49 protein-coding genes, 1 rRNA gene and 2 pseudogenes (1 of these 52 running past the window's edge) are annotated in these 57,671 nt (G+C 34.2%); 5 read left to right on the plus strand and 47 right to left on the minus strand.

Annotation, left to right across the window (positions count from 1 at the left end):
* Positions 1 to 130: 130 nt before the first annotated feature.
* From F7O84_RS07375 to F7O84_RS07415, 9 genes are all read right to left on the minus strand, one after another.
* A 16S ribosomal RNA gene (locus F7O84_RS07375) occupies positions 131 to 1,654 on the minus strand.
* A 589-nt stretch (positions 1,655 to 2,243) separates the two neighbouring features.
* On the minus strand, positions 2,244 to 3,464 hold the full coding sequence (gene pepT, locus F7O84_RS07380) for a peptidase T (protein WP_151143775.1): 1,221 nt from the start codon (positions 3,462 to 3,464) through the stop codon (positions 2,244 to 2,246).
* Positions 3,461 to 4,183: a M48 family metallopeptidase gene (locus F7O84_RS07385; RefSeq protein ID WP_151143777.1), complete on the minus strand. Its 723-nt coding sequence runs from the start codon at positions 4,181 to 4,183 to the stop codon at positions 3,461 to 3,463. Before F7O84_RS07385 ends, pepT begins: the two co-directional genes overlap by 4 nt.
* Before the next feature lie 50 nt (positions 4,184 to 4,233).
* Entirely contained in the window at positions 4,234 to 4,692 is a 459-nt protein-coding gene (locus F7O84_RS07390; RefSeq protein WP_151143779.1) for a hypothetical protein, read from the minus strand.
* A 63-nt stretch (positions 4,693 to 4,755) separates the two neighbouring features.
* A complete protein-coding gene (locus tag F7O84_RS07395) occupies positions 4,756 to 5,928 on the minus strand; it encodes an FprA family A-type flavoprotein (RefSeq protein WP_151143781.1) in 1,173 nt (390 codons plus the stop codon).
* 287 nt (positions 5,929 to 6,215) lie between these two features.
* Positions 6,216 to 6,557, minus strand: coding sequence for a hydrogenase maturation nickel metallochaperone HypA/HybF (locus F7O84_RS07400; RefSeq protein WP_151143783.1), 342 nt, complete (start codon positions 6,555 to 6,557; stop codon positions 6,216 to 6,218).
* Positions 6,558 to 6,579: 22 nt separating this feature from the next.
* Positions 6,580 to 9,261, minus strand: coding sequence for an FAD-dependent oxidoreductase (locus F7O84_RS07405; protein WP_151143785.1), 2,682 nt, complete (start codon positions 9,259 to 9,261; stop codon positions 6,580 to 6,582).
* 1 nt (position 9,262) lies between these two features.
* Positions 9,263 to 9,934, minus strand: a complete 672-nt coding sequence (hypB, locus tag F7O84_RS07410) for a hydrogenase nickel incorporation protein HypB (RefSeq protein WP_151143787.1) — start codon at positions 9,932 to 9,934, stop codon at positions 9,263 to 9,265.
* Positions 9,935 to 9,944: 10 nt separating this feature from the next.
* Positions 9,945 to 10,928 carry a DUF5692 family protein gene (locus F7O84_RS07415; RefSeq protein ID WP_151143789.1) on the minus strand — a complete coding sequence of 328 codons (984 nt, stop codon included), beginning with the start codon at positions 10,926 to 10,928 and terminating at the stop codon, positions 9,945 to 9,947.
* A 218-nt stretch (positions 10,929 to 11,146) separates the two neighbouring features.
* Here F7O84_RS07415 and F7O84_RS07420 point away from each other — a divergent pair, with 218 nt between their 5' ends.
* Complete coding sequence (locus F7O84_RS07420) at positions 11,147 to 11,851, plus strand: FadR/GntR family transcriptional regulator (protein ID WP_151143791.1); 705 nt, start codon at positions 11,147 to 11,149, stop codon at positions 11,849 to 11,851.
* Between the two features lie 73 nt (positions 11,852 to 11,924).
* Here the strand turns inward: F7O84_RS07420 and F7O84_RS07425 are convergent.
* The 14 genes and pseudogenes from F7O84_RS07425 to bglB all read right to left on the minus strand — a co-directional run bounded on the left by F7O84_RS07425 (position 11,925) and on the right by bglB (position 29,098).
* A pseudogene (locus F7O84_RS07425) lies at positions 11,925 to 12,611 on the minus strand (ABC transporter ATP-binding protein).
* A 22-nt stretch (positions 12,612 to 12,633) separates the two neighbouring features.
* Positions 12,634 to 12,927 (minus strand): FtsX-like permease family protein, encoded by a 294-nt coding sequence (locus F7O84_RS19470; protein WP_330578788.1) that lies wholly within the window; start codon positions 12,925 to 12,927, stop codon positions 12,634 to 12,636.
* Between the two features lie 12 nt (positions 12,928 to 12,939).
* Positions 12,940 to 15,114 carry an ABC transporter permease gene (locus F7O84_RS07430; protein WP_330578744.1) on the minus strand — a complete coding sequence of 725 codons (2,175 nt, stop codon included), beginning with the start codon at positions 15,112 to 15,114 and terminating at the stop codon, positions 12,940 to 12,942.
* An 85-nt stretch (positions 15,115 to 15,199) separates the two neighbouring features.
* Positions 15,200 to 16,621 carry a sensor histidine kinase gene (locus F7O84_RS07435; protein WP_151143793.1) on the minus strand — a complete coding sequence of 474 codons (1,422 nt, stop codon included), beginning with the start codon at positions 16,619 to 16,621 and terminating at the stop codon, positions 15,200 to 15,202.
* Positions 16,622 to 16,876, minus strand: a pseudogene (locus tag F7O84_RS07440) (winged helix-turn-helix domain-containing protein); the annotation flags it as partial.
* Between the two features lie 193 nt (positions 16,877 to 17,069).
* Positions 17,070 to 18,698, minus strand: a complete 1,629-nt coding sequence (locus F7O84_RS07445; protein WP_151143795.1) for a hypothetical protein — start codon at positions 18,696 to 18,698, stop codon at positions 17,070 to 17,072.
* Positions 18,699 to 18,720: 22 nt separating this feature from the next.
* Positions 18,721 to 19,689 (minus strand): ROK family protein, encoded by a 969-nt coding sequence (locus F7O84_RS07450; protein ID WP_151143797.1) that lies wholly within the window; start codon positions 19,687 to 19,689, stop codon positions 18,721 to 18,723.
* A 12-nt stretch (positions 19,690 to 19,701) separates the two neighbouring features.
* Positions 19,702 to 20,433 (minus strand): glucosamine-6-phosphate deaminase, encoded by a 732-nt coding sequence (gene nagB / locus F7O84_RS07455; protein ID WP_151143798.1) that lies wholly within the window; start codon positions 20,431 to 20,433, stop codon positions 19,702 to 19,704.
* Positions 20,420 to 21,637: an MFS transporter gene (locus F7O84_RS07460; RefSeq protein WP_151143800.1), complete on the minus strand. Its 1,218-nt coding sequence runs from the start codon at positions 21,635 to 21,637 to the stop codon at positions 20,420 to 20,422. Before F7O84_RS07460 ends, nagB begins: the two co-directional genes overlap by 14 nt.
* Positions 21,638 to 21,668: 31 nt before the next feature.
* Entirely contained in the window at positions 21,669 to 24,800 is a 3,132-nt protein-coding gene (locus F7O84_RS07465; RefSeq protein WP_151143802.1) for an alpha-mannosidase, read from the minus strand.
* 13 nt (positions 24,801 to 24,813) lie between these two features.
* Positions 24,814 to 25,674 carry a carbohydrate ABC transporter permease gene (locus tag F7O84_RS07470; protein WP_151143804.1) on the minus strand — a complete coding sequence of 287 codons (861 nt, stop codon included), beginning with the start codon at positions 25,672 to 25,674 and terminating at the stop codon, positions 24,814 to 24,816.
* Positions 25,674 to 26,558, minus strand: coding sequence for a carbohydrate ABC transporter permease (locus tag F7O84_RS07475; protein ID WP_151143806.1), 885 nt, complete (start codon positions 26,556 to 26,558; stop codon positions 25,674 to 25,676). The genes F7O84_RS07470 and F7O84_RS07475 overlap by 1 nt, the downstream gene beginning before the upstream one ends.
* A gap of 79 nt (positions 26,559 to 26,637) precedes the next feature.
* A complete protein-coding gene (locus F7O84_RS07480; protein ID WP_151143808.1) occupies positions 26,638 to 27,981 on the minus strand; it encodes an ABC transporter substrate-binding protein in 1,344 nt (447 codons plus the stop codon).
* A 19-nt stretch (positions 27,982 to 28,000) separates the two neighbouring features.
* Positions 28,001 to 29,098 (minus strand): beta-galactosidase BglB, encoded by a 1,098-nt coding sequence (bglB, locus tag F7O84_RS07485; protein ID WP_151143810.1) that lies wholly within the window; start codon positions 29,096 to 29,098, stop codon positions 28,001 to 28,003.
* Between the two features lie 198 nt (positions 29,099 to 29,296).
* On the opposite strand from bglB, the gene F7O84_RS07490 reads away from it, so the two are divergent.
* Entirely contained in the window at positions 29,297 to 30,196 is a 900-nt protein-coding gene (locus F7O84_RS07490; RefSeq protein WP_151143813.1) for an AraC family transcriptional regulator, read from the plus strand.
* A 21-nt stretch (positions 30,197 to 30,217) separates the two neighbouring features.
* On the opposite strand, the gene F7O84_RS07495 is transcribed toward F7O84_RS07490, so the two are convergent.
* The 5 genes from F7O84_RS07495 to F7O84_RS07515 are packed head-to-tail and all read right to left on the minus strand — an operon-like array spanning position 30,218 to position 32,845.
* Entirely contained in the window at positions 30,218 to 30,892 is a 675-nt protein-coding gene (locus F7O84_RS07495) for a flavodoxin family protein (RefSeq protein ID WP_151143816.1), read from the minus strand.
* The gene (locus F7O84_RS07500; protein ID WP_151143818.1) at positions 30,889 to 31,446 is read right to left on the minus strand and encodes a flavodoxin family protein; all 558 of its coding nucleotides are present in this window, start codon (positions 31,444 to 31,446) and stop codon (positions 30,889 to 30,891) included. The genes F7O84_RS07495 and F7O84_RS07500 overlap by 4 nt, the downstream gene beginning before the upstream one ends.
* The gene (locus tag F7O84_RS07505) at positions 31,424 to 31,975 is read right to left on the minus strand and encodes a flavodoxin domain-containing protein (protein ID WP_151143820.1); all 552 of its coding nucleotides are present in this window, start codon (positions 31,973 to 31,975) and stop codon (positions 31,424 to 31,426) included. The genes F7O84_RS07500 and F7O84_RS07505 overlap by 23 nt, the downstream gene beginning before the upstream one ends.
* Complete coding sequence (locus F7O84_RS07510; protein ID WP_151143822.1) at positions 31,953 to 32,435, minus strand: MarR family winged helix-turn-helix transcriptional regulator; 483 nt, start codon at positions 32,433 to 32,435, stop codon at positions 31,953 to 31,955. Before F7O84_RS07510 ends, F7O84_RS07505 begins: the two co-directional genes overlap by 23 nt.
* 17 nt (positions 32,436 to 32,452) lie before the next feature.
* The gene (locus F7O84_RS07515) at positions 32,453 to 32,845 is read right to left on the minus strand and encodes an FMN-binding protein (protein ID WP_151143824.1); all 393 of its coding nucleotides are present in this window, start codon (positions 32,843 to 32,845) and stop codon (positions 32,453 to 32,455) included.
* A 354-nt stretch (positions 32,846 to 33,199) separates the two neighbouring features.
* On the opposite strand from F7O84_RS07515, the gene F7O84_RS07520 reads away from it, so the two are divergent.
* Positions 33,200 to 34,666 carry an amino acid permease gene (locus F7O84_RS07520; protein WP_151143826.1) on the plus strand — a complete coding sequence of 489 codons (1,467 nt, stop codon included), beginning with the start codon at positions 33,200 to 33,202 and terminating at the stop codon, positions 34,664 to 34,666.
* 131 nt (positions 34,667 to 34,797) lie between these two features.
* The gene (locus F7O84_RS07525; protein ID WP_151143828.1) at positions 34,798 to 36,147 is read left to right on the plus strand and encodes an APC family permease; all 1,350 of its coding nucleotides are present in this window, start codon (positions 34,798 to 34,800) and stop codon (positions 36,145 to 36,147) included.
* A 62-nt stretch (positions 36,148 to 36,209) separates the two neighbouring features.
* On the opposite strand, the gene F7O84_RS19090 is transcribed toward F7O84_RS07525, so the two are convergent.
* The 8 genes from F7O84_RS19090 to F7O84_RS07565 all read right to left on the minus strand — a co-directional run bounded on the left by F7O84_RS19090 (position 36,210) and on the right by F7O84_RS07565 (position 44,398).
* The gene (locus F7O84_RS19090; protein WP_151143830.1) at positions 36,210 to 36,965 is read right to left on the minus strand and encodes a class I SAM-dependent methyltransferase; all 756 of its coding nucleotides are present in this window, start codon (positions 36,963 to 36,965) and stop codon (positions 36,210 to 36,212) included.
* Positions 36,966 to 37,739, minus strand: coding sequence for a class I SAM-dependent methyltransferase (locus F7O84_RS19095; RefSeq protein WP_151143832.1), 774 nt, complete (start codon positions 37,737 to 37,739; stop codon positions 36,966 to 36,968).
* Between the two features lie 11 nt (positions 37,740 to 37,750).
* Complete coding sequence (locus F7O84_RS07540; RefSeq protein WP_151143834.1) at positions 37,751 to 38,500, minus strand: ABC transporter ATP-binding protein; 750 nt, start codon at positions 38,498 to 38,500, stop codon at positions 37,751 to 37,753.
* Positions 38,497 to 39,282, minus strand: a complete 786-nt coding sequence (locus tag F7O84_RS07545; protein WP_151143836.1) for an ABC transporter ATP-binding protein — start codon at positions 39,280 to 39,282, stop codon at positions 38,497 to 38,499. Before F7O84_RS07545 ends, F7O84_RS07540 begins: the two co-directional genes overlap by 4 nt.
* A gap of 11 nt (positions 39,283 to 39,293) precedes the next feature.
* Positions 39,294 to 40,838, minus strand: a complete 1,545-nt coding sequence (locus tag F7O84_RS07550) for an ABC transporter substrate-binding protein (RefSeq protein WP_151143838.1) — start codon at positions 40,836 to 40,838, stop codon at positions 39,294 to 39,296.
* On the minus strand, positions 40,835 to 41,662 hold the full coding sequence (nikC, locus tag F7O84_RS07555) for a nickel transporter permease (protein WP_320411221.1): 828 nt from the start codon (positions 41,660 to 41,662) through the stop codon (positions 40,835 to 40,837). The genes F7O84_RS07550 and nikC overlap by 4 nt, the downstream gene beginning before the upstream one ends.
* Entirely contained in the window at positions 41,659 to 42,600 is a 942-nt protein-coding gene (locus F7O84_RS07560; RefSeq protein ID WP_151143842.1) for an ABC transporter permease, read from the minus strand. The genes nikC and F7O84_RS07560 overlap by 4 nt, the downstream gene beginning before the upstream one ends.
* Positions 42,601 to 42,703: 103 nt before the next feature.
* Positions 42,704 to 44,398 (minus strand): S8 family peptidase, encoded by a 1,695-nt coding sequence (locus F7O84_RS07565; RefSeq protein WP_192451687.1) that lies wholly within the window; start codon positions 44,396 to 44,398, stop codon positions 42,704 to 42,706.
* 518 nt (positions 44,399 to 44,916) lie between these two features.
* On the opposite strand from F7O84_RS07565, the gene F7O84_RS07570 reads away from it, so the two are divergent.
* A complete protein-coding gene (locus F7O84_RS07570; RefSeq protein ID WP_151143846.1) occupies positions 44,917 to 45,369 on the plus strand; it encodes an Lrp/AsnC family transcriptional regulator in 453 nt (150 codons plus the stop codon).
* A gap of 41 nt (positions 45,370 to 45,410) precedes the next feature.
* Here F7O84_RS07570 and F7O84_RS07575 read toward each other — a convergent pair whose 3' ends face one another.
* The 11 genes from F7O84_RS07575 to F7O84_RS07625 form a co-directional block, all read right to left on the minus strand.
* The gene (locus F7O84_RS07575) at positions 45,411 to 46,631 is read right to left on the minus strand and encodes an NAD(P)-dependent oxidoreductase (protein WP_151143848.1); all 1,221 of its coding nucleotides are present in this window, start codon (positions 46,629 to 46,631) and stop codon (positions 45,411 to 45,413) included.
* A gap of 119 nt (positions 46,632 to 46,750) precedes the next feature.
* On the minus strand, positions 46,751 to 49,684 hold the full coding sequence (locus tag F7O84_RS07580; RefSeq protein WP_151143850.1) for a GGDEF and EAL domain-containing protein: 2,934 nt from the start codon (positions 49,682 to 49,684) through the stop codon (positions 46,751 to 46,753).
* A 109-nt stretch (positions 49,685 to 49,793) separates the two neighbouring features.
* Positions 49,794 to 50,663, minus strand: coding sequence for an anti-sigma-V factor RsiV (rsiV, locus tag F7O84_RS07585; protein WP_151143852.1), 870 nt, complete (start codon positions 50,661 to 50,663; stop codon positions 49,794 to 49,796).
* A 181-nt stretch (positions 50,664 to 50,844) separates the two neighbouring features.
* Entirely contained in the window at positions 50,845 to 50,991 is a 147-nt protein-coding gene (locus F7O84_RS07590; protein WP_320411227.1) for a flagellin, read from the minus strand.
* Positions 50,992 to 51,006: 15 nt separating this feature from the next.
* Complete coding sequence (locus tag F7O84_RS07595; protein ID WP_192451688.1) at positions 51,007 to 52,290, minus strand: hypothetical protein; 1,284 nt, start codon at positions 52,288 to 52,290, stop codon at positions 51,007 to 51,009.
* The gene (locus F7O84_RS07600; RefSeq protein ID WP_151143858.1) at positions 52,277 to 52,525 is read right to left on the minus strand and encodes a hypothetical protein; all 249 of its coding nucleotides are present in this window, start codon (positions 52,523 to 52,525) and stop codon (positions 52,277 to 52,279) included. Before F7O84_RS07600 ends, F7O84_RS07595 begins: the two co-directional genes overlap by 14 nt.
* A gap of 16 nt (positions 52,526 to 52,541) precedes the next feature.
* Positions 52,542 to 53,033: a TetR/AcrR family transcriptional regulator gene (locus F7O84_RS07605; RefSeq protein ID WP_192451689.1), complete on the minus strand. Its 492-nt coding sequence runs from the start codon at positions 53,031 to 53,033 to the stop codon at positions 52,542 to 52,544.
* 385 nt (positions 53,034 to 53,418) lie between these two features.
* Entirely contained in the window at positions 53,419 to 54,342 is a 924-nt protein-coding gene (locus F7O84_RS07610; protein WP_151143862.1) for a zf-HC2 domain-containing protein, read from the minus strand.
* Positions 54,335 to 54,829, minus strand: coding sequence for an RNA polymerase sigma factor (locus F7O84_RS07615; RefSeq protein ID WP_151143864.1), 495 nt, complete (start codon positions 54,827 to 54,829; stop codon positions 54,335 to 54,337). Before F7O84_RS07615 ends, F7O84_RS07610 begins: the two co-directional genes overlap by 8 nt.
* A gap of 940 nt (positions 54,830 to 55,769) precedes the next feature.
* Positions 55,770 to 57,185: a recombinase family protein gene (locus F7O84_RS07620; RefSeq protein WP_243140845.1), complete on the minus strand. Its 1,416-nt coding sequence runs from the start codon at positions 57,183 to 57,185 to the stop codon at positions 55,770 to 55,772.
* Positions 57,160 to 57,671 (minus strand): IS3 family transposase gene (locus tag F7O84_RS07625; RefSeq protein WP_151143866.1); it runs 639 nt beyond the window's last position. Within the gene, positions 57,160 to 57,671 belong to an annotated coding region that runs on past the window's edge; the region does not span the whole gene. Before F7O84_RS07625 ends, F7O84_RS07620 begins: the two co-directional genes overlap by 26 nt.

Below are 57,671 nucleotides of genomic sequence, written 5' to 3' on the forward strand. Positions count from 1 at the left end.
TAACTAAATAGTAATTACAACCTTCACCACTCTCACTAAATTCAGCTTCGCTTCATTAAGTGTTCGGGTGGGCTTTCACACTAAACTCGTTATCACTCGCTAAGTGTTTAATGCCTACTCATTTCCTTAGAAAGGAGGTGATCCAGCCGCACCTTCCGATACGGCTACCTTGTTACGACTTCACCCCAGTTATCGAACCTGCCTTCGGCAGCTCCCTCCTTACGGTTGGGTCACTGACTTCGGGCATTTCCAACTCCCATGGTGTGACGGGCGGTGTGTACAAGACCCGGGAACGTATTCACCGCGACATTCTGATTCGCGATTACTAGCGATTCCAGCTTCATGTAGTCGAGTTGCAGACTACAATCCGAACTGAGACGTTATTTTTGGGATTTGCTTCATGTCACCACTTCGCTTCCCTTTGTTTACGCCATTGTAGCACGTGTGTAGCCCAAATCATAAGGGGCATGATGATTTGACGTCATCCCCGCCTTCCTCCGGGTTATCCCCGGCAGTCTCTCTAGAGTGCCCACCTTAAATGCTGGCTACTAAAGATAGGGGTTGCGCTCGTTGCGGGACTTAACCCAACATCTCACGACACGAGCTGACGACAACCATGCACCACCTGTCTCCTCTGTCCCGAAGGAAAGGACACATTACTGTCCGGTCAGAGGGATGTCAAGATTTGGTAAGGTTCTTCGCGTTGCTTCGAATTAAACCACATGCTCCACCGCTTGTGCGGGTCCCCGTCAATTCCTTTGAGTTTCATTCTTGCGAACGTACTCCCCAGGTGGAATACTTATTGCGTTAGCTGCGGCACCGAAAAGCTTTAGCTTCCCGACACCTAGTATTCATCGTTTACGGCGTGGACTACCAGGGTATCTAATCCTGTTTGCTCCCCACGCTTTCGAGCCTCAGTGTCAGTTACAGTCCAGTAAGCCGCCTTCGCCACTGGTGTTCCTCCTAATATCTACGCATTTCACCGCTACACTAGGAATTCCACTTACCTCTCCTGCACTCTAGCAACACAGTTTCCAATGCAGTCCCGGGGTTGAGCCCCGGGTTTTCACATCAGACTTGCATCGCCACCTACGCTCCCTTTACACCCAGTAAATCCGGATAACGCTTGCCCCCTACGTATTACCGCGGCTGCTGGCACGTAGTTAGCCGGGGCTTCTTAGTCAGGTACCGTCATTTTCTTTCCTGCTGATAGAAGTTTACATACCGAAATACTTCTTCCTTCACGCGGCGTTGCTGCATCAGGGTTTCCCCCATTGTGCAATATTCCCCACTGCTGCCTCCCGTAGGAGTTTGGGCCGTGTCTCAGTCCCAATGTGGCCGTTCACTCTCTCAAGCCGGCTACTGATCGTCGCCTTGGTGGGCCGTTACCTCACCAACTAGCTAATCAGACGCGGGTCCATCTTATACCGATAAATCTTTTCCAACTAGGCCATGCGGCCTCGTTGGCTTATGCGGTATTAGCAGTCGTTTCCAACTGTTATCCCCCTGTATAAGGCAGGTTACCCACGCGTTACTCACCCGTCCGCCACTCAGTCACTTTCTCTTCCGAAGAAGAAAAAGTGCTTCGTTCGACTTGCATGTGTTAAGCACGCCGCCAGCGTTCATCCTGAGCCAGGATCAAACTCTCAATAAAAGTTTATATCCTAACGTCAAAAAGCTGCTAGCTTATTTTCCGTTAATTACTGTTTTTTAGGTCGCATCTCATCTGTTAAGATGGATACTTTGTTCTGAATTTTTCTCTTGGTTTTCTTTGAAAACCATTGAATTTTCAAGGTTGTAATTACTATTTAATTATCAAGGTTCTTTGTCATTTTTTGTCGTTCTCACAAGCGACTTCATTATCTTAACATGTGGAACAATTTTTGTCAACAGCTTTTTTTGCTTTTTTTAAAATTATTTGAATAAATTCTTCATTTCAGATAATTGTATTTATTTTCCAACAATTCAGCTTTTAGCGACAAGGAATATAATATCAAACTCTGAATCATATGTCAACATATAATTTAAAAAATTTATCATTTTCCGAATTTATTTGGTCGCGCACGACATAATACAAGTAAATCATGCAGCTTTCTAGATAAAATGCTTTTATTTTACTAACTTAAGCTTACATAGTAAAACCCAAGAGACCATGCAAGCTTATTTACTGCAAGTCACTTGGGTTTTAGTTATCTCTTTGCAAACACTTTGCTCTTATGCAAGTTACGAAACATTCCTATCCTCTACGAAAAATCAGAATATATCTTTACTAAATTGTGTAGAATCTTTACAACCGTTTCCATTCCTTCTACTGTTATGTGTTCATAGACACCATGAAACGCATTTCCACCAGTTCCTAGATTCGGGCAAGGAAGTCCTTTATAACTTAAGGTTGCTCCATCCGTACCGCCTCTAATAGGCTTAGTATTTACCACGAGCCCTACCTCTTCTATTGCTTTTCTTGCATTTTCTATTAGATGATAGTTTTGATCTATAATTTCAGCCATATTTCTATAACTTTCTTTATAAGATAAAATTACTGTGTTTTCCCCATACCTCTCATTTAGAACTTTTGCAATATGCTCTAACGTCATTTTCTGTGCCTTAAAGCAAGCTGCATCATGATTTCTTATAATATATGTTAATTTAGCTTTTCTGGTATTCCCTTCGATATCCATTAAATGGTAAAAGCCTTCATAACCCTCTGTCAATTCAGGAACCTCTGCCTGTGGCAGCATGGATTGTATTTTGCAAGCAACAGAAGCTGCATTTACCATAATTCCCTTTGCTGAACCTGGATGGATATCAACTCCATTTATCTCGAAGACAGCAGATGCAGCATTAAAATTTTCATATTCTAATCCGCCCTCCAAATCTCCATCTAAAGTATATGCATAAGCCGCTCCAAAGCTTTCAACGTCAAACCAAGTTGCTCCTTGTCCAATTTCTTCATCTGGTGTGAAACCAATACAGATCTTGCCATGAGGTTGTGAGGAATTAACTAATTGTTCACATAATGTCATTATCTCAGCTATACCTGCCTTATCATCAGCCCCTAGAATCGTTGTTCCATCTGTGGTTATCAGTGTCCTCCCAATATAGCCATTTAATTCAGGATAAACTAAGGGAGATAATATTTTACCACTTGTTCCTAATTCAATATCTTTTCCGTCGTAGTTTCTTATGATTTGTGGATTTACAATTGCTTCTTTATCTCCAACCGTATCCATGTGTGCAATAAAACCAAGTGGTTTTACATGTTCATAGCCCTCACTTGCTTTGATACTTGCCATAACATTACCGTTTTTATCAATTCGTGCATTCTCTATCCCCATGTCTTTTAATTGCTTTACAAGCTTTTCTGCCAAAACAAGTTGACGGCTTGTACTTGGATGAGTCTCACTATTTTCATCTGATACTGTATTAATTTTAACATATTCAATAAAGCGTTCTTCTACTCTCACAAAATTCCTCCTTTAAAATCTAATTGAAGCGTATTTTCTTTTATCCATTTTTCTCTGATTTTATAATCAGGTAAAATCTTTTCAACACTTTCCCAAAAAAGCTTAGAATGGTTTAAATGCTTTAAATGACATAATTCGTGCACAATTATATAATCAAACATTTCATCTGGCATCATAACAATTTTCCAATTAAAATTTAAGTTTCCTTTACTGCTACAACTCCCCCATCTCTTTTTCTGGCTCTTAATCCTAATGTCACCTATGGGTTTCTTGATTTGCGGCATATAAAACTCAATTCTTTCTTTTACTAATGATTTAGCCTCACCCTTATACCATTCCAACAATAATTCTTGTATCTTTTTCTTCTCTTTGGTTTTTTTAACTATTATAATTTCTTTTTCTTTTAATAATATCGTTGATTGACTTATTCCTACTGTATTTATCACTTTAATAGTATATTCTTTTCCTCTGTAGAGAATTTTATCCCCTTCGGTATAATCACGTTTTTTGGGTATTACAATTTCTGGCATTTCGTTTCGTTTTTTTATAATCCAATCCCCTTTTGACCGTACTATATTTTTGATTTTATCAGAAGATATTTGATTCGGAGCTCTAACAATTACTTCTTTGGTTGGGTATACTATGATTGCTACTGATTTTCGATTGCTTTTAATAACCCTATAATTTATTAATTGATTGTTATGCTCTAATACATACATGTCGTTATTATACTCCTAATATACTATTATTGATTCTCCTACTTTGTAATTCATTTGTTTGTAAAGACTGGGTATTTTAGCTGATAATTTCCCCATATGGTACAAGGATATTTACAAAAATAATACGTACTAAACAATATCTCTTTGGCATTTAACTCAGACGTTAAACAAAGTATCTCATCTTCAAGAAGAAGATAAGTGACATCATTTAAGTCTTCATACTTATTAAGTATTTTTAAGTACGGCTCCTCTAGATGTTGTTTTACTTTTTCCTTCTCTTTGTTGCTTAATCTTCCATAATAGAAATCAACAAACGAATACGCAATTCCATTTTTTTCCTGTAACCTTTTTATTTCTTTTTGTATCTCGTCTTTTGTACCTTCTAAATAAGAAAAATTGTATGAATCAAATCCCTCTTGAATGTTTTCAATATATATTCCACCCAAGCGTTTTATCTTCTCAAGTGTCACATTCTTATAACATACATTCTTATTTTCGTCGTTCATCATCTAGGCGCCTCCAGTCTAAGGAGTCCATATCGAACTCTGTCGATATGGACTCCTTAGACTGCATTAGAATTGTTTTGCTAATTCTTCCATTTGTTTTACATTTTCTTCGTTCATTGTAGATTTTATTAGGATACTAGGCTCAACAATCTCTACGTTTTTCATAGTTACTAATATATCCTTCATGGTTTTTCCAGCTGTCGGAGCCCATGAACCATTTTCAATAATTGCAACTTTGCGATTTTGATAATTCTTGTGCTGCAAGCGTAATAAAAATTCATGCATACAAGGAAAAACACTTGCATCATAGGAAGAAGCTGCAACAATCATTTTGCTATACTGAAATGCATATTGTAATGCTCTTGATTTATCAGTTCTTGCAAGATCAATCACAATCACTTTTTTGCCTTGTTCCTCTAATAACTTACCCATTTTTATAGCAGCATCAGCTGTATTTCCATAAATTGAAGCATACGCAATAAGAATACCTTCCTCTTCTGCTTCGTATTTACTCCAAGTATTGTACTTATCAACATAATATTTGAGATTTTCTTTCAAAACAGGTCCATGAAGAGAACAAATCATTGAAATCTCCAAGCCACAAACTTTCTTCAAAAGCGCCTGAACGGGCGCTCCATATTTCCCTACTATATTAAAATAATAGCGTCTAGCTTCTTCTACCCAATCATCTTCAATATCCAAAGTTCCAAATTTCCCAAAGGCATCTGCAGTAAATAACACTTTTTCACTTTGCTCATAAGTAACCATAACTTCTGGCCAATGTACCATAGGTGCCATTATAAACTGTAAGGTATGTCTTCCTAGATTTAAGGTATCGCCTTCTTTTACAATAATTTTCTTCCCCTCTAAATCCATATGAAAGAATTGGGATATCAAATTAAATGTTTTGACATTTCCAACCACCTGTAACTTTGGATACTTCTCTACAAGATTCTTAATATTTGCAGCATGGTCTGGTTCCATATGAGAAACAATAAGATAATCAATCGTTCTTCCCTGAAGGGTTTCTTCCAGATTATGAAGCCATTCATCTGTGACTCTCTTATCAACCGTATCCATTATCGCAACTTTTTCATCTATAATAACATATGAATTGTAAGATACACCATTTGGAATCAGATACTGTCCTTCAAATAAATCGAGATCCTTATCGTTGCAGCCTACATAATAAATTGATTCTGTAATTTTACTCACTTTACTTCCACTCCTATTACTCATTCATGTATTTCAGACATATCATCAACAAGCCTGATCTTTGGTTTACTAGTCTTAAATATATAAACGTATTAAATCCATATGAAATACGTACTTATTATTAACTATCATATCATCTTTTTCTTTATTCGTCTATTCCGTATTATCGTTGAAATTGAAAATAAGTATCAACTCGCTACATTCTTAAAATTCAAGCATAGCTTAACCATTGCTTTTATTATACACAAAAATGATTGAGATAAGCAATTATTTTTACCTTCTCAATCATTTTTTATTTTATCACTTTTTTCTTAACATGCAACAATTTCTTTAATATTGAATTCTTTTCCAGTTAGCATCTCCCAGTTTTTACTATTACAATATGGACAGACGCTTTTGCTTTCAAGGATATTAAAAACCTTGTTACAAGAATCACAGATTGCATTTCCAGGCAGTATTTCAATCTGTAATTGTGTGTTTTCTAATAATGTACCCTCTATTGCAGCAGGGTAACATGCTTTAATATAGCGCGGAACCACTGTAGATAATTCTCCTATTTGTAATACCAAGGTCTGAATTTGGGTTACGCCATTTTGCTTTGCAAACTTTTCGACTGTTTTGACAACTTCAATCATGACACCTATTTCATGCAATTTTCTTCACTCCCGTGCATTTTTATTTTCCTAATATGGATTGAACAGACTTTTTTGCACTCTTTACCACAATTCTTCCTTGTCTCTTGATTGCATGTTTAATAACAATTGGCTTCATTTCAGAAAAATCCACGCCTGCACTATCATATTTACGTGTTAATGAGATTGCATCGAATTTACATTTTGTTGTACAGACTCCACATCCAACACATTGATATTCATCTACCACAACTGCACCACAACCTAGACAGCGCTGCGTTTCTTTCTTTATTTGTTCTTCCGTAAAGGTTTTGCGAAGGTCTTCAAACGTTTCCTTTGAACGACTTCCCTCTACATGTTCCGATTTTTGTCTAGGAATATTATCGTACCCTTCCAGATTTAGATTCTCCTTATCAAGAGCGTGGTATTCCCTTTCTCTTCCTATTAAAAGATTATCATTATGTACATAACGATGAATCGATATTGCTCCCTGTTTTCCCAGTGCAATTGCATCAATAGCAAACTTAGGCCCAGTTACTGCATCGCCTCCAGCAAATATATCTTTTTCCTTTGTCTGATAGCTAAGTGAATCCACTTTTATTGTTTTATTAGGATTTAATTCAAGTGCTGTTTCTTCGAGCAAACCACCCCAATCCATTGCTTGACCAACTGAAATTAAAACATAATCTGCTTTTACAATCTTTGTATTGCTCTCATCAAATGAAGGATTGAATTTGCCTTGTGAATCAAAAACAGAAATACACTTCTTAAATTCAACTCCAACCACGCGGCCTTCTTCTGTGAGAATGCGACTTGGTCCCCAAGAAGGATTGATTTTAATACCTTCTGATAAAGCTTCTTCTATTTCTTCTTCAAGCGCAGGCATCTCTTCTCTGCTTTCCAAACAAAACATGTCAATTTTAGATGCTCCGATTCTTTCTGCCGTTCTTGCAACATCGATAGCTACATTACCACCACCAATTACAACTACCTGGCCTTCTGTCCTTAAGTCCTCGTCTAGATTCACTCTTCGAAGAAAATCAACCCCTGTCATAACCCCTGTCGCATCTTCATGTTCCAGACCAAGACTTCTTCCTTCTTGTGCACCAATTGCAAGGTAAAAAGCTTGATAGCCAAGTTTTCGTAATGCATCTATCGTAATGTCTTTTCCTACTTCAATTCCTGTTTTAAATTCTACGCCCAGTTCTTTTAATATATCAATTTCCGCATTTACCACATCTTTACTCAGTCGAAAAGACGGAATTCCAAGTGTTAGCATGCCTCCAAGCTTTGTCTGCTTTTCAAATACAGTAACCTGATATCCTCCAACAGCCAAGAAATACGCACAAGAAAGGCCTGCTGGTCCAGCTCCAATGACTGCGATTTTTTCTGGCCTTTCGATACTTCTTTCAGGTATAAAGCGATGTTCTTCTTTTAAGTCTTGATCTGCAAGAAATTTCTTTACTTCATCTACCGCTAAAGGTTCATCGATACCCGCTCTTGTACAGGCAGATTCACATTTTCTTGGACAAATACGTCCACAAACAGCAGGAAATGGATTCTCTTTTTTAATCAATTCCAAGGCTTCTTTGTATCTTCCTTGAGAAGCCATTTTAATATAGCCTTGGACTGCAATATGTGCAGGACATTCTGATTTACAAGGACTTGTTCCTGTTTCCGCTACTACCTTACGATTGCGATAATCCAAATCCCATTTGTCCTTACCCCATTTGGTATCAAACGGTGTATCTTTTTCTTCTTGTTCTGGCAGTGGCTCCTTGGTACATAGATTTTGCCCTAATTTCAGTGCATTCACCTGACAGTTTTCTACACATTCTCCACAGGCTACACATTTATCTTTGTTTACCTGCGCCACGTAGTTTGATCTGGAGAAATCAGGGTTCTTATAGAAGGTAGCATTTCTAAGACCAAAGCAAGAACATCCACAACAATTGCACACAGCTAGTGCATTACCTGGTCCAGACAGGTTTGGAATAGAATGAACCAATCCTTCTTTTTCTGCCCGTTGACAAATCTCTATCGCTTCTTCTTTTGTAATCTTTCTTCCTCTTCCTGTTCGAATATAATATTCTGCTGCTGGTCCAAGTTGAATACACATATCCTCAACCGTATGACCACATCCCTCGCCTATGACTCGCATTGAGGTCCGACAAGCGCAATCAGCAACCGAGAAGTGTTCATGCTTATTAATTAATTCAGCAATTTCTTCATAAGATGCTCTTCTTGTATCTCCTTCAATCGCACTATCAATTGGAATTACTCTCATAACCCCCATACCAACTGGAAGGTTTCCCGCTAATGTCGGGCCTAACTTTCTTGTATATTCTTCAAAACATTCTGCAATGACTGGATATTTTTTTACGTTTTCTTTATTTGCAACCATATATTCCATAACACCCGGCACATACAGTTCAAGGAAATAATGGTCTTTTCCATTTATTTCTTCCACTTTAATGGAACCATCGATTGCCATTTGGGAAAGAAGCTTTTCTACTTCTTCTACTGGTCTTTTACATTCCTTTGCAATCACATCAATGCTTTTTGGTTTTCGTATCTCTAAATGAAGTGCGACTTCTGCCATTTCATCTGTTGTTACTGGTTCAAGAATACGATATTCTGGATCGGTTGGTTTTACTTTAATTACTCCCCCTGTAAGTCCAGCAGATATCTTATTTGCTAATTCCAACACCTTTTTCTTTACCATCTTAATCCTCCCCCCATGTTTTCACCTGTTCTCTAATCCAATCAAACCATTCCTCCATACCTTCACCTTTTTTAGCTGAAATTGGAATTACTTTAATGTTCGGATTTAACTTTTTTACTCTTTCCTTCACCGCTTCTAAGTCAAAATCAAAAAATTCAACCGCATCCATTTTATTTATTAGTAACACATCTACAATGGAAAACATAAGCGGGTATTTCAATGGTTTATCATCACCCTCTGGTACACTAAGAATCATAGCATTTTTAGAAGAACCTGTATCAAATTCAGCTGGACATACAAGATTTCCTACATTCTCCAAAATGGCAAAGTCGATTTCCTCTGTTCCAAGACCTTGTAAGCCTTGTTTGGTCATATCAGCATCTAAATGACACATGCCTCCTGTATGTAACTGTATTACCTTTACACCAGTTTCAGATACCTTAGCAGCATCCACATCCGAATCAATATCAGCCTCCATCACACCTATGTTCATTTCATCTTTCAAAGCTTCAATGGTTCGTACAACAGTAGTTGTTTTACCTGAACCTGGCGAAGACATTAAATTCAATAAAAAGGTCTTGTTTTGCTTTAATTCTTCCCGAAGCAACCTAGCTTGTTTATCATTATCTTCAAAAACACTTTGTTTAATTTCTAATACTTTATATGTATCCATTCCCCTTCTCCTATTCTGCCAACGCTTTGATTTCCTTGTATTTTTTCAAATCAATATATAACTCACCTTTATACGGATTTCGTTTTGTCGATACAGCTTTATAAACCATAAATGCAAACACTACAATATTAACCAATAAAGCTAGGAGGCTCCAAAAGAAAAGCCAGTTTGTGCCATAAGAAGAAGATACTGCAAATTTTCCTTCATCTATAAATGCAGGTACGGTTTGAGCAAACATACACCATAGTGCCAGTGTCTGTGCGCGGTGCTGCAACCAAGCTCCTTTTCCTATGGTAAAGGCGCATACGGTAGGTGCCAATAATAGGGCAAATCCACAGTACCAAGAATGTCCTGGTAAACAATTATATGTATATGCAAAATTCCAAAGATCATATGCTACAATCCAAAACCACAACATATCTGGCCAAAGCATATCCTTACTCTTATCATGATTTGTAACCTTTCGTATACAGATTCCAAACCACCCAGTAATCGTGATAATATTTAAAATACCAGCTGCTGCATTCATGAAATTCCATGAGCCTCCAAGCACAAGCATCGAATCATTAGCAATTCCTCCGCCTTCAACTGAAAAGGTAAGTCCAACTTCAATGTCTCTGGCAACTGCTTCTAAGATATTAATGGCTAAAATAAGTGCCGGAAAACACAATGCGATGCGATTGTTAGATAGCCTCCACTCTTTACCAGTCTTTTTGTTGGTTCCATGCAAGTGACGAATACACCAAAATCCAATACAGCCAGCTGTTGCAGAGTATACCTTTGCAAGATGAAACCAGTCTGTATATGTTGTTTCTTTTAAAACCGTAAACCATAATACCGATAAAAAGATTGGTAATACGACAAACGAAAAAAATCCAACATACACATTTCTTCTTGTCAGCTCATTTAGTAGAAACAATAGGACAAATACCAAAATCCAAACCATCCATACGGATAGCGCGGTTGCACCGCTTTCATAGTCAAATATAAACATAATAATATCTCCCCTTCCTCTCTGGTCATACCAGTATGACACAGGTTTACTTTGTCAATATATTAACATATTATGTTAAAAAAAGTCAAGTTATCCCTTATTTTACATGTTAAATATTTTAATTTTTTCCGCTAATATTATTGATTTTTATTCAATATTACTATATAATTATAATTGGTATGTGGTCATACCAGAATCACATTAAGGAGTTTTAAGCCATGGAATTTACAAAATTAAACGCCCCTTCCTTGAAGGAATTATTTATCAGCCAACTAGAAACTATGATTTTATCCGGGAAAATTCCAATTGGAGAAAAGTTACCTCCCGAAAGAGAACTAGCAGAATTAATGCAAGTAAGCCGTGCAGTTGTAAATGCTGGCATTTCAGAATTGGCACGAAAAGGATTTTTAATCATCAAACCAAGAGTTGGAACTTTCGTTGCTGATTATAGAAGAAATGGAACGTTAGAGACTTTAATTTCCATCATGAATTATAACGGGGGAGTACTACGTGATGCAGAGATTCGTTCTATCTTAGAACTTAGAATTGCTTTCGAGACTCTTGCAGTTGAATTATGTATCTTAAAAATTACAGATGATGATTTGAAATTACTAAAAAGTTATGTTGATAAAATGAAAGTAACATCCTCTGTGGAAGAGGCATCTAAACTTGCATTTGAATTTCAGCACGAATTAGCATGCTTATCTGGAAATACCTTGCTGCCACTTATTGTTTCTTCCTTCCAAATCCCTGTTATGTCCTTGTGGAAGAGATTTTGCCGTCTATATGGAACCGAATCTTTGTACCATAACACAGCAGTATTATTTGAATATTTGGAAAGACGAGAATTACAAAAAGCAAAAGACTGGCTCGTATCTTCTATTAACGATACCATATTTGGAAACAAACAGATTTATTTTTAACACATAAAAAACAATTGGGGTAGTTATCCCTAAAAAAAGGATAACTACCCCAATTGTTTTTTATTACAATAATTTATTCAATCATTCCATCTCTAACGGTAATGACACGGCTACTGCTTTTAGCTGCCTCTGGCGAATGTGTTACCATAATGATTGTCTGTCCACATTCACGGTTAATATCACGTAATAGATTCATAATTTCTGCCCCTGTCTTGCTATCTAGATTACCTGTTGGTTCATCGGCAAACAAAATTTCAGGACTTCCAATCAATGCACGGGCAATTGCCACTCGCTGTTGCTGCCCTCCTAATAATTCTCTTGGAGTATGCTTACGCCTGTCAGATAGGTCTACAACCTCTAAGATGTGATTCAATTGCTTCTTTTAATCCCTCATTCTCTTTCCATCTAAAAGTAAAGGCAACATGATGTTTTCTTCTACATTCAAATTCGGAATAAGATTATAGAACTGGAATACAAAACCTATCTTCTGACGACGTATTCTGCTCATTTTTTCATCACTAAAGTGAGAGATATCGGTACCATTTAGATAAACGAATCCGCCAGTGGGAGCATCCAGACCCCCAAGTATATAAAGCAGCGTGCTTTTCCCCGACCCTGATGGACCCATAATGGATACAAATTCACCCTTCATAACCTGCAACGATACACCTTTTAATACCTTTGTTATAGTATCACCAAGTCGAAAATCTTTCATAAGTTGTTTCCCCTCTACGGCAATCGTATCATATAATGATTTCATCTATTAACCCTCCAATTCTTTCTTAATCGAATTTGATTTCTTCTATTATCTTCATTTGACGACTTTTCAAAATCGGAACAACAGAGCCCAACAATGTTACTAGTATCCCCATAGCACCAGCCAAAAAAAATGTCTTGACACCAAATTTTGGCACCATTGAAATTTTAGGTCCAGCAACAAGGAAAATTGTTTGTATCTCCATATAAGAAACCACTACTGCGATAACCATACCAATCAAGCCACAAGAAATACCCTCAATCAATGTAATCTTAAAGTTTTGCCAATTGCTTAATCCAACCGACTTATACATAGCAATGGAACGGCGTTTTTAGATATAGTTAATCAACAAATTGTTTATAACTCCTACGGTTGCTAGCACAAAAATAAAGTAAGTCATGTTATGCATAGGCCGTAAAAAGGCTCCCACCGTTGACATTGCATCCTTGTTAAATTCCTCCACTGTCCGACTCCAGTTGGAGGTATCTCCAAATAAATGACGAATTTGTACCATGATTGCATCAGGATTGGCGGCGGTAAAAGCTAAAAATCCATACATTTCCTTACTAAAATCAAAAATAGCAAAAGTAGAAGAAATGATACCCTCCACATCTGTTGCTCTCGACTTAAAGCTACCGATTACAACATAGGAATTTGTTACAACCCCATTTGACAAAGATAGTGTATCTCCAATGAAAACACCAGTGCGTTTTATACAACTTTCACTTAATATAATTGACCGCTCCTTTTCAAACATAGAAAAAACTTGTTCTAGTTCGCTATTTTCTTTATAGTTAAGTGCAAACATAGAACTATACCATTTTAAATTGTCTGTTGCTTCAAGCCGAGAGATAGCAATACCATTTGCTCGCATCTCATTCTTATAAACAAAGAGTGGAAGTACCTTTTCAATTCCATCCATTTGTTTTACTTGCTCAATAAAGTCCGTATCCATTTGACCATCAGCAAAGCCTTGTAATTGAGCTTGGTTGAATACGTCACTAATATAAACGGTTACAAAATTGCCTACAACACTAATTGCTATGACAGCAGAAATGCTAATAAAAAGTAAGGTAATATTTTGAGCAATGCTTTTATTGTCTCGTATATTTCTTGCGGCAAGTTTTCCTTCATTTTTTAATATCAGACCATATAGGCGTTCCAAGCCCACAGAAGTAAGATTAGTTATAGGGGGTATAATAAGTATTGTTGCGGCAATCAATCCAAGCAAAGAAAATCCTCCCGCTAAATATAATAAATTATCAGAAGCAATCCTTGGTAAAACAACAGATACTAAAAATAAAACAAATCCAAGTCCAAATATAAATTGTTTGGAAATCTTCTTTTCTTCTACTGTTCCAAGTACCACCTCTTTGATTGGAAGACGACTTGCCCGACGTATGGGAAGTAATGCGCTTAGCATTGAAGCTGCAATTGCCACAGCAAAGGATATCATGATACTAAACAGTGATATTATAACTGGAATTTCTATTCCTTGTGCAAGCGAATTCCCCATTCCCTGTAATATCAATTTCAAAACAAACATTCCTACCAAAACTCCACTCACTCCTCCAACACCGCCATAAAATAGGCTTTCCAATAGAAGAATATGTGTGACTGCTTTTTGGGTCGCCCCAATACTTCGAAACGTACCAATTACAGGTAGTCGATCTAAAATAATGACCTTATAGCTGCTGTAAATAATAAAGACACTGATTGTTAAGGAAAAAAAGCTAATTAAAAAAAATGGCATAGACTTTTGTCTCGCATCAGCTATGACTTGTGCTTCGTTTACAATTTCTGATACCTTGTAACTGCTACTAGGAATTGTGCTCTTTAACTCCTTTAATAAATCTCCTGTTGAAACGTCTTTTTGGGGTTTCACTAAAATCTTACTATATCCATCCGTTTGTCCCAAAAGTTCTTTCAATGCAGAAAGAGGCAACAAAGCTGTCGCTCCCCTCGTATGCCGTAAAAAAACAGTATCATAAGCAGCTATTTTTTCAACTTTAAAACTGACTGGACTCGCATTAATTTGTAGTGTTATAAAATCACCTTGCTTAATTCCATATTTTGAAGTGAATCGCTCAGGAAGAATAATCTTATTCCCTGTAAAATCAGTGATATCTCCTCCATCTAGTAAGCGCGGTTTATTAATCTGGTTTAACTGCATTAAATCAGCAGCAAGCAAGTCAACCGTTTCGTAATAGCCATTTTCGTGATATAATGAACTACTTTCAAGTATACCTACACATGCCTCAATTGAGGATAAATCTGGAATATCATTGATTTTAATGTTGTTTTTATCACCTTTTGCTGTAATAGCAACGGTTGCAGCTCCTGCCATACCCTGTGCCATTTTTCGCTGTGCGCTTTCATAAGAAGTACCAATTGAAAAGGATACAAATAGCAATGCCGTGGAAAGAAGTATTGACATCAACATTACAGCTGATCTCATTTTTTTATCTTTCACATTTACCAAAATATATTTTAATATGATTTTCACTTTAACACCTTCTTTCAAATAAAAAAGTTGATAGCTATCATATAAAATGATAAACTATCAACCTTAATCTATTTTTCAGTCAACCTTAATTAACCTTAATTTGGGGGAATTGTAACTGAAAAGTAGTTTCGACATCCTTTACGCTGTTTACACTGATTGTACCACCATGAAGTTCTACAATATTTTTTGAAATTGCAAGTCCTAGGCCTGTTCCCTCTGACTTTTGCTTTGTTTTTGTTCCTCTATAATATCGCTGAAAGAGTAGGTCTATTTCCTCTGATGCGATTCCTCTACCATTGTCTGTTACAAAAATTTGCAATACAGTATCCAAGGAAGTAATTTCCAGGGTAACTTCTGTATTTTCATTCCCATGTATAAAAGCATTGATTATAAGATTTTGAAATAGTCTCGTAAATAGTGTTTCATCAAAAGAAAATAGAATGTTTTCTACATCAGTTTCAAAATGAATGCTACGATCCTCATATGTCGGGTTGTTTAAAATATCAATTACCAACTCCTTTAAAAATCGAATGATATTTTTCTCCTGTCGTTTGAAAGGAATCATTCCATTCTTCAATTGATAGGTCAATTTCAAATCATGAATCAGAGTTTCCATATAGGTAACATTTTTTAACATAACTTGCGCATATCGCTTACGTTGCTTCTCATCTTCAATGTCATTTTCCAATATTAATTCTGCATACCCCTTAATCGGAGATAAAGGTCCTTTTAAATCATGAGTAATGTTTGAAATCCATTCTTCTCTCATTTTCTCTGTTTGTTCCTTTATTTTGTCACTTGCCTTAATTTCAGTATCTAAAACATTTAAGCTATCATAAATGTCTTTGAACGAGCCACGTGCTTGCATGGGAAGATATCTTCGTGTTGCAATTTCACTGATTGATACTGTTAAATGACTCATGATTTTAGTTGTCCAATATCCATAAACAACCCCTGACAAGATGATAACTATAAAAAGGATAGCAACAAAGGTAAGAATAACACTTTTCCCACCCACAAACCTTTCTCCGTTTAGGTACATATTTATTTTAGATATCTTTACAGGAAAATAAAGAATGTAAATATATTCAGTTTTATTATGAGTTATTGTATCTATAAAAGCAGTTGTTTCGCTAATATTTAACTGACCTGTTTGATATAAATCCTGCAATAAAGTACTTGTATAAGTATCCTTTGCTTGTTCAGGCTTTTGATAGCTATAGATTTCATTTCCTGAATGTGCTAAAATTTGCAATCCGATCTTGTTTTCTTGTAAAGACTCTATTCCTGACTGTTTGACTTGTGGTTTGTCATTAACAAAAACAATCTGCTCACTGAAATTCTTAGTAAATGATTTTGGCCAATCGCTTTTTACTGTGTTACCGTTTGGTGTTTTCACAGTAACCAATAAATAAAAAATACTGATTGCCACTATAATTACTCCAAGCATAGACAGAAAGAATATCACATAAACATGAAAAATTGTACGAAATCCAGATTTCTTCATTTAATCAACCCTTTTCTTTAACTTATATCCCAAGCCTTTCACAGTAATAAGCTGGCGAGGAGTTGATGGAGTATCTTCAATCTTTTCACGAATATGACGGATATGAACCATAATGGTATTATCACTAATACTAAAACATTCCCCCCATACCTGTTCATACAAATGCTCTTTACTAATGATTTTATTAGCGTTCTCCATTAGATATGACAATAGTAGAAACTCTCTCCCAGTTAGACTAATCTCTTCTCCTAATTTCTTATCGTCATCTACCAATAAGATCTTTCCATTCATTTTATACCCTGCCCTCTTCCTTTATTTTGATAATCATTATATACGCTAAAACAAATAATAGCAACAAAACTTAAAATACGAAAACACATGCTTTACTTTTTGCAAAAAAGAAAACCTATGCATTGCATGCACAGGCTTTTTTTACTGACTAAAAGCATTACTCACAAGTAATTGTAAAAGTTCTTTCATAAGGAGTATAATCATTTAAATAAATGGTATATCCTGATTCGTTGAATTCTTCTCCAGAATAGTGCCCACCAAATTCATGTGTTCCATATCCTGGTCCAATTTTAATTGTCTGGTCATTATGATGCATGGTAACATAACCATCTCTTAATACCATTCCACTGCCTTTTTCTGCTTTCATATAGAATGTATCATGTTCTATGATTGCTCCTGTTGGAATACAGATTTCAACACGAAGTGGTAACATATCAAGTCCAATGGAATTTACCTTAAACTCTAATCCATTTTCTAATTCTTTGATGGTAACCTCTACTTTTAATTCACTGCTAATTTGCAGTTCTCTTTTGGAGTGATCCATCTTCCACCAATCTGTTGTATCTTGTTTATCCTTAAACGGAAGAAAATACCAGCCCTTTGCAACTGAGCTTAATTTATATTCCTTATCTTTTACTTCAAACTTTTGTGGAATAAAATTTCGAATGTCACAATAGCTTTCTCCAATTTTAAGATAAATTAAGGTATCTTTGAATTTCATAAAAGCAAATGCACTTTTCCCTTTTAACAGGCTATAACCAAAAGTATCGTTTTTCACACGCATGACACCAGCTTCTTTAAAATGTTTGCGATAGGAATCTAAGAAGCCATAGCCACTAAACTCATATTCTTCCATCTCTTTATGAAGCATAATGGTGTAAAGACAAGGTGGAGCTAATTCTCCTCTTTCTTGATTATCTTTAATAATCTTATGTGCTGCATTACCAAAAAGAGGATCCTGTAACTTGGTTGCCATATATAAATATTGATAGAAATATTGATTCGGATAGGCCGCTTTTCCTTGATCTTGTCTTGTTGAATTTTGTGTAAATATGGTTCCGTCTGGCTCATAATAATACATCATCATCTTAAGATTTCGTTCCACAAATCCAAGATAATATTCGTCCTTACTTTCCTCATACATTGCCATCATAGCATTGTTTACCACTGCATTGTAGTTTCCTGTGGAACGCTCTGCATATTCTCCTTCTTCGTCTCCATCAATTCCTTCTGCAAGAAATTGTTTGGCACGCAAGGTTAGTTTTTCTTGAAAATCTGCATCATCTACAAGATTTACTCCCTGCATTAATGCCGCAGTGATTCCCCATCTATGATTTGGCGTATGAAAGCCACCTTCCACCAACGCATTGAGTGAACGAACTAAAATTGTCTTATATTTACCAAGTAGCTCCACTTCTTCTGGTTCATATTTTAAAATGACACGATACCCTGCAATTAAGCGTTTAAAACAAAAAGAAGTATCTGGAGCTGAATTAAAGTTACAGCTTGGATAATCAAAACTTCCATTCTCTCTTTGCGCCTTTGCAATAAAATCCAGTGCCAAATTCATGGCGTTTTTTAACGTGGTATCATGAAAATATCGGCTACTAGCATTGCAGTATACTGCTGCTGCCTCTGACATGGCATATATCGTTGGCTTCGCCTCATATATCTCACCTTTCATAGCGCCGTAATCCATTTTTGTTTTGTCCTTTACCTGAACCGTTAAAAAGTGATCCACTCTGGCTTCTGCAGATCGTATGATATGTTCCATATATCTTTTCATAGGTTTTCCTCCATTTAGGGTGTTAGTTCGTGAAATGTTTTGCAAGTAAACCTGCTCCAATAATTCCTGCATCATTTTCCAGTTGTGCAAATACTATTTTAGCCTGTTTTTTTGAGGTTCTGGCGTAATCTTCTTTTTGGACTCTCTCTTTTAATCCATCTAAAATCAAATCACCTGCTTTGCTGATTCCTCCTCCTATGCAGACCATATCTGGTTGAAATATATTGATGATATCAATGATTCCCACTGATAAATAATAAATATACTGATTTAATACTTTTTCTGCTGTCTTATCAAATAGTCGTACACAGTCAAATAAAGTTTTACCTTCAACCTTTTCCAAATTATAGTCACACATTTCCCACAATAAGGATTCTTTTTCGTTTTTCATAGCAGTTTTGGTCTGCTCAATCAATGCAGTGGCGGATGCATACGCTTCAAAGCATCCCCTTCTACCACAGTTACAAGGAATTCCTTCGCAATTGATAACAAAATGTCCTAATTCTCCAGCAGCAAAATTAGAGCCTTCATAAAGTTTACGGTCAATAATAATTCCGCCACCGATTCCAGTTCCTAAAGTCACCATGATCATTGAATCAACCTCTTTGCCAACACCTGCAACAAATTCTCCGTATGCCGCAGCATTTGCATCATTATTCATTGCCATTGGTATGCCAGGATAATGTTTTTTCAACATTCCCATTAAATCCTCATCATGAAAAGAAAGATTATTGGCAAACTCAATTTTTCCACTTTCTTTATTCACAGTTCCTGGAACACCGATTCCTATATAATCGAAATTTTCCTTTAAAACATTTAATTCTTTTGCCATCTTTTGAATTAGAAAAACAATGCTATCTATGATATTTTTTGCTGTTCCTCTTTTTGGTGTTTCTACAGAATCCTTTAATGCCAGCTGATTATCTTCATTTATAAATCCAATTGCAATATTCGTGCCTCCGATATCTACCCCTATCGTATATTTTTTCATTCTTTACACTCCTTACAATTCTATCATAGATAATGCTGCCTCATCCGCTACAATGGTTACATCATTATGAAGCTGTAAAATAGATGCTTGCACTTTAGGAGTAATTGGTCCAAAAAATGCCTCTTTCACTATTTCGGCTTTCTCTTCACCACTTACCACCACAACAATTTTTTCAGCTTGCATAATTGTCTTTATCCCTACTGTATAAGCTTGCTTTGGAACCTCTTCTATCGTAGAAAAGAATCTTTGATTGGCTATGATTGTAGATTCGGCTAAATCAACACAGTGTGTTTTTGCTTTAAACTCTTCTCCTGGTTCATTAAAACCAATGTGGCCATTGTGACCTATGCCTAGAAGCTGCAAATCTACACCTTTACAGCTTTCAATTATATTATTATAGTCATCACAAGCCTTTGTGCTATCCTTTTCCATACCGTTTGGTAAAAAGATTCTTTCTTTTTTTATATTTACTCTGCTAAATAGCTTCTCGTCCATAAAATGATAATAACTTTGTTCATTATCTTTGGATAAGCCTTTGTATTCATCCAGATTAATTGTGGTAACTTGCGAAAAATCCAAATCACCTTTTTGATACCATTCTACAAGTTGATTGTATATCCCAATAGGTGATGAACCTGTTGCAAGCCCAAGAACACAATTAGGTTTCATAATAATCTGAGCCGAAATGATATTAGCTGCTTTTCTACTCATATCCATATAATCTGTTGCTTTAATAAATTTCATGGTTATTCTCTCCTATCACAGTTACTCGTTTGTCAAAAATTCGAAATATAACATAAAAAATACACATCGTAATCGGCAAAATCATAAATCCTTTTCCAAAGCCTATCTTATCGATAATATATCCAAATGCAATATTAAATACAATATCAAATATAGTTGCTACACTGATAATACTACCTGTTGCAGTTGAAACAATATCTGAGTCATAGTAACCTTGAATCATCATAATTAAAGTCGGATACAATACGGAAAAAAAGATTCCCGTAATGCTAAGTATAAATACCCCTTTTGCCCCCAAGACAATTCCTATTGCATAAAAACAAGTAGCAACACCACCAAACACCTTGATGCTTGTTTGTATTCCAAATTTTGCTATCAATGGAGCAAATATAAGTCTTCCGATTGTAATTCCACCAAAAAACAAAGAAAGAAAAGTAGATGCTTGTTTCATGCTTAAGCCTAATTTATTATAAGCATAGGACACAAACCAGTTAAGCATTCCATGCTCGGCAACAAAATAACACCCTAGTATTAAAATCAAATAGAAAAAAGCTGGATTTTGAACTACTTCTTTAAACCCTTTACTCTTAGAAGCATTCGCTTGCTGCCTTTTAGGCTCTTTCATTGGTGTAAACGCTAACAATATAATACCAATAACTGCAATCGCAATTAAAATCGCATTGGTAATCTTCCATGAATTGATATCAGAAGCATACATTCCTGCTAGCTTCTGACTACCTGTTGTTCCAATCCCTTGTACAAAAAATAAAGTGTTAATAATCATTGCAGGTGCACTAGCAAACAAAACAGGGGTCATAATATTGATTAATGTATTCATTAAGGTAGATGCCCCCATAGTAAAAAACATTCCAATAAGCAATGCATAATAATTATCCGTTACTAGATATAATAATGCTGCAAGACACCAAATACACATAACACTTAAGGAAACAGCCTTTTTATGAAAGCGATCTGCAATCTTTCCACCAACCAGTAAAAATACTAGATTTCCCATATAACTTATGGTTACAATCAAAGATATCTGTGTATTGGTTAAAGCAAAGTGCTTTTCAAAAACAAGTGCAAAAATACCACGCATCGCATCACTTGCTCCAAGTGCAATCATGATAACAGACATACTCACATAAGCTAAGATTTCTTTTTTATTAGACATTTCTTTTTCTTCTTTCTCGTAATCATTCATTTGTATATAAAACTTGTTTCCTATTTATTCACTATCGCTCAATACTCATCGTAATGATTTCGTATGGCCTTATTTCAAAATTTATTTGATTCTCATGAATTAAAAGGTTTGTTTCTTTTTCTTCTAGCATACTACAAAGCCAAGCACCCTTTGCACTTAGCTGATTCACATCAAGATTCACCTTACCCCTTTTTCCGTATGCTTCATAGAACCTAAGTATAATTTCATCCGAATCTTGTGCTTTTTTTATACTTTCCAAAATGACATGATCTGGTAATTCTCCAAAAAGGGAAAACTCTTTTGCATCTATATACGCTGGCTGCAATATAACCTTACATGGAACATTTTGCTCATATGCGGTCTGAACTACCCTGCCACCTCTAAAGTCACCTTCATGTGGATATAAGGAATAAGTAAACTCATGCATCTGTTTATCCGCATCCGCATATGGAAAGATTCCAGACTTAATTAACGTGATACTGATGTCTGATTCTTCAAAACTATAACCATACTTACAATCATTGATCAAAGCGACTCCATAGGAAGCTTCTGATAAATCTACCCATTTATGTGCACATACTTCAAACTGTGCCTTTTCCCAGCTTGTATTTTTATGTGTATTTCTCACAATATTTCCAAATTGAATATCACAAGTTGCTTTTGTTGTCTCAATATCCAATGCAAATTTTGCCTTCAATAAAAGCTGTTCCTGCTTCCAATCTACGTTCGTATGAAAGTCAATTCTCTTTGAGTTTGTGTAAAAAATGATTTCTTGTTGTATCGTAGAATCTAAAAACCTCTTTTTACAAAGTACTTTTGTCTGTAGTTCTCCTTGTTGTACCGACCAAGAAAGTACTTCATTGACTGGATAACACTTCTCTTTATAAAAAGAATCAATGTTCCAAGCATCAAATTCATAAGGTCGATCTTCATATACTAGTAATTGATTTGAGCAAACACCATCTCTAAGGATTTCCCTCTCTGCTGTTTTATCAAATAAGGAGCTTAATTCACCCACTTCATTAAAGCATACCTTATAATACTTTGTTTCAAATTCTTTGATATCACTTTCATTCACTAACGCTATTTCGTTTTCTCTCTCCTTTAAGCAAGTAAGAACGGTATAACCATTAGCTGGAATATTTGCTACATGGCAAAGGTAACCCTCTTCACTATATTGTGTCACTAATTTTTTCCCATGATGAGCTACATTTTTTATTCCTTTTGGTAGACAAATCGTTTCGTTTCTTACCATACTTAATGGATTCCAAACAAAAATAATATTTTCTTTGGACTCTTGATAATCTAAATTCATGCCAATTACTTGTAGCGCTTGGTTTGAAAGTTTTGTTGTAATATCATCTATTTTTTGATAATCAATATCAGAGTCTTCATACACTTCTTTGATTGAACTTCCAGGTAAAATATCATGGAACTGATTTAATAATAACAATTTCCATGCTTGTTCTAGTTCTTCTTTGGCATACGCAAAGGAAGTGTCTTTTATAAAAGCTAGTGTTTGAAAGAATTCTGTTGTCATAAGAGCAAATTCCATCTTACGATTATTCTTTTTATTTCGACCCATTGAAGTGTAGGTTCCTCTATGAAATTCTAAATATAAATCCCCACACCACTTTGGTATTTGTTTTCCTGCTAAATTTGCCTCTAATTTTTCGAAAAATTCTCTTGCAAATGTTTGTTTTACAGTTGGACAACCTGGTATCCCTTTTATTAGCCTTTTGCTTTGCTCTAGCATTTTAGGAGTTGTACCACCACCGCCATCTCCATATCCATAACAAGTTAAAACATCCTTTGTTAAGTCTTTATTTTGAAATCTTTGCCAGGTACCCATAATCTGGCTAGGATTTTGTAATCCATTATATGTTGTACTAATATCTGGATTTTTATTTAACTCTGGATCTGTCATGTAATCTCTGGTGGTAATAAAATAGGTAAGTATTTCGCTTCCGTCAATTCCCTTCCAAAGAAATGTATCATTTGGAATCTTATTGTATTCATTCCAGCCAATTTTAGTAGTCATAAAATATTTAATACCAGATTTTTTCAATATCTGTGGAAGAGCTGCGCTATACCCAAATACATCAGGAAGCCATAAAATTACATTATCTTTTTTGCCAAATTCATCTTTAAAGAATTTCTTACCATACATAATATGACGGATTAAGGATTCTCCTGAAGATAGGTTACAATCTGCTTCTAGCCACATGGCTCCTTCCGTTTCCCATCTACCTTCCTTTACACGTTCCTTTATCTTTTCATATAATTCTGGTTCCTCTTCTTTTACAAATTGATATAAGATTGGTTGACTTGACATAAACTTATATTCTGGATACCGATCCATTAAATACAATACCGTTGAAAAACTTCGGATTGCTTTTTCTTTGGTCTGTCTTACTCTCCATTTCCATGCTATATCAATGTGTGTATGTCCTACGCTATAGACTGTAACGTCATTTGCTTTGCACATTTTTTCATAAAAATTTTCTTGAAAATAATCTCTCGCCTTACAAATCGAGTGATAAAATCCATCAGATGGCACCACTCGAAAATCAATGAGATTCATAGTATCATTGATTGCTTTAAGCATATCAAACTTCAAGTCATTTGAATCCTTTAGTAAAGCAGCAGTTTCAAATGGCACGAGTAAATCATAATAAAGCTTTTGTACTTCTTTGTGTTGCACTGCAACTTTTAAATCAAGGGCAACATCTTTTTGGGATGTATTGGTGTAAGCATACAAAGCAATATGATACTCTCTGTTTTCTGCCTGTTCACTTAGAACACATTCATAGTGATTCATATCAAGTGCACATAGCATCTTTTTATCGATATATAAAATAAACTGTGGATTATCTGTATTCCAGATGTCCGTGGCCCCTGTCTTTAACTGTAAAACCACTCTTTTCCCAACAAAATCTTTTGGTGGGCATATCGTTGCTTTAAAACAATAGTGTTGATCTAATTCTCCAAATCTATCTCCTGTCTTAAAGCTTTGATATCCTGTTTCATCTTCAAGGAAAGTAGCTCGTTCATTCATTCCAAGCTTTTTCATTTGAATATCATGGATAACAATTTCATCCGAATTGATTTCATTTTGCAGAGTGCCTAATAGGTTTTCTATTCTTTTTGTTATCTCATACATGATACTCTCCTTTTTAGCCCTTTACGCCTGTTGTAGCAATTCCACCTGTTATATATTTTTGAAGAATAATAAATAATATAATGACTGGTAAAATAGATAAAATAGAAGCAGCAAGAATAGAGTTCCAGTCAACACCCATTGTTCCTATATAGCTCTTAATTGCAATCTGAATGGTAAAGTTCTTTTGATCTGATAAAACCATCAATGGTAAAATATAATCATTCCATCTCCACAAGAAAGAGAAGATTGTTAACGTAACCGTAACAGATGACCCAAGTGGAAGCATAATATCTTTAAAAATTTTAAATTCACTCGCTCCATCTAAACGTGCTGATTCAACAAGTGATAATGGAATTGACATGTAATGCTGTCTGTACATGAAAATACCTGTAGTCGTTGTAACAACTGGAAGAATAACTCCCCAAACATTATCATAAAGACCTAATTCACTAATTACAGTAAACTGAGAAATCGTTAAAATCTCACCTGGAATTAACGTTCCCAAAAGAAAAATTCCAAACACCTTATTCGTGTATTTTATTTCTCCACGATAGATTGCAAAGGCATAGCCACACATTGCGCTAATGATAACTGTTATTAATGTACCAACAACTGCTAAAAATAAACTATTTTTTACATAGATAAAAAAACCATTCTGGATTACTTTCGCATAGGAAGCAACTGAAAACTTCTCTGGAAACAGGTGAAGCGGATAGGCAAATAATTCACTTGATGATTTGAAGGAACTTAAAAACAACCAAATAATTGGGAAAATCATAACAAAAGCGATTACAAATCCTAGTATTGTTACAAGAATACTTTGTGTTTGTTGCGTTTTTTTTGCGCTCTTTAATGTATTATTATGTCCTTTCATTATACTTCACCTCCACCCTTTGTGAATTTAAACTGAATAATGGTAATAATGATAAATACAAAACTTACTATAACACCCACTGCAGATGCATAGCCATATTTGGATTGGTTAAATCCTTGGTCAAACATATATTGAATGATATATGTTGTTGATGTACCTGGTCCACCAAGAGAAATACCTTGTATCAATGCGTATTCTTTTAATAAATTTACTGTTGATAACAACAAAACAATAAAAATCGTTGGGGAAAGCATTGGTAGCATAATTTTGAAAAACACTTGTACTTTTGATGCCCCGTCTACATTTGCTGCTTCAAATAATTCTCTTGGAATATTGTTAATCCCACCAATAAATAGTATCATGAAATACCCAATTGATGCCCAGTTTGACGCAAAGCTAATAACAAACGTAGCCAATTTAGAATTAAGAGCCCATTCAAGTGGTGTACCACCAACATTTTGAATTAGAAAGTTAATCAAACCATATTCCTGACCAAACATCCAGTTAATCGTAATACCTACAACCAATGCTGATAGTAATACTGGTATATAAACTACTGTTCGTATGAACGTTGTACCCTTTAGTAGCTTTGAAGTAACTAAAACAGCTACTAATAAAGGAAGAATTACTTTAAATGGTAAATTTACCGCTGTATAAATAAAAGTTCTTATCATGGTCTTATAAAACTCTATGTCTTTTAGAATCTTTATATAGTTTTTAAGTCCAATAAGATCCATCTTTTTCCATCCATCAAAATTAGTAAAGGAAAGCCCTATACTTAAAACCAAAGGAACTAAGAAAAATATTGTAAATAATATAAATGCAGGCGCTACAAACATCCAAAATGCTCTTGTATGACAAAATGCCTGTTTCTTTTTATTCATTTCATAATCCTCCATACAGATTTAATATTAAGCTACTGATTCATCTCAGTAGCTTAATACATGTAATCTTTATCACTTTTTATTCAGCAATTGACCATCCTGATTCTGCAGAAAGTTCTTTTGCAAAAGAATCCAATGCTTCTTGTGCAGTCAATTCACCGCTTACTGCTCTCTTAAGAGTATCTCTATATTCTGCATCTTTGTATACTCTCCATGATGAGCTTTCATCTGTTTCAAATGTTTCAGTAACCTGATTTACTTCATCTTGAAGTTTTTCATAATCAATTCTTGCCTTATCTGATTCTGGCTCATAAATAATTCCCTTCATAGAAGAAAGACCTTTGTCGTTTTGTAAATAAGCCTTAAAGTTTTCATCTGTATACAACCATTTTAAGAAATCAATTGCAACATCAGAATTTTCTCCATTCTTTGGTACTGCCAAAGCACCACCACCAATGATTGCACTTCTTGAAGCACTACCTGTTGGTGAAGTCATAATTCCATATTGGAATTTAGAAATTTCGTTTGCAAATGTATTGTAGTTCCATGATCCAGATAAAAGAATTGCTGCATCACCATTTTTAAAGTATTCTACTGGATTATCAGTGGTTGCTCCAGCCCAGATGGCTTTAGGCATAACACCATCTTCGTTTGCTTTTACAAACTGATTTAATGTATCTACGTTTGTTGCACTGTTTAATGTAATTTTAAATGTATCACCATCTTTTTCAACTAATTTTCCACCATTTGCATACATTAAAATGTCATATCTTGCTCTGGATACATCTGCTGCAAAACCATATTTTACACCAGTTTTTTCTTGAAGCAATGCTGCGTTTTCATATAATTGATCAAGTGTCCATGGATTTTCCGCAGTTGGAGCTTCAATTCCAGCCTGTGTAAACAAGTCTTCATTGTAATAGAAACAAGTTGTTGTAAACTGTACTGGTAATCCTGAATATACATCTTCTGTGAATGCTTTTCCGATGATATTTAAAGGAGTTTGCTCAAATTTGCTAATATCAACAATTGTACTTACATCAACAAATTCTTCTGGGTATAACTGATGAATACCTACTGTAGAAATCAAATCTGGTAAACTGTTATTCTTTGCCATTGATGTAAACTTAGTTTTTTGATCATCATTGGACAAGATAATAGTTTCATAGGTATTTCCTGATTCGGCTGCCCATTTGTCCAAAGCATTCTTTAAGGCATTATCTGTACTTGGTTCTTCAGAAATCATGACTTTCATAGTCTTTCCTCTTACTTCACCAGTTTCGCTAGATTCGCTTGTACCTTCTGTTGCACTTTGGTTTGTGTTATCCGTTGTTGCTTTGTCTGAAGATCCACATCCAGCCATTGCAAATACCATTGCAGCACTAAGTGTAGCTGCTAATACTTTACTTAAACTCTTTCTCATTTCTTTTCCTCCTATATACTTATAGTGTTTTGATTGCTTCTATTAAAAATAAAATCGCCAATGCTTGTCCATATGGCATAGATTTTATTTCAATACGTTTATAAAAATCTTTGCTTTCTCTTCCCATTGCAGTTCCATAGGAAACTTGATTGACTTTGCCATCTTCTGTTATATAGGAGAGAATCGGATGTAACGCCTTACCAGCACATTCTTTTAGACTTTCATCAACGATTCCCATCTGTATGGCTCTTAAAATCCCATAAGCAAAGCCACAAGTAGCACTTGCTTCTACATAAGAAGTTTCATCATCTACCAATGTATGCCACATACCGTTTTCATTCTGGTATTTCACTAAACTTTCAATTTGAGCGCGTAACGCTTCTTGAAGAAATCTTTTTGTTGCTTCATCGCATTCAACCATATCAAGAAATTCTGGTATTGCTGCTGTAATCCAACAGTTACCTCTTCCCCACAAGGCTTTGGCAAAATTATGATTTCCATTAAAAGTATATCCATGAAACCATAATCCGGTTTCTTTATCCGCTAAATACTTTGTATGAATTAAGAATTGGTATTTTGCTTCCTCAATATATGCTTTATTGTTATTGATGCGTCCCATATTAGCAAGGAATAAAACCGTCATAAATAAGGTGTCGTCCCACAATTCCTGATCATTTAAGGAATCCGATGTGATGTGTTGAATCCCTCCTTCTTTGGTTCGTGGCATTTCTTTATACACCCATTCTGCCCAATCATCACAAATCTCTTTATATGTTTCATTCTGTGTATATTCTGCTAAATAAGACATTGCAAGCATTGGTGCTGTTGTATTTACATTTTTAGCAGGAAAACCAATTTCTTTTTGCCTATCATAGTAGCGTATTAAAATATCTAAATATTTTTCATCCTTTGTATATTCAAAGTATCTCCAGAATCCAAATAATCCAACACCTTGCGTCCATTCCCAGAACTGATATTTGCAAATATCATCACCTGCTAAATTTTTTGTCTTCATGTTTTCAAGAAATTCTTCATCTTCTTCATATAGTACTTCTTGAAAACTATCAATTAGTCTAACAAGTTTTTCGCTAATTTGTTTTTCAGCGCTTTGATTCATTTTGTGTCCTTTCTAAACATAATAACTCTTATGTTTATTACTTCTTTGTTTTTCTTAATTATAATAAAGTAAACCTTAATATACTACATATTTTTTGTCATTTTCAAGATAATATATTGCATTTTTTGTTCACAAGTAATACAATATATTTATATATACACAAAATATGCAATATTTTAGAGAAAGGAATTACTTTTTATGCTAATTGATGACTCCCTTTTATATGAGAAAAAACATAGTATTATTATTAACGATTTACCTAATAATCTATTTTATTATTTTGATTATGACGAAAGATATTCAGCAATTAATATGGAATTTCAGCACTTTCATCAATTTTATGAAATTTTCATACTACTCGCGCCTCAAGCGGATCATCTAATAGAAGGTAATTCGTTTCATTTAAAAATGGGGGATATGGTTTTGATTCCTCCCTATTGTCTTCATAAATCAATATATAACGAAGGCTCGCCTAGTAAACGTTTAGTAATCAATTTTATGCTTCCCCAAAATCTATTTGGTCTTCCAAATGGTTATTCTAGTTTACTAAAGCCTTTTTATGATGAGGTTTCTGTTTTTCGATTTTCGCAGGAACAAAAAGAGATGTTACACAAGAAATTAAATGAGATATTTCTTTATTCAAAGCAAGAAGACTTCAATCATTCTGAATTAAATGAATTGATTATACATTCAAAATTTATTGATTTCTTGAATTCAATCCTACGTTTTCGTGATCAAAACATCTATCGTAACGAAGAGATTAGTACTCCATCGACACAAAAAATGTACGAAGTGAGTTCTTATATTCACAGTCATTTTGATGAAGACCTAAGCTTGAATTCACTTGCCACACGCTTTTTTTTAAGCCCTTATTACTTATCACACCAATTTAAGAAGGTAACAAGTTTTACTGTGTCTAATTACATTCAAATGACTCGTATTAAGCATGCTCAGCATCTTCTTGTCACCACAAATGATAAAATAACGGATATTGCGACTACTTGTGGTTTTACTAGTTTTTCGCAGTTCAATCGGGTATTTCAAAAGATTAATCATATCTCGCCTAGAGATTACAGAAAGGGTGGATATAAAAGTTAAAAGGGTAGGCACTCTACCCTTTTATTGCATATTTTGCTCTTTTCCTATTTGCCAATAAGGACTTTCTTGTTGATAATCAATTCCTTTTTCTTTTAATTCCTTGTTTATCTTTGTATTCATAACTTTTGACAACATTACATATAGAAACCCTGGCACTTTTATTTGACAATTTTGATAAAGGCTATCTGGTGAGCTGCTTCCCCTTAGAATGTGCTGTAAAAACAGATTAAAGTTTTTCTCTACCTTTTTACCATTCACTAATTGATTAAGCGGTTTCCCATTTAACATTGCTCCAAATCCGATGATAAAAGAACCATTATAGGAAATCGCTACATCTTTGCAAAATAATGCAAGTGTCTTTACCCCTGATTCGTGTGTATGTATGTAGGGCATACCTCCTTGAATAATTCCATACACGTTTTGGTTATGAAAAATAGCTTCGTTTTCTTTGAGTTTTTCAAGCAAGTAGATTGTATCCGCTGGAAAATGATTGATATAACTTGGACCGCTTAGGATGATGGTATCCGCCTCTTTTATTTCTTTTAACAGCAAATCAATGGATTGAATACTTTTGTATAAATGAAACAATTTTACTTGTTTTCCTTTTGAAACCAAGTACTCTTTACACATGTACGAAAGCATACTACTGCTGCCTTGTTCTCTTGGACTTAAATTGATAATCACAGTCTGATTCATTTACTTACCTCCCGTGCAATCTGTAATATCGATTCTTGACTTGAATCTTCCCTCAGTACAAAAGCTTCTCCTGTCACACTCATTATTGTAATATTTTCCTTTATCAGACTTGTGAATGTCTCTTTTTCTTCTAAACTACATTCATCTTTTATACCAATTGCAAAGTATTTTTTCATGTTGCCTTGCATTCTTTTTACCAACTCTTTTTTGCTAACATAATAATGTCTATCTCCAATGAGTGCTACCTTATCTAATACCCTTTTTGTTTGAAACGAATAAGTCCCCCACATAAGCGGTGTGACAATTATCCATGTTGTTGCATTTAATAGCTTTGGATATATGTAATCTCCATCATCTTGAACAACACATTTACCATATGTCTTATAGGTACATCCCGCACAATTATAGCAAGGTTTCACATTCACATTTCCTATACTTATGTATTGAACCTCTTTCTTTTGCTTACATAAAGTATCATAAAGTTGTTTTCCTACATTTTGTCTTGAATCATCTGATATAATCACTATATTTTCACGAAGCACTTGTTTTTTCATTTGATTCTCTCCTTACTTTATCAACCAAGGGAATTATATGGCTTATATTTGAGCAATCATTTGATTTTCGAAGTGCCTGTATCAAATCTATCTCATCTTTTGTTTTGTTCTTCTTCTTTTCGAGCATAACAGCAAGTATTCTAAGAACCATTTTTCCACCTAACTTCATATTCTCGTAGTTAATACCACTTTGAAAATAATAAAATGGAATTCTTACTTTTTCTTCTTGCGTAAAATTGGCATTTATTATCCCTTTCAAGTTCTCTTTGTTTTCCATTGGAGTTGCTCCAGTAGCAAAAACAAAGATTTGTTTATCCGAATGTTCTAACATGATATTCTTAAACTTTTTCAATCCACCAATCTGTCCTGCCGTAATACCGCCACCATATATGACGGTATGATATGGCTTTAATGATTCCTTTGTTACTTCATGAAGACTTATCGCCTCACAGTTTAATTCTTTGGCAATCCAATTTGCATACTGTTTTGTAAATCCAGTTTTTGAACTATAGATTACTATCTTTTTCATTTTTTATATCCTCCAGATTTTGTTCAAATTGAATCAATGTTTTTAAAGCTGTCTTGATATTCTCCGTCTCAATTCCATCAAATAATTTTTTCATAAATTCCTTTTGCTTACCATTGTATTTTTTTATTAATTCATTACAATTAGCAGTTGCTCGAATTCTCATTTTTCTCTTATCCTCTGTATCTGTGTAAAATTCAACATATCCCTTTTTTTCAAGTTTCAAGACAATTTGTTTTGTATTTTGATGTGAGCTTCCAGTTGCCGATGACAGCTCGCTTAAGGTGGGAGGATTATCTCCAAAAACTTCAAGCATTAAAAGAACAAACCATTGTTTCGTTGTTATCTCATCGTAAAAACTATCACCAATTACCTGCAACTTATTGCCTAATACAAACATCATGCCAAATAACATATATTCCTCATCATAATCTGGAAACTCTAATCCATTTGGTAGCTTCATCCTATTTCTCCTTTGCTTTATTTTATGCCCTTTGATAGCGCGTTGCTAACGGCACTTTTTATAACATTACTTGATGTGGTTGCTCCTGAAACACCATCTACTTCCCAATTGTTTTGCTCTATCATGTTTTGTACTATAATTTCTGCCGGCTGTCCTTTGCCATTATCATGTCTATTGATTACGATATCCGTAATTTGGTGGTCGAAAACAGTTACCATTACAGTTACTTTAACAAGTGTTGTTTCAGCAATTCCTTCATAGTCCCCATTCTCCACCTTACTCATATCAATTACCTCATATCGCAATGCCTTCATATCATTCTTTTGCGCTTCCCCTAATTTCATTACTACTCCAATTAATGCGACAACAATTATTCCAATTATTCCTAAAATCATTACTAATTTTTTCATATCTGCTCCTTATGTAATATGTTACCTTTCTATTAGGTAGTATATTACATATTTTTCTTTTCTGTCAAGAAAATATATCCCTTATTAAAAATATCTATTGCATTTTAAGATTAATAGCAGTGCTATTGATAGTAGTACTATTAATTATAAAAGGGAGAAAAAGGCAAAGTTTGCATCGTACATGATTTATCCGGGTTTCATAAATTAAAACAAGGTGAAATTCTTGTCAATGGAGAGGAGGGTATTGTAACTATTTTGTCTTAGTGCAACTTAAATTTACAAGATTAGGCGAATTTTAATTATAACTTTATGAAAAAATGAAATACTAATAAGAAAAACAAAAAGAGGTAGTTTATGAAAAACAACGAGAATGGATTATCAGCAAGACATCTTACAATGATGGCACTTGGAACAGTAATCGGAGGCTCCTTCTTTCTTGGATCATCTGTTGCAATTCAATCCACAGGTCCAAGTATTATCTTATCCTATATTATAAGTGGAATTTTAGTCTATTTCATTTTGTTTGCACTCTCAGAAATGACAGTTACTACACAAGCAGTAGGTTCCTTTCGAAGCTTTGCCTCTCAATATATAAGTGAAGGGTGCGGATTTGTTGTTGGTTGGGTATACTGGACAGGAATGGTAATTACTATGTCAAGTGAAGCTACGGCTGTATCTTTGCTTGTTAAAAGATGGATTCCTGATATTTCTTTACCATTACTTGGTTCTATTATCATTCTAGCTGTCACGTTGCTTAACTTACTAGGCGCAAGGCAATTGAGTCGTTTAGAGGGGGTCTTAGCAGCCATAAAGGTTTTTGCAATTGTAGCTTTTATTATTTTGGGAATACTCTTAATTGCTGGAGCATTTCCTAATGTTTTAGCTATGAATAATTCCATTTTTGTATCTGAACCATTTTTCAAAGGAGGAATTAAAAATCTAGCTGGAAGTATGCTTATTGTTTTATTTACCTACGCTGGATTTGAAATTATTGGTCTGGCAGCTTCTGAGACAAAGGAAAAAGAAAAGACTATCCCAAAAGCAATCCATGCAACTGTATTTTCTCTGATTACACTCTACATCCTTTGTATTGGAGTATTACTTTTTCTAATTCCAACAAATGAGTTGAGTGACAGTGTAAGTCCTTTGGTCAGTGCATTAAACAGATACCAACTAACTTGGGCAGAAACAGCAATGAATCTGATTTTGATTAGCGCAATCTTATCCACTATGCTTGCGGCTATGTTTGGTATAGGCAGAATGATTCGCTCACTCGTAGAAGATGGTCTTGGACCACGTTTTCTAAAAGATAAAACTGAAGTTCCCTATCGTGGAATATTATTTTCAGGGTTTATTATGCTGCTTGCACTTTATGTCGGAATGCTTTTTCCAAGAGTTTATTTATTCCTAATTAGTTCAGGTGGCTTTGCACTTCTTTTTACCTATATTATCCTAATGGTTACGCATATCCGCTTTCGAAAAGTAAATGGTATGCCAAAAGGAAATGTCCGCTTACATGGATTCCCTTACAGCTCTTTTTTTACCTTAATTGGTCTGATTATTGCAATGGTAGGTATGCCTTTTGTAGCTGGGCAAACAGCAGGATTTTTTGCGGGTATTGCTTTAGTCATTTTTTTTAGCGTTAGTTATGGACTTCTTAAGTATTTTAGTAACAGAAAGCTTTACAAGGTACTCGTTGCCTATTCCAAAAAACCAAGTACTCACTCCTTTTTAACTGAATTTTCAGAAGAATTTCATGATGTAAAAGCTTCTAGTAAAGGTGCGAAAAATGATACGAATAACAATGAAAAAAATTCATAAATTCAAACCACGTTTTTATTGATTTTCCACAATTATTTGTAATAGGACAAGAATAAAATTGACATTTATTCCAACTTACAATATAATACTACTTTGTTATATAAATTATTGTAGTAATTCTTAGGAGGAATATGAAAAATTCGACTAATCTCAATGAACATTATGGTTTATTCACCGCTACGACCATGATAATTGGAATCGTAATAGGTTCTGGAATATTTTTTAAAAGTGATGATGTTTTACTTTATACAGGCGGTAATGTTATGCTTGGAGTTGCTTTATTTTGTATTGGTGCATTAAGTATTATTTTTGGAAGTCTAACCATTACAGAATTATCTCTTAGAAGCATAAAGCAAGGTGGCATCATAGGATATTATGAGGAGTTTACATCAAAGCGAATTGCAAGTGCCTTTGGCTGGTTTCAGACCTTTGTTTATTACCCTACAATTAATGTTGTTATATCATGGGTTTGTGCAATTTATTTGTTCTCCTTATTTAATATCAACGCAACATTAGAATTACAAGTACTGATAGGCGCTTTGATATTTACATTTATCTATGTTCTGAATGCATTATCCTATAAATTAGGTGGATATTTTCAAAATATTTCTACTGTAATCAAGTTAGTTCCTTTACTTTTGATTGCCTCAGTAGGATTTTTCTGGAAAGGCGCTACCCCACAGATACCTGCTGATATTACGGTAATAACCAAATCAGATGTGGGGCTTGGTTGGTTAGCTGCATTGGCACCTATTGCTTACTCATTTGACGGCTGGATTATTTCTACCAGTATTGCAAGCGAAGTAAAAAACCCGAAGAAAAATATGACACTTGCTCTAATCGTTGGACCAATTATTGTTTTATTTGTTTATCTGATGTACTTTTTAGGACTGAATCAAATGCTTGGTTCTGAATATATTATGTCAACTGGAAATCTAGCAATTAATATCGTAGGAGATTTATTGCTTGGCTCAAATGGTTTTACAATACTTATGTCCTTTATCATCATTGCTGTACTTGGAGTTATTAATGGAGTTTCTCTTGGTAGTATTCGTATGCCACAAATACTAGCTAGCAAAAATATGTTGCCAAATTCAGACGCAATTAAAGAAATCCATCCAAAGTATGAAGTTTCTTTGAAGGCTGTTTTGATTTCCTATTTCATTACTCTTTTTTGGATGATTATGCACTATGTAACCCAAAAAACTGGAGTATTAAATGGATCAGATATTAGTGAAATATCCATTGTTTTTAGTTATGGCTGCTATATCTTACTTTATATCAAAGTCCTAAACATGAAAAGGCGTGGAATTATAAAAAGTACCTTCAAAGGTATTATTTGCCCGATTCTTGCATTGATAGGTGCATTTATTATCTTATTTGGAAGTATTATAACAAATCCATTTTATGTAATATGCTTTATCCTATTTTGTTCCTTTGTTTGCTTAATCGGTTATATTTATACCAGAAATAAAAAATAATAATAAAAAGTATTACTTCTTTCTTCCTGAAGTAATACTTTTTTAGCTTCCTTTTATGTTAATTATATTTTTCTTCCTTTTACCAAAAACATTGGTACTTGAATATAAAATTCATCCTCCTCTTGATAAATACGCTCCCCAACCTTTAAATCAATCTCAGTCTTTATTCCACCAATCTCATCTAGAACCTTTAAATCCCATTCGGGTCTATTTTCACAACTTATATTTAACATATGATAAATCTGATGACACTTTATTTCCTCTTCTTTGGTCAACTTATTGTGTGCATGGTTGGCTGGTAGTACTTGCTTATGATGATCTTTTGCATATTCTGCATCATAGTTTAATAAGACTCCACCTTTTTTTAGCACGCGAGTCCATTCTTGATAAGCAGTCTTTGGATTGGGTAAGTTCCAAGTTACATTTCGTGCAATTACAAGGTCAAACATCTCTGCATCAAAATCAAGTTTTTCGGCGTCCATAACAAAAAACTCTATCTTACCTGAGATATTTTCAATCATCTTTTGTCCATGCTCTATCATCTTACTTGTTAGATCAATTCCTACTACGTCATGTCCCAATTGGGCAAGCAATATAGAAAAGAATCCACTTCCACATCCTACATCTAATATTTTTAATTTTTCTTTTTGGGGCAACTGACTTTTAATTTCTTTTTCCCAACGTATATATTTGTTGCTTTTTAGTTCTGCTTTTCTAAGCTTTGCAAATTCTTCACTTCGCCCTGTCCAATAATCTTTTATAAATTCTTTTGTATCAACCTTATATTGCATGCTATCGTTTTGATTTATTTCTGACATTTATTTCACCACTTCCACTAAAAACATCGGTGTTGCTGCATAGTTAAGTTTTTCTATCTTAGACCATACCCTCTCCCAAACGCTTAAATCCGTACGAATTCCATTCATCTGCAGTTCCTCTAGTATCTTTACATCCCACAGTGGACGCTTTTGTCTGCTTAACGGCACCTGCCTTGCAATTGCCTCCATTGCATCAATATCTGTACCAAGATAATGATCCTCTACCCCCAAGCGCTTAACATTTTCTCGATCTCGTTCATACTCTTTTTGCTTTTCCTGATCAAATAGATAAGCATACCAATTTGCATCAAAATTAAGCAATAGACCTTTCTTTTTTAATACCCTTGTCCAAGAAGAATACGCTTTGTTTGGGTCTTGTAATACCCATGTAAGATTTCTTGATACGATTACATCAAAACTGTTTTCTTGAAACAAAAGATTTTGTGCATCCATTTCATAAAAGGATATTTCCTTGGAATAATCTTTTGCATTTTTCTTAGCTTGTAACAACATAGCCTTTGTATAATCTATAGCCGTTACTTGATACCCTGCTTTTGCTAGTATAATTGCAAAAAAACCTGGACCAGTACCAATATCTAATACTTTTATTTCCTTTGGAATATGTCGTGGATAATTCTTTTCAATTCTTGCTTGAATTTCGTTTCGCCACAAGGTTTCTTGTTCACTTAATAATTCTTCTTGATTTACTTTGGAATAACTTTCTGCACGTTTATCCCAATATATTTCAATCTCGTCTAGTAACTTTTGTTTCATACTCCTCCTTGCTACCAACAAAATGCCGCTTCTATTAGTTCTTTGGTATATGTCGTTGTTGGATTATTTATTAATTTATCTGGTAGCCCTTCCTCTACAATTCGTCCCTCTTTCATAATTATGATACGATGGCAAAACTGTTGTACCAAAGCCAAATCATGGCTGATAAAGATATAGGTCAAATCATCTTGTTTTTGTAGATGATGTAATAAATCTAACATTTGTTTTTGAATTGTAACATCAAGTGAACTGGTAGCCTCATCAAATATGACAATACTAGGTTTTGTTGCTAACGCTCTTGCAATTGCAGCTCTTTGACATTCCCCTATGCTTACTTCATGTGGGTATCTTACGGCATACTCTAAGGGCAATTCACATGCTTTTAATAATTCATACATCCTTGTTTCGGCAGATTTTTTTGATATTTTTTGGTTTCTCATCCCTTCCAAAATTGAAGTTCCTAGTTTACGTTTGGGGTGAAAGGATTCCTTTGGGTTTTGAAAAACCATTTGAATATGTTTATAGATTTCTCTTTGCTGCTTATGAATTACTTTTGTAATGTTTTCCCCGTTTAAATAGATATTCCCTTGGTCTGCATCCTCTAGTCTACAGATCATTCTTGCAATGGTGCTTTTTCCGCTGCCACTTTCACCAACAATTCCTACTATTTCTCCTTTGCTTACTTGAAAGCTTACTTGATTAACAGCTTTTTTTTGATGATAGCTTTTTTCTAAGCACTTTACTTCTAATATAGTATTCATTCTATCCCTCTTTTTATCCTTGGTACTGCTGCGAGTAATGTTTTGGTATACGAGTCTTTTGGATGAGACATGACCTCTTTTGTTTCTCCATACTCTACTATCCTTCCTTTTTTCATGACTAATATTTGGTCTGCCATATACGTAGCAAGCCCTATGTTATGTGTCACAATCAACATTGCTGTATCTAGACTTCGTTGCTTCATTAGGGTTGTTACAACATGCTTTTGTGATATTACGTCAAGTGCACTCGTTGGCTCATCTGCAAATAATAGACAAGGTTTTTGCATTATAGCTATCATAATTGCTGCTCGTTGATTCATGCCACCTGATAATTGAAAGGGATAACTTTCTAAGAAACGCTCCGCATCCGATACATTTAGCTGTTTCAATATTTGAATTGCCTCTTCTCTTACTTTCAATTTACTTTCTTTCTTTCCTTTTGAAAGTGCTTCATAAAGGTGTTCCTCAATTGTTTTTACTGGGCAAAAGGAGCCTTTACTATCTTGTGGAATACTTCCTAGACACGTTCCCCTTATTTGCTGATATTCCTTCTTTGATAATTGTAACAAATTAATATCTTTATAAAAGATTGTTCCACTATCTACTTTACCACCTAAATCCAATAGCCCTAAGGCAGCCTTTATAATTGTACTTTTTCCACTTCCTGATTCTCCAACAATTCCTAGAATTTCACCCTTTTTAATTGTAAGGTTTAAATCACTTACCACTTGTTTTTCATTATAACGAATGGATACATCCTCCATTTTTAGTAACAACGACATGTCTTTTCCTCTTATTCGATATCAAGATTAGCTGTTATTTCATAGTAGTCACTTGGATGTGCCTCAAATCCAATTACACTATTTTTCATCACAAAGGACATTCTTAAATGTGAAGCAAAGAAAAAGGCGGCATCCTCTAATATAGTCCGTTGCATTTGAATTGCCAGATTACTTCTCTTTCTAACATCAAACTCTACTTTCAACTGTTTGGCAAGTCCTTCTAATGTTTCGTTATAATATTGCCCTCTGTTTTTAGCAGAATCTTTTAATGTATGTGTTGTAAAAAAGTACGCTGGATCACCTGTTGGTGCGGTAACAAATGCACTCGCATAAACATCCCAGTCTCCACTTTCAATAAAATCCATATGATTGGCAGTTGAATTGACTACAACTGCAATACCGATATCCTTAAGTGTAGCCTGCGCTGCCTCTGCTAATAACGGAAGTTCTTGGCGTCCTGGATACGTTAACCATCTAATCGTAAGCTTTTCTCCATCTTTTTCTACATAGCCGTCTAAATCCATATCCTTCCAACCCGCCTCTGCTAACAATGCCTTTGCTTTTTCTGGCTCATAGTCAAGTGCACTTACTTCATTGTCTCCGAAAGTAAAACTTGCAGGAAAAGGACCTTTTGCTTTGGTACCATTGCCATTTAACAAAACGTTTGTAAATCCCTCTTTATCAATTCCCATTGCGATTGCTTTCCGTACGTTTTTATCCTGAAGTTCTTTTGTCTTAAAGTTCATAGCCGCAAAAAATGTTCTAGAAGTATCCGTAGAACTAATCTTATACTTTTGATTATCCACAAAAAGTGAAAGACTAGCATAAGGCAGACCTTGTGCTGCATCAATTTCACCTGACTGTAATGCCATTGCTAACGTATCTCCATCTGTGATGGATTTGACAATGACTTTATCCATTTTTACTTCTCCACCCCAGTACTTCGTATTTTTTTCTAATTCAATTTCCTGATCGCTAACCTTCTTAGCTACAAAAGGACCAGTTCCTGCAACATTTTTATCTTGCGTCACACCATACTCCATATCTATGATTGCAGCATAAGGGTCACATAGATAATTCAGTAACGCAGGTACCTTTTCTTTCGATTGTAGGGTAATAGTTTGTCCCTTAGCTAAAATTGTTTCAATCTGCAGATCACTTGGTGCTTGGTCATGCTTTGCTATCAAATCCTCCAAGCATTCTTTTACTGCTTCACCATCCATTTTTCTTCCACTGGTAAAATATACGTTCTCACGCAAATTTATTTTAATTGTATACTCATCAATCTGCTCATAATCGACTGCTAACCAAGGCATAAGCCTCATGGATTCATCAAATTGAAACAAAGTCTCTCCCACCCCGTAGCGAATGGTTGACCACCCAGAATAATTCTCATGCGGATTTAATCCTGCGTTTCCCATTTCAGGTCCATAGGCGGTCGTTCCATAACGAAATATCTTTTCTTTCTTTGCCTCTTCTTCTGATTTCCTGCTGCATCCTGTCAAAATGCATAGGATACAAACAAAGAGTCCCAAACTAATTATCTTTTGTTTCATTTACTCGTACTCCCCTTTTCTTTGTGTCTAACATCCATCCAATCACGATAACTATCACCTAGTAAATTAAAAATAGAAACTGTTATAAAAATTGCAAATCCAGGAGCCAAAATAACCCACGGAGACGTTTGAATCATACTTCTTCCACTGCTCATCATTAATCCCCATTCTGCTGTCGGGGGCATCGCACCTAATCCTAGAAAGGATAAACCAGCAAGTTCCATCATCATTGTACCAATATCAAGTAGGGCGGTCGTCACAACCATACCGAATATATTTGGCAATATATGAATAAATATAATTTGAATCGTATTAGACCCACTTAGAATTGCTGCGTCTACATAGGTATTCCTTTTTTCACTCAGTACTTGGCTTCTGGCAAGCCTTGCATACTTTGGCCATGAGATAAGTAAAAGTGCAAACACTGCATTTGCAATTCCTCCCCCTAATACGCCTGCAACTGCAAGTGCAAATACCATTCCTGGAATTGACAAAAATACATCTGATAACTTCATGATAACGGTATCCACTATTCCTTCGAAATAGCCACATATCATACCGATTGTGGTTCCAAAAACAGAAGATAAAAAAACAAGTAAAAGTGTAGAAAAAACGGAGCAACGAGCCCCAACTAATACTCTTAAAAACATATCTCGTCCATAACGATCGGTTCCAAAAAGATGTTCTTTGCTAGGTGGCTGCAAGGCATTCATTAAATCTTGTTTGTTTGAATCATAATATGTAATATAAGGAGCTATTAATGCAATTGTTACAATTCCTATGGCTAAAATTGAAAATAGAAGACATTTGCTTTTTCTTTTCACAATACGCCCTCCTTACCTCTTGTAATCCTTGGATCTAATACCCGATAGCTAATATCAGCAATTACATTTACAACTGCATAAATAAGAGACATCCAGATTACATAAGCTTGTATCATAGGGATATCTCTCATCATAATTGCATCAAGTGCTAATTTTCCAACACCATCCCACAAAAAGATAGATTCGATAATTGCAGTTCCCCCAAGCAAAGAGCCAAACGAAAGGGCAAATAATGCTACGATTGCAGGCATGCAACATTTTAAAACACTACTATATATAATAACCGTTTCTTTTACGCCTCTTGCTCTTGCTCCTATGACATAATCCTTACCTAGCTCTTCTAATACGACCGTTCGAATTTGTCTTGTATACTTTGCACTCATAGCAAATGCCAGTGTCAATGTGGGTAAAATTATACTTTTTATTCCTTCCCCTCCTACTGCTAGGAACCAATTGAGTTTTACGCAAAAGAATAGAATCAGTAAAAGCGAAACAAAAAAACCTGGTAATGCATTCCCTATAAAACTTAGAAATCGAATTAGATAATCCGCCCAAGTATTTTGCTTTGTTGCGGCAATGATTCCAAGTGGTATTGATATACATACAGTAAAAACGATTGATGTAAGCGTTAAATATATCGTATTTGGTAACTTAGACATAAAAGTATCTGATACACGGTTTCCAGATATATAAGACACACCAAAATCACCTTGTACCATATGCCCCAACCACCTTACATATTGAATAAATTGAGGGTCATTTAGACCTAATTTATTCCTTGTCGCATCTTTTACCGCTTCACTGGCTCCCGTCGCATTATCATATAGAATATCTACTGCATCCCCAGAAACAGAATGAATCAATAAAAAGGTCAAACCTGTAATACCTAAGACAATCAAAACGAAATGAAGCAAACGTTTTGCTATGTATTTCATCATAATAGTAAATCCTTCCTTTTTCACTAAATAAAGGATAGCAAAGTGTCTATTGATTCACAAGCCTCCCCAGGGGATGTTTTCCATTTATAAGCTTATTATCCTGTTATCGGTTTCGTAATGTTTCAAACGCATTATAAACATTTAGTAATCCATAGCCTAATTCTTTATTCGGATAAGTTAATTGGTTGCTTCTCGTTGCCCCTCTTATAAATAAATTCCTTATTTCAACTGAGCTGATTTGTGGGTAAAATTTTCTAATTATGCCCCATTCAAGTAACATAGCTCCTGCTCCTGCAGCATGTGCGGCCGCCAAGCTAGTTCCAGACATCGTCTTATAGCCTCCTAATGTATCTGGACCAATCAAATTTACGCCAGGGGATGCTATGGTAGGAGCAATATTATCATTTCTCATAAATCCTCTACTTGCTCTTATATATCTGGCATCGTTTTCTGTTTCATAAGCAGTCGTAACAATTGGAATAAATATGTTTCCTGGCGAAGTAAGAGTATAATCTGGAGATGAATCAATAAAATGTGTTTCTTCACTCAAAAACTTTGTAATCGGTAACCAACAATGATAGATAAACGATAAATTTCCTTCCGAATATACATTAAATGTCCATAGTCCCTCCATTGGATTGACAAAACGTAATAAGATTAATTGTTCTCCCGATTGAGCCTCTACTAATTGATAATCAATATAGATAACTGTATTGGTAAAAATCAATTGTATTTTCCTTGATAGCCTGTATCTTGGTGCAATTCTAGGTATATATTCACCCGAAGGTGCTACGATATCAATTGAAAAATTAACTGGAGTGCTTCCCCAAAATTCCATTGAAAAGCCAGATACATTAGGTGCTACAACCATTTCCATCTTATTAGAAGCACCCGTTACATTTCCTAAATAATGATGACCAGAATTCCCTTCATTTCCTGCGCATATTGTCAAACAGACTCCCACCCTGCTTGCTAGAATAGACAAATACGTACTTAACGCTCCACGTTCATCATGCGCTCCTTGCGAGGTACCGATTCCAATAAAAATCGAAATAGGTCGATTTAACTCATTTGCCAATAACTCCAAATAGCGAATACCCATAATCAGGTCATTTTTTTGAAATGCAATTACATCATTTGGAATACACCAAAAATCAAGAAGATTATTTTTAGCTTGTTTTAATTTTACTACTGCAATTTCTGCATTGGGAACCACTCCTGAAAAGTTCTCATCAATATTTTTATTTCCTGCTGCAATCCCTGCCAAAAAGGTTCCATGACCAACTTCGTCATTACTTGGAACAATTGACAAGGGATCAGCATTCTTTAATGCAAGATTTATTTGTTCTTGCCGATACTCTGATCCAAATGGAAAATTATTTGGGTGCAATTCATCATGATTAATTGATTGATCCCATATTGCAACTACTTTAGAAGTTCCATCCTCTTTAATGAACGCTTCGTGACGGTAATTAATTCCAGTATCGACAATTCCAATTAATACCCCATCTCCTCTTAGGTTTAAACCAGGAACCTCTTGAATTCTTGTTATCCCAGAAGCATTCAAGCTCTCTGTGTCCATTAAACCGTAGCAGTTCGGATAGGCACCATAACCGTAAGTACTTAACATATTGTTTGGTACACTTTTTACAGGTATATAGACGCTGTGCGTTTTTTCAATTAATGGTAACGAACAAGTATCAGGAATAGCGGTAAGCTCATTCAATGCAATTCCACTATCAATCATAAAATCTGCATACTCTTCACTATATATTTTATTAGTACAAATATCAGCCACGCAGTTACTCCTCATATGTTTTATTAATTATATGATGTTTAAAAAAAACATATTCAAAATGAGCTGTCTCAAACGAATTCATTCATTTTCAACAGCTCATTTCATATGACATTAAGGGATATTCCTTAATACTTTATATAATTTTTTCATGCTACAAATATTGTCTTAATGCAGATTATTCACCCGCTATCATATGTAATCGACTCTTTGTAGCTTAATAAATGCTTGATACCTCACTTTCCTTTGCTATATCTTCATTTGGTTGATTTTCTAATGTAAACGAACAAACCAATCTTTCACATTCATAAGTCATTACTGATACACATCAACTGTATGCAATTATACATAAGCGAAAACCAAGAGTCAATCCTGATTGCGAAAACAAAAGCATTTAATTATTTTAAGTACTAATGCTTAATTTAAATTCTTTATATTCAATTTTACTTAATTATATTAAGTAGGCAAGTTGACTTGTGTAAAAAATATGTTATGCTAAAAGAAAAAACTAGGGGAAAATTATGAATGCATCAAAATTAGATCACATTGACAAAGAAATCTTAAATCTATTACAAAAGCAGGCAAGAATGCCCTTAAAAGAAATTGCAGAAAAAGTATTTCTATCTTCTCCGGCTGTTTCTGCTCGAATAGATAGATTGATGAAAGAGGGCTATATTGATAGCTTTCAGGCACATTTAAACCCAATCGCTCTCGGTTATCATATTAAAGCTTTTATTAATTTGGAGGTTGAGCCTATTCAAAAAAAGGAGTTTTACCCTTTTATAGAAAGCATTCCAAATGTCATAGAATGCAATTGCGTAACTGGTAATTATGCTATGCTGATCTCTGTTTTATTCAAAAGTACTGCTGATTTAGACATCTTTATCAACCAATTACAACGTTTTGGCAAAACCAAGACACAAATCGTATTCTCAACCTCTGTAAAGCATAGAGGTGTTGTAATAGACGAATAACCAGAAAGTAAAGCACTTTCTGGTTATTTAAAGAAGTCCTTTTATGAAAGACCTTGCATATATTCGTCCATACATTGAGCTACTGTTTTTGAATATGCGACCGCTTCTACTACTGTTTTTGCTCCCAAAACTACATCTCCTGCAGCAAATATTCCTGATATCGTTGTATTTCCTTTTTCATCTGTTTGTAGCAATCCTTGTTCCGTTGCTTTTAGCCCCTCTGTTGTATTAACCAAACGGCTTTTCGGCCCTTGGCTTATTGAAACAATAGTTGAATCTGCTGGATATAGTATTTTGTCTTCTTCTATTTTTACAAAATTTCCTTCTTCATCATAGATAATATTTTGAAAGACTGGTCCTTCGTCTGTTATTTCTACTATATTTTTAGCAAATTCAAACTTTGCTCCATCAAGTTTTGCATATTCTGCTTCTTTTACACTTGAAGTCCATTTAAGCCCTCTTGCGTATAAAGTAACGTCCCTTGCACCATTTCGAATTGAAGTTCTTGCTACATCCATGGCTGAATTTCCCATACCAATAATCGCAACTTTTTCTCCAAGATTATAGGCACTAGGATTTTTTAAATAATCAATGGCAAAATGCACATTGCCCAAAGATTCACCTTTGATTCCAAGTGTTTTTGGTTTCCACACACCAGTACCAATAAAGATACTTTTATACCCATCACGTAACAAGTCCTGTATAGTTAACGCTTCACCAATTGCAGTATTTGGTCTTATCTTAATACCCATTTCTAAAAGCTTCATTCTATAACGTTCTAATATACTTTTTGACAATCGAAATTCAGGAATACCATATTGAAGAATACCTCCTATTTTATCTTTCGCATCAAAAATAGTGATGTCATATCCTTTTTGCGCCAAAATTATTGCAATTGTTATTCCTGCTGGGCCTGATCCAATGACAGCAACCTTCTTGTCCTTATTCTTTTCGTGATTTATTTTAATTCGTTCAAAACAAGTATCTGAAATGTAATTCTCAATCGTACTGATGTGAACTGGCTGCCCTTTTCTACCTAATATGCAATTTCCTTCACATTGTTTTTCATGGTTACAAATAAGGGAACATACAAGTGACAATGGATTATTTTCAAATAACATTTCTCCAGCTTCTTGTAATTTTCCTTCGTTGAAAAGTTGTATCATTGTAGGAATTGATGTCTGTATCGGACATCCTTTTTTACATAATGGATTCTTACAATTCAAACATCTTTTTGCTTCATCTATTTCATGTATCATAATCGACTCTCCTTTTCCCTAGTTTATCTATTCATAAATAATAAGTCAAGGTAGAAAGAGTCAAGTTCTTAAAAAAATACATGTTATTTCGTACAATTTTTAACAAACTTTTGTAACATTTATCAATTTATTGCACAATAGTTTTTGTAATTGTTATTATAAATTTTTTCTAAATCCATATGAATCAAAGGTTTACTAAAAAGGTATCCTTGAATATAATCACAACCATTTTGTTTTAATTTTATCAGTTTATTCTCTTCTTCAATTCCTTCTGCTGTAATCTTAAGATTAAGACTATGCGCTAATAGTATTAAGCTTTCCATTACTTTATTGTTTTCAAACTCCAAAAATTTATCAATAATGGATTTATCTAACTTAATTTTATCTACTGGCATGTAAGTTAAGTAGTAAAGAGAAGAATATCCCGTTCCAAAATCATCCAACGCTATTTTAAAGCCCTGATTTCTCAATTCTTTAATAAAATCAAGCGTCTGTGTATTATTTTCAAAAAATATTCCTTCTGTTATTTCTATTTCTAAATACTCAGGCTTCATTCCATATTCTTGTATTAACCCTTTTACATAATTGATAAATCCTTTATCTCTCATTTGCTTGCCTGAGTAGTTAATTGCAATCATTTTCTCAGGATAGCCTTTTTTAATCCATTCCGCCATTTGTCGAATCGCTTCTTTTGCTACCCATCTTCCAATTTCAATAATATAACCTCTTTCCTCCGCTATTGGTATGAAAATATCGGGGCTTATATTATGATTTTTTAATCTTAATAACGCCTCAAAACCAATAATCTCGCCTGTCTTGACTTCTATTTGCGGCTGATAGTAAAGACAAAAACCATCATTTTTCATTGCTTCTCTAAGGATTGCCTCTACTTTTTTCTTTGACTTTAATTCCTCCTTCATTTGCTCGTGGTAGTAAATGCAACTATTCTTTCCACTCTTTTTGGCTTTATACATTGCAGTATCAGCATTCATAATAATTTGACTAATGTTTTTACTGTCCATTGGATAAAAAGTAACTCCCATACTAAAATGAATGAAATCTTCCCTTCCTCCTAGCATAAAAACTTGCGAAAACATCTTTTTTATTCGCTTAATATACAGGTCTACAATCTGATTATCGGTCACGTCCTTAAGTAAAATAAGAAATTCGTCTCCTCCCATTCTTGCAACATACATTTTCTCGTCTTGTATATTCCTAATTCTAGCTGCAATTTGTTTTAATAATTCATCCCCATATACATGTCCTAATGTGTCATTTATGCTTTTAAAATCATCAATATCAAAAAGTAAAACCGCACCGCTTGACTCTTTTTTTAGCTCCTCTTCCAACACCTCCATAAATCGAAGTCGATTTGGTAAATCTGTCAAGTAGTCATGACTTGCAGCATGCTTGATATATTCTTCTTTCTCTATGATTGATGTTGTATCTAACACAATGCCATATATCTTTGTTAAGTTATTGTCTTTATCATGGATACCTTTACCTCTTATTAAGAACCAACGCTGTCTTTTATCTTGAGCATTATCAGAAACTTGAATGTATACCTCATCCTTTTTACCCATTATACAATTTTGTATCTCGTTAAAAACTTGTTCTTTGTATTCAGGGTGTATTACATATCCCAATACATAATTAAAATCTCCACGAATCGGAATTGCTTTGTTTACAATATTTTGAATGTTACTAGAAACTTCTAATTCATTGGTTTTAACATCTAGTTCCCATACTGCACTATCTGTGCTGGTAATTGCAATATCATATTTTTGGTAAAGTAAATCCGTTTCTTTTGCATGTTGCTCAACAAGTCCATACTGCATCTTTAATTCTTCCTCAGAAGCTGCTAATTCTTCATAAATCATGCTAAGTTCTTCATTGCTTTCTTGTAGCTTTCTTTGGATTTTTCTTCTTTTTATATTATCTATAATCAAAATAATAGCAACACAGCCTAAAAACAATATCAATACTCCAACCGTGACAATGTATTTCATATACTCTTTTAAAGGATTTATCCTTTTATTCACTAACACTGCTTCTTTTGGGATGAGGGCTTCATCTATCTTATATTTTTTTATAATTTGATTATCAAAAAAATAATAATAAGGGGTCTCTTCCAGTAGCGGAATCGAATCAATAGGTGTTCCTGCAAACACATCTAATACCATACCAGCTGCAATCTGGCCAAATGCTTCATATGATATCAGCCTTCCGCCCAAAAGTCCTTCGCCTACACCCCCAATGCTTGCACGGTAAACGGGTACCTTGGTATGGTTTTTTATAAAAAGATATTGGTCTTGCATCTCCATATAATGATTTGTATTATCTTGATTCATACTAAGAAACAATAATATTGTATTCTCATCTATTTTTTCTAATACTTTGGCAAATTCCTCAAAGGAATAGTTGGATACATTTAAGATTATACTGTCTAAATCCGTGAATGCTTGCATCGCTGTTTCAAATTGCTTTTGATCTCCTTTCCCAGTTAATGTATCATCCACAATTGCGGCAACCTTTGTTGCTGTAGGATTAAACTTTCTTGCAAGTTGAATGTTTTCATCGAGCGAGGTTTCTTCCACAATCCCTGTCATATAAGGATTCTTGGCGGCTTCTTTTGCTCTGTCTTTGTCATTAATTCCAAAGAACACAATGGGAATTTGAGAAAATAAATCTTCTTGATAGTCTATGGCAAATTGTAGTGCTGCATCATCTCCTACAATCACCGCATCATACTTTTGTGTATTTTTTATTTTAAAGCTTAAATTGGTATAAAAATTTTTAATATTTTGGTCAGAGGCAAATCTTTTGGTATCCATAAATTCCATATCTAGATTAATCGGTTGATTTTTAAACTCTTTTTTTATTCCTGAAATTTGATCTGGAACCGTCATAAAACTTTGTGTATATGAACTAATAAATAACACATTTTTTCTTGGTTGCTCTGCCCCATTTACGATACTTCCACGAAATGACACAAGCAAAACAGCTAAGACAAATAAACCTAACAAAGAACATACAAACTTTCTTTCCCTCTTCATAAGTGTACCTCCAAAACAAATTTTATTTGTTTCTATGTCTTACTTAACTTAAACGTATCTTTTATCCTATTTTATCACATTTATTGACATTTTTCTTTTGTTAAAATATTTATTTTAGTATATTTTTTAATAACTTTTGGGGGATTAGAAACCTTTGTACTCCCATATAACCAGGTGCTATTTCATATTCATCAAATACAACGATTAGGTTTTTATCCTCATCTAAATAAAAATTCTGATTCTCCTTTATTTCTTTGAAGTTGTTCTCTGGATATTCTTTGTTATCTATCCAATAAACAACTCCTGTTTCTTGTTCCATTTTTGTTTTCATTTGATTTATAATCTCTTCGCTTATAATTGCAATATAGTCACTTCCCTCTTTGAATAAGTCTTTTAATTGTACCTGTTGGCCAGTTGATTTATCTATATTATAAAATCTATGAAATTCGTAGCCGCTTGCCTGTGTTTCAACTGCAGCAATATCTAAAGCAAACCAAGTCTCATTATTTGTTACTACTTCATAAGAAACATCAAGATTCTGATACCCTTCTACCAGCATATTATTTTCAAACTGAGCCAGTAATTTATTGGTATATTCCTCCACCTCCTTATTGACATCTGATACCGCTGAGTGATCTTCTTGTGTTACAATCTTAGGAACTTTTACCTTCGCACGATTATGTCTATCCTCAAAAGAATACTCTCGAATGGTAACCACTTCAAATATTTTACCCACAAGTGGAAGTTGTTCCATGGCATATGCAATTTTTTTGTTGGTATTTGGTAGTATACATAGAACTGCTAAAACTGCAACTACCCACAAACCTATCGTCTTTATTTTCTTCTTGAAAGCTGCCTTTCTTTTATCTTCTACTGCCCTATCCATGGCTCTTAACATAACTTCTCTTGTTCTATCTGGTATTTTCATATTCTCATATTCCCTCTTTAAAACGTTTAAGTCATCTTCTACTTTTCTCATACTACCTCCTAGATAAAACTTTACCTAACTTACGAATTGTTGCTTTTTATTGTTAAGAAGAATTATGAAGTTAATTCTAAAGATAGAAAAGACACCATCATTTACCTCTCTATAAATGATAGTGTCGAATTGATGTAGTTATTACATTTATTATTATTTTTAATATGTTATCACAATAAATTTAATTAAGTAAATTCAATACTCCTTTTGTAATGGCATTTGCTTGAGATAGAATACTTTCATTGGTCTGCTTTAGGATGGATTCCTTTGCATATTGAACCATCTCTTCTGCCATATCCGTATCAACAATTCTACTCCTTACAACAATTGGGCCTAAATTGCATTACTTTCCTATCTCATTCGTTAAAAACTCCATTGCCTTATAAAAAAAATCGGAATTCACTCCTACATTCTCGTCATTGTTAATATGTAAGGATAACCTCATATTCTTACCAAGAGATGCCACTCCAATGATTCGTTTTGCATTTAATACAATGGGTGGAATAAAAATAAGGTCTTTTAACTCTATGTCATTGTATTTAGATTCAATTGGAAGCTGTGTAAGATTAGTGATACTAATTCCTTTTGGATTCCCATCATAACCAAACATTTTACTAAAGGTCTTTGCAATCTTATTCTCATAATTGCCACAAGCATTAAAATAAACCGCATCAATTAGTGTAGGCTCAATGTTTCTCATAAATTGTAATAGAAAATATTTCTTGGATGTGTTATTTAGCTTACTATAGATTCTTTTTTGTACCATTTTTGCATTCCAAAGAAAATCATACTTTTCCTTGTATTTATATTTAATGGATATACCAGTTGCATAATTTCCCATTCCAGTAAAATCCTTCTCTCTTATACTTGCGGCCATCCCCACATCACAAAGCTCTCCACTTACTTTTATCAAAGCAGTTGTCAGTAAGGTATTTATGGTTACTTGGTTCGCCTTAGCATACTGATATAACAAGTCGTAGTTTTCTTCTTTTAATTGATAAGTATATACGAGTGTTTCTCGATTCTTCCAACATTGTTTGTACATCTGATAATATTCTTCAAAATCAAATTTTCTTCCTGTGCGACTCCACTGTTTATTCATATGCTTCTTAAGCCATGTCGTAGGTGCTTGGAGCTTCGTTTTCTTTGGCAATGCATCCATATCAAATAGCTGTAGTTTTTTATATTCAATCTTTCTTCCAGCTAAAGAACGTAAGATATCTTGTAGAAAATAGATAAATGACATGCCATCTCCCGCAATATGATGTGCAACAATCAAAAGGGACATGCATTCCTCCTTTTGTGAATAAAAGAAACGAATCAATTCTCCTTGATCAATTCGTAATGGGATTTTTTCCTGTTCTTTTATTACTTCGCTCCACTCTAGATTCATTGGACGAATTGTAGGATTTAATACATTTGTTTCTTCATAATAAGCAATCCCCGATTCATCCAATACAATTTTTTGATGAAACATCTCATATTGTTGTATGGTGTTCTTTATTGCCTTTTTTAATTGCTCTTGTGATATTCTTCCACCAATATCAACTTTAAATGCGATATTACTAACTGGTGAAAACACCCAAGTTCGTTCTTTGTCTATCTTTACACGTTTAATCTTCTCCATTCCTCCTCCTTTCCTCAATCGCCTGTTCATTTAGAACCCGATCTTGGTGCTGTTCAATCATAATTAAAACCCACAAAATAAAACCAGTTATACCAGCCAGAATGCTAACTAGATAGCACAGTACAATTAGTTTCGTAAAATAAAAAATCACAGAGAGTATAATCAAACCTACAATAAGTTTTATCATTTTAGTACCAGGCTCAAGCATATTTAATTTATATCTGTATTCTTTCATCTATCCCCTCACCCTTTCATTTATTACTTCTCAATAACGCATATGCCTGTAACAACATCTCCTTTAACCATTCATCTGAATCAGGTAATGCTTGAAACGCCTGCATCATGATTATTCCATTTGCATATACAATCATATGAATATCTAATTCTATATCCGACAAATTTAACTCATTCCATATATTTAATTCACCAGACGTAAATATTAATTGGAACAAATGTTTTTCAACCTTTGCAAATTGGATATAGGAAAAAATGTATTGTAACTCTTTTGGTAATTGTTTCTCATTTGATTCAAGCAAATATGCTACTATTGTTTCTTTCGCCTTCTTAATTAGCTCTTTTTTTAGTTCACTCATATTCGCAAATGCTTGGTATATCGGTTGTGTTGAACAGGAAAGCTCTTTTGCAAGCTTTCTTGCTGTTAGTAAATCATATCCATCTTTTTGTACCATTTTAAGAGCAGTATCAATAATCTGTTCTTTAAAAATTTGTTTTTTAGGTGGCATAAATCGTCCTTTCCTCATACAATAACATTGTTATATAACAATGTTATTGTATCAAGAGATGAATGTCAATAGTTTTAACTTCAATAGTATTTATTTTAAGAGGAACTATTTTATATTCTTCTCTTTTGATAGACTTTCTTAGATATTCCAAGCCCCCTCATACAACATTTCAGATAGTATGAGAGGGCAAATTGATCAAGCCTGTGATTTCGAAAGAAAAAACCTCTTATATCAACTATTAGTTAATATAAGAGGTTTCCTATTATTCAATGTTGCTTGTGTGGCTATAATTGACAGATTACAATGAATTTGGTTTTTTATTCGAGTTATATCAATTATTAAATTATATGATATAAGTAAATGAGCATTTATTAGCTTTGAGAATCTACGAAACCCATTCATAATAAATTCTATATATAACTCTTTTAGTCACATCATCATATCCAAAACGAAAATGTTGTTTATCTTTTTTATTGTTGCCTAATGTGTAATGCATTTGAAATCCATCTTCTACTACTTGACTATTAATTGGCTTAAATGATTGCATTCTTAATTTCTCGTTTTCATAATCCACATAATCTTGATAGGTCCATGAAATTTCCAAGTTTAAATATTGATCATCAAAGATAACTTCGTATTTATAAAAATAATCTACGTCTACTATATTATTGGGTAATGTGTCTGGTAGCATTACAAATTCCTGATTATTAAGTAATTCTTCAACACACTCTTCCTTTTTTGCATAATTCTCAGGATTGGTCGTACTAGATGGCATCCTTAAACTAATAATAAGTCCTATTATCCATATAAACGGTAAACTGATTAATAAAATTAATTGAATTACACCTTTTATTATTTTAAGAATATTATTAGTATTTTTTACAAATAATATTAAAATTAATATACTAGGAATTAAAAATGTAATAGAAAATAATAACATTGTGTTTTGAATAGTATTTCTTTCAGTAATAGAAAAATATTGTGTATTTGAAAAAATTACATATCCAAGTATCCCATTCATTATCAGATACAAAACAATAGTCAGAATTCTAATTATCTTAAATACTTTTTTAATGATATATCCTAACTTTGCTTTTTCCAATAAATCTTTTATTTTTTTTTCTTTTATAACTTCATTTTTATATGTATTATCCTCCATTTCACTTGACATCTCTTCATATATTAATTTACAGTTAGTACAGTTACTCAAATGATCTTCAATAATATAATTTGTTTCATCTTCAGTTAATTTATCAATATAATTCGGTAATAAATCTCTAACTATACTACAAGATACCTTATTATTCATTCTCTTTAATTCCTTTCATAATTTTCTGTTTACTTCGATAAAAAGAAACTCTTGCCCAGTTTTCTGACCGTCCAAATATTTCTCCTATCTGAGCAAAGTTTAATTCACCAGTAATTCTAAGATATACAAGTTCTCGAGAAATATAATCAAGTTGGTGTAGAGCTTTAAAAAAACTAATCTTCTCTACATTCAATAAATACTGTTCTTCTATTCTATCATCTGATGCAATTTCCAATATATCATCAATAGGTATTGAGTTTCTGTCTTTAGATCGTAACTCTTTATACCACAAATTTTTACTAATCTGACAAAGCCAAACAGAAATTTTACATTCACCTCTAAATTTACTAATTCCTTTCATTGCCTGATAAAATGTTTCTTGTGTAAGTTCTTCTGCTACTCTCGCATCTCTTGATAGACGAAATAAATATTTATATATTAGATCAGAATATTCATTATATATTTTCTCGATATCATCACTATTCATTTTTTCACCTCCTATTAATAAGTTCCATAAATATATGATTCGTTACACAACTTTCCATATTATTTTGGTTTATTTTTTACCTATATAATTATTTAATTTTACTTTTACTTAACAACTAAAAGTAGAATTAAATAATTAAAATCCCTATTTCTTTAGAGTATAAAATCATAAACAGAACCCCACATACCAACTTTCTCGTTACCATTTTAACAAAACTACTGCATAATCTAGTAATAACCTTATTTAGTATACCAGATAATATAATTTTGATAAATAATGCACAAAGTACTAGCATTTAACAATGTACCAATCCTATACTCTTTAATACTTTATATACCGATTTCTTTCTCATTCTAATTATCTATAATCGTTTTTCCATAAAATGAATGAGTTGAATCATGACTCTTTTTATTATAATGATATAAATACGTTTTATAAGTCCTAAAAAAGGAACCCTAATATTAACTTCTACTGTCAATATTAGGGTTCCTACATTATTCTTAGAAAAAATTTCGTCGAACACTCAACAAATTTTTCATCTTATTTATTATTTCATTAGTCTTAACTTGCATATATTTCAATATTATCCGCATTTGTTGTTGCTATCCATTTTAACAAATCTTCTGAATAAAAACTACTGTCTAATCTAATATTCTATACTATACTCACTAATACTTTATATATCAATTTTGTACTCATTCTTATTATCCTATATTTGGGTTTTCATAAAATGAATGAGTTGAATCATGCCTCTTTTGATAATAATAAATAAATACGTTTTACAAGACCTAAAAAAACCCTAATATCAACTTAACTGTCAATATTAGGGTTCCTACATTATTCTTAGATAAAACTACGTCAAGTACTAGACGAACATTTCATCTTATTTATTATTCAATGCTGCCTGTGCTGGGACAGGCCTGTAACGTACATTTATCACTTAAAGATTGCAGATGCTGTTTTTTTTCCAATCGGAAGCGTCTTGCTTATATACCTCATTACCGAATACCGGATTCAAATACCAAATAAATGCTCCGTGATCAAAAACAATCTGATCAACGAAATTATCAATCACAGTATCAGGTATCTTAGCCCTGGCATCAAAGGCAGTCATCTTGATAAACTCAGAAAGACTATCAATACGTCTATCCTTTGCACCATTATCTTCCAATTCTAAAACCCGTTGTCTGCATTCATCATTTAATTTCTCTAAGTTTGAAATCTGATCTTCTAATTTCTTTTTCTTGCTTCGGAAGACTTCTCTGGAAATATCTCCTTCAGAGCACATATCAACCAAATTGGCAAGCTGTCTGTTCAGCTTCTCAATCTGACGATTGTTTGCTTCAAGCCGTTCTTTATCGTTTCTCTCAGGAGCCTTTACTTCAGCAACATCCTGTGCCATAGCCATAGCTTCCTTATAGATTGCATCTTTATTTCCAAGAAGCTTCTTAAAAACAAAATCGGCCTGAACCTCTAATTTCCATTCCATAAATGATGAGTTATCACAAATACCTTCGATATCAAGACCTTTTTTCAGTCTTCCTGCAGGAGTTCCTGTCCGTAACTGTCCATAGCACTGATAAATATAACTAAGAGTTCCATCATTAGCCTTATGAGCAATTCTTCGATTCATAGCATGACCACAGGTACAAACAAGCTTATTGCCCCACAGATGCTTGCAAGGCGACTGTCCAATTGCTTTGCCGTTCTTGTCTGTCTTCACGGACTTGTGTTTTTCTCTTAACTCCTGTGCTCTGTCAAAATCTTCCGGCGAAACCAGCTTCTCATGTGAACCTTCTACATATACCTTATCAACAGCCCCATGATTATTGATTTTCTTCTGAACCAGATAATCCGGAACGTATTGCTTACGGTATACGATTCTGCCGCAATAAAAAGGATTTCTAAGAACTCTGTTGATATTGCCGGACTGCCATCTAGTAAGGCCTGTGGCTGTCTTACGCCCTTCCTGCTCCATGATGTCCTGAATCTTACGAACACCATTGCCAGCCAGGTAAAGTTCAAAGATTCTTTTCACAGTGTCGGCCTGTTCCTTATTCACAACAAGCTTATCACCAACTCTGTCATACCCAAGAATATTGCCATTACCATATAGGACTCCATTCTTAAACGAAATCATCTGACCGGCTTTTACTCTCTGAGAAATCTTCTTGCTTTCATTCTGGGCCAAGGTAGCCATGATAGAAAGTCTAAGCTCTCCATCCTCATCATTCATTGTCCAGATATTATCTTCTGTGAACCACACCTCCACACCATATGTTTTGAGGGTGAGATAGTCAAGCAAAATTGTAACACCAATACTGATATTTTTATCGGTAACTAAATCTCTTTTCAAATGGTGTTAAATACCCATTTGATGAATGTGGTCTCACATGATTGTAATATACAAAAATATAATCATAAGTTGCTTCATTTAATGCCTCATCTGTTTCAAAGCTATGGTGATTTGCAAAATCTGCTTTAAATGTTCCGTAAAAGCTTTCCATGGGAGCATTATCATAAGGGCATCCTGCCTTACTCATACTTTGAGTAATATTTTGCAAAGAACAAAATTCTGTAAAAGCTCTCGATGTAAACTGCGACCCTTGATCACTATGAAGGATAAGCCCCTTCTTAACGGTATTATGATTCAGTGCATAGGTCAGAGTTTCAATCGCTAATTCTGCATTAATACGATTACTATTTAAAGTTGCCACTGGTGAACGATCATATAAATCAATAATAGTACAATTATATCTTTTCGCTCCATCCTCTCTCCACATATACGTAAAATCCGTACACCAAATCTTATTGGGTTCATCTACTTTAAAGTTTTGATTCA

The organism is Candidatus Galacturonatibacter soehngenii, from assembly GCF_008830185.1.
GTDB classification, from domain to species: Bacteria; Bacillota; Clostridia; order Lachnospirales; family Lachnospiraceae; genus Lachnotalea; species Lachnotalea soehngenii.

Bases quoted from the DNA above. Each gene is read 5' to 3' on its own strand.
- F7O84_RS07595 (WP_192451688.1), bottom strand. From the start codon at position 52,290: ATGGAGAAGATTAAACGTGTAAAGATAGACAAAGAACGAACTTGGGTG.
- F7O84_RS07480 (WP_151143808.1), bottom strand. From the start codon at position 27,981: ATGAGAAAGAGTTTAAGTAAAGTATTAGCAGCTACACTTAGTGCTGCA.
- F7O84_RS07385 (WP_151143777.1), bottom strand. From the start codon at position 4,183: ATGTATGTATTAGAGCATAACAATCAATTAATAAATTATAGGGTTATT.
- F7O84_RS07510 (WP_151143822.1), bottom strand. From the start codon at position 32,435: ATGAAGCTACCAAATGGATTAGAGTTTCCAGATTATGATGAGGAATAT.
- F7O84_RS07470 (WP_151143804.1), bottom strand. From the start codon at position 25,674: ATGAAAGGACATAATAATACATTAAAGAGCGCAAAAAAAACGCAACAA.
- F7O84_RS07580 (WP_151143850.1), bottom strand. From the start codon at position 49,684: ATGAAGAGGGAAAGAAAGTTTGTATGTTCTTTGTTAGGTTTATTTGTC.
- F7O84_RS07505 (WP_151143820.1), bottom strand. From the start codon at position 31,975: ATGAAAAAGATAGTAATCTATAGTTCAAAAACTGGATTTACAAAACAG.
- F7O84_RS07445 (WP_151143795.1), bottom strand. From the start codon at position 18,698: ATGAAAAGATATATGGAACATATCATACGATCTGCAGAAGCCAGAGTG.
- F7O84_RS07475 (WP_151143806.1), bottom strand. From the start codon at position 26,558: ATGAATAAAAAGAAACAGGCATTTTGTCATACAAGAGCATTTTGGATG.
- F7O84_RS07525 (WP_151143828.1), top strand. From the start codon at position 34,798: ATGAAAAATTCGACTAATCTCAATGAACATTATGGTTTATTCACCGCT.
- F7O84_RS07495 (WP_151143816.1), bottom strand. From the start codon at position 30,892: ATGAATCAGACTGTGATTATCAATTTAAGTCCAAGAGAACAAGGCAGC.
- F7O84_RS07395 (WP_151143781.1), bottom strand. From the start codon at position 5,928: ATGAGTAATAGGAGTGGAAGTAAAGTGAGTAAAATTACAGAATCAATT.
- F7O84_RS07560 (WP_151143842.1), bottom strand. From the start codon at position 42,600: ATGATGAAATACATAGCAAAACGTTTGCTTCATTTCGTTTTGATTGTC.
- F7O84_RS07605 (WP_192451689.1), bottom strand. From the start codon at position 53,033: ATGCCACCTAAAAAACAAATTTTTAAAGAACAGATTATTGATACTGCT.
- F7O84_RS07610 (WP_151143862.1), bottom strand. From the start codon at position 54,342: ATGAATAATAAGGTATCTTGTAGTATAGTTAGAGATTTATTACCGAAT.
- F7O84_RS07520 (WP_151143826.1), top strand. From the start codon at position 33,200: ATGAAAAACAACGAGAATGGATTATCAGCAAGACATCTTACAATGATG.
- F7O84_RS07390 (WP_151143779.1), bottom strand. From the start codon at position 4,692: ATGATGAACGACGAAAATAAGAATGTATGTTATAAGAATGTGACACTT.
- nagB (WP_151143798.1), bottom strand. From the start codon at position 20,433: ATGAAATTTATTAAAGCAACAGATTATATGGATATGAGTAGAAAAGCA.
- F7O84_RS07615 (WP_151143864.1), bottom strand. From the start codon at position 54,829: ATGAATAGTGATGATATCGAGAAAATATATAATGAATATTCTGATCTA.
- F7O84_RS19095 (WP_151143832.1), bottom strand. From the start codon at position 37,739: ATGAAACAAAAGTTACTAGACGAGATTGAAATATATTGGGATAAACGT.
- F7O84_RS07515 (WP_151143824.1), bottom strand. From the start codon at position 32,845: ATGAAAAAATTAGTAATGATTTTAGGAATAATTGGAATAATTGTTGTC.
- F7O84_RS07450 (WP_151143797.1), bottom strand. From the start codon at position 19,689: ATGAAAAAATATACGATAGGGGTAGATATCGGAGGCACGAATATTGCA.
- F7O84_RS07415 (WP_151143789.1), bottom strand. From the start codon at position 10,928: ATGTTTATATTTGACTATGAAAGCGGTGCAACCGCGCTATCCGTATGG.
- hypB (WP_151143787.1), bottom strand. From the start codon at position 9,934: ATGGATACATATAAAGTATTAGAAATTAAACAAAGTGTTTTTGAAGAT.
- F7O84_RS07545 (WP_151143836.1), bottom strand. From the start codon at position 39,282: ATGTCGTTGTTACTAAAAATGGAGGATGTATCCATTCGTTATAATGAA.
- rsiV (WP_151143852.1), bottom strand. From the start codon at position 50,663: ATGAGAAAAGTAGAAGATGACTTAAACGTTTTAAAGAGGGAATATGAG.
- F7O84_RS07550 (WP_151143838.1), bottom strand. From the start codon at position 40,838: ATGAAACAAAAGATAATTAGTTTGGGACTCTTTGTTTGTATCCTATGC.
- F7O84_RS07405 (WP_151143785.1), bottom strand. From the start codon at position 9,261: ATGGTAAAGAAAAAGGTGTTGGAATTAGCAAATAAGATATCTGCTGGA.
- F7O84_RS07435 (WP_151143793.1), bottom strand. From the start codon at position 16,621: ATGAAGAAATCTGGATTTCGTACAATTTTTCATGTTTATGTGATATTC.
- F7O84_RS07420 (WP_151143791.1), top strand. From the start codon at position 11,147: ATGGAATTTACAAAATTAAACGCCCCTTCCTTGAAGGAATTATTTATC.
- F7O84_RS07490 (WP_151143813.1), top strand. From the start codon at position 29,297: ATGCTAATTGATGACTCCCTTTTATATGAGAAAAAACATAGTATTATT.
- F7O84_RS07460 (WP_151143800.1), bottom strand. From the start codon at position 21,637: ATGAATGATTACGAGAAAGAAGAAAAAGAAATGTCTAATAAAAAAGAA.
- F7O84_RS19090 (WP_151143830.1), bottom strand. From the start codon at position 36,965: ATGTCAGAAATAAATCAAAACGATAGCATGCAATATAAGGTTGATACA.
- F7O84_RS07600 (WP_151143858.1), bottom strand. From the start codon at position 52,525: ATGAAAGAATACAGATATAAATTAAATATGCTTGAGCCTGGTACTAAA.
- bglB (WP_151143810.1), bottom strand. From the start codon at position 29,098: ATGAATCAAAGCGCTGAAAAACAAATTAGCGAAAAACTTGTTAGACTA.
- F7O84_RS07570 (WP_151143846.1), top strand. From the start codon at position 44,917: ATGAATGCATCAAAATTAGATCACATTGACAAAGAAATCTTAAATCTA.
- F7O84_RS07500 (WP_151143818.1), bottom strand. From the start codon at position 31,446: ATGAAAAAACAAGTGCTTCGTGAAAATATAGTGATTATATCAGATGAT.
- F7O84_RS07540 (WP_151143834.1), bottom strand. From the start codon at position 38,500: ATGAATACTATATTAGAAGTAAAGTGCTTAGAAAAAAGCTATCATCAA.
- F7O84_RS07465 (WP_151143802.1), bottom strand. From the start codon at position 24,800: ATGTATGAGATAACAAAAAGAATAGAAAACCTATTAGGCACTCTGCAA.